49 protein-coding genes and 3 pseudogenes (1 of these 52 only partly in view) are annotated in these 56,223 nt (G+C 72.6%); 20 read left to right on the forward strand and 32 right to left on the reverse strand.

Features of this window, described 5'->3' with window-relative positions; all coding sequences use genetic code 11:
• The first annotated feature begins 781 nt into the window (after positions 1–781).
• Complete coding sequence (gene trpS / locus PUR26_RS30130; RefSeq protein WP_329877244.1) at positions 782–1,780, forward strand: tryptophan--tRNA ligase; 999 nt, start codon at positions 782–784, stop codon at positions 1,778–1,780.
• Here trpS and PUR26_RS30135 read toward each other — a convergent pair.
• Positions 1,747–2,745: a GlxA family transcriptional regulator gene (locus PUR26_RS30135; protein WP_329877246.1), complete on the reverse strand. Its 999-nt coding sequence runs from the start codon at positions 2,743–2,745 to the stop codon at positions 1,747–1,749. The genes trpS and PUR26_RS30135 overlap by 34 nt on opposite strands.
• A gap of 75 nt (positions 2,746–2,820) precedes the next feature.
• Here PUR26_RS30135 and PUR26_RS30140 point away from each other — a divergent pair, with 75 nt between their 5' ends.
• The gene (locus tag PUR26_RS30140) at positions 2,821–3,417 is read left to right on the forward strand and encodes a cysteine hydrolase family protein (RefSeq protein WP_329877248.1); all 597 of its coding nucleotides are present in this window, start codon (positions 2,821–2,823) and stop codon (positions 3,415–3,417) included.
• A gap of 83 nt (positions 3,418–3,500) precedes the next feature.
• On the opposite strand, the gene proC is transcribed toward PUR26_RS30140, so the two are convergent.
• The 4 genes and pseudogenes from proC to PUR26_RS30160 all read right to left on the reverse strand — a co-directional run bounded on the left by proC (position 3,501) and on the right by PUR26_RS30160 (position 5,730).
• On the reverse strand, positions 3,501–4,310 hold the full coding sequence (gene proC, locus PUR26_RS30145; RefSeq protein WP_329877250.1) for a pyrroline-5-carboxylate reductase: 810 nt from the start codon (positions 4,308–4,310) through the stop codon (positions 3,501–3,503).
• A 266-nt stretch (positions 4,311–4,576) separates the two neighbouring features.
• Positions 4,577–4,744: pseudogene (locus PUR26_RS30150) on the reverse strand (ABC transporter permease); the annotation flags it as partial.
• A gap of 67 nt (positions 4,745–4,811) precedes the next feature.
• Positions 4,812–5,333, reverse strand: coding sequence for a hypothetical protein (locus PUR26_RS30155; RefSeq protein WP_329877252.1), 522 nt, complete (start codon positions 5,331–5,333; stop codon positions 4,812–4,814).
• Between the two features lie 46 nt (positions 5,334–5,379).
• The gene (locus tag PUR26_RS30160) at positions 5,380–5,730 is read right to left on the reverse strand and encodes a peptidase (RefSeq protein ID WP_329877254.1); all 351 of its coding nucleotides are present in this window, start codon (positions 5,728–5,730) and stop codon (positions 5,380–5,382) included.
• 137 nt (positions 5,731–5,867) lie between these two features.
• On the opposite strand from PUR26_RS30160, the gene PUR26_RS30165 reads away from it, so the two are divergent.
• Positions 5,868–8,102 (forward strand): protein kinase domain-containing protein, encoded by a 2,235-nt coding sequence (locus tag PUR26_RS30165; protein ID WP_443077221.1) that lies wholly within the window; start codon positions 5,868–5,870, stop codon positions 8,100–8,102.
• Between the two features lie 241 nt (positions 8,103–8,343).
• Here PUR26_RS30165 and ilvD read toward each other — a convergent pair whose 3' ends face one another.
• From ilvD to PUR26_RS30185, 4 genes and pseudogenes are all read right to left on the reverse strand, one after another.
• Positions 8,344–10,194 (reverse strand): dihydroxy-acid dehydratase, encoded by a 1,851-nt coding sequence (ilvD, locus tag PUR26_RS30170; RefSeq protein ID WP_329877258.1) that lies wholly within the window; start codon positions 10,192–10,194, stop codon positions 8,344–8,346.
• A 200-nt stretch (positions 10,195–10,394) separates the two neighbouring features.
• A pseudogene (locus PUR26_RS30175) lies at positions 10,395–10,928 on the reverse strand (TetR/AcrR family transcriptional regulator).
• Entirely contained in the window at positions 10,867–11,685 is an 819-nt protein-coding gene (locus tag PUR26_RS30180) for a sugar phosphate isomerase/epimerase family protein (protein ID WP_329877260.1), read from the reverse strand. The pseudogene PUR26_RS30175 and the gene PUR26_RS30180 overlap by 62 nt, the downstream one beginning before the upstream one ends.
• Before the next feature lie 34 nt (positions 11,686–11,719).
• Complete coding sequence (locus PUR26_RS30185; RefSeq protein WP_329877262.1) at positions 11,720–12,652, reverse strand: Ppx/GppA phosphatase family protein; 933 nt, start codon at positions 12,650–12,652, stop codon at positions 11,720–11,722.
• Positions 12,653–12,691: 39 nt separating this feature from the next.
• Between PUR26_RS30185 and PUR26_RS30190 the strand changes: the two genes are divergently transcribed.
• Positions 12,692–13,537: a hypothetical protein gene (locus PUR26_RS30190; protein WP_443077217.1), complete on the forward strand. Its 846-nt coding sequence runs from the start codon at positions 12,692–12,694 to the stop codon at positions 13,535–13,537.
• Positions 13,538–13,637: 100 nt separating this feature from the next.
• Here the strand turns inward: PUR26_RS30190 and PUR26_RS30195 are convergent, their stop codons facing one another.
• Complete coding sequence (locus tag PUR26_RS30195; protein WP_443077218.1) at positions 13,638–15,320, reverse strand: BACON domain-containing protein; 1,683 nt, start codon at positions 15,318–15,320, stop codon at positions 13,638–13,640.
• Between the two features lie 273 nt (positions 15,321–15,593).
• Between PUR26_RS30195 and radA the strand changes: the two genes are divergently transcribed.
• Together radA and disA are read left to right on the forward strand one after the other, a co-directional pair.
• Positions 15,594–17,009, forward strand: a complete 1,416-nt coding sequence (radA, locus tag PUR26_RS30200) for a DNA repair protein RadA (RefSeq protein WP_329877266.1) — start codon at positions 15,594–15,596, stop codon at positions 17,007–17,009.
• 73 nt (positions 17,010–17,082) lie between these two features.
• Entirely contained in the window at positions 17,083–18,231 is a 1,149-nt protein-coding gene (gene disA / locus PUR26_RS30205; protein ID WP_329877268.1) for a DNA integrity scanning diadenylate cyclase DisA, read from the forward strand.
• 159 nt (positions 18,232–18,390) lie between these two features.
• Here the strand turns inward: disA and PUR26_RS30210 are convergent, their stop codons facing one another.
• Entirely contained in the window at positions 18,391–19,212 is an 822-nt protein-coding gene (locus PUR26_RS30210; protein ID WP_329877270.1) for a hypothetical protein, read from the reverse strand.
• Between the two features lie 182 nt (positions 19,213–19,394).
• Between PUR26_RS30210 and PUR26_RS30215 the strand changes: the two genes are divergently transcribed.
• From PUR26_RS30215 to cseC, 6 genes are all read left to right on the forward strand, one after another.
• A complete protein-coding gene (locus PUR26_RS30215) occupies positions 19,395–20,039 on the forward strand; it encodes a phosphatase PAP2 family protein (protein ID WP_329877272.1) in 645 nt (214 codons plus the stop codon).
• Positions 20,040–20,064: 25 nt separating this feature from the next.
• A complete protein-coding gene (locus tag PUR26_RS30220) occupies positions 20,065–20,985 on the forward strand; it encodes an A/G-specific adenine glycosylase (RefSeq protein ID WP_329877274.1) in 921 nt (306 codons plus the stop codon).
• Positions 20,986–21,162: 177 nt separating this feature from the next.
• Positions 21,163–21,735, forward strand: coding sequence for a SigE family RNA polymerase sigma factor (locus PUR26_RS30225; protein ID WP_329877276.1), 573 nt, complete (start codon positions 21,163–21,165; stop codon positions 21,733–21,735).
• A 158-nt stretch (positions 21,736–21,893) separates the two neighbouring features.
• Complete coding sequence (locus PUR26_RS30230; RefSeq protein ID WP_329877391.1) at positions 21,894–22,499, forward strand: hypothetical protein; 606 nt, start codon at positions 21,894–21,896, stop codon at positions 22,497–22,499.
• Between the two features lie 9 nt (positions 22,500–22,508).
• On the forward strand, positions 22,509–23,216 hold the full coding sequence (gene cseB / locus PUR26_RS30235) for a two-component system response regulator CseB (protein WP_329877278.1): 708 nt from the start codon (positions 22,509–22,511) through the stop codon (positions 23,214–23,216).
• Between the two features lie 28 nt (positions 23,217–23,244).
• Positions 23,245–24,564, forward strand: coding sequence for a two-component system sensor histidine kinase CseC (gene cseC / locus PUR26_RS30240; protein WP_329877280.1), 1,320 nt, complete (start codon positions 23,245–23,247; stop codon positions 24,562–24,564).
• Between the two features lie 392 nt (positions 24,565–24,956).
• On the opposite strand, the gene PUR26_RS30245 is transcribed toward cseC, so the two are convergent.
• Entirely contained in the window at positions 24,957–26,534 is a 1,578-nt protein-coding gene (locus tag PUR26_RS30245) for an MDR family MFS transporter (RefSeq protein ID WP_329877282.1), read from the reverse strand.
• Between the two features lie 121 nt (positions 26,535–26,655).
• On the opposite strand from PUR26_RS30245, the gene PUR26_RS30250 reads away from it, so the two are divergent.
• Positions 26,656–27,216: a TetR/AcrR family transcriptional regulator gene (locus PUR26_RS30250; RefSeq protein ID WP_329877284.1), complete on the forward strand. Its 561-nt coding sequence runs from the start codon at positions 26,656–26,658 to the stop codon at positions 27,214–27,216.
• A gap of 57 nt (positions 27,217–27,273) precedes the next feature.
• Here the strand turns inward: PUR26_RS30250 and PUR26_RS30255 are convergent, their stop codons facing one another.
• Positions 27,274–27,930: a M23 family metallopeptidase gene (locus PUR26_RS30255; RefSeq protein ID WP_329877286.1), complete on the reverse strand. Its 657-nt coding sequence runs from the start codon at positions 27,928–27,930 to the stop codon at positions 27,274–27,276.
• A 588-nt stretch (positions 27,931–28,518) separates the two neighbouring features.
• Here PUR26_RS30255 and dacB point away from each other — a divergent pair.
• Positions 28,519–30,102 (forward strand): D-alanyl-D-alanine carboxypeptidase/D-alanyl-D-alanine endopeptidase, encoded by a 1,584-nt coding sequence (dacB, locus tag PUR26_RS30260; protein WP_329877288.1) that lies wholly within the window; start codon positions 28,519–28,521, stop codon positions 30,100–30,102.
• Between the two features lie 190 nt (positions 30,103–30,292).
• On the opposite strand, the gene PUR26_RS30265 is transcribed toward dacB, so the two are convergent.
• A complete protein-coding gene (locus PUR26_RS30265; RefSeq protein WP_329877290.1) occupies positions 30,293–32,818 on the reverse strand; it encodes an ATP-dependent Clp protease ATP-binding subunit in 2,526 nt (841 codons plus the stop codon).
• A gap of 441 nt (positions 32,819–33,259) precedes the next feature.
• Here PUR26_RS30265 and PUR26_RS30270 point away from each other — a divergent pair, with 441 nt between their 5' ends.
• A complete protein-coding gene (locus PUR26_RS30270) occupies positions 33,260–33,826 on the forward strand; it encodes an SCO3374 family protein (RefSeq protein WP_329877393.1) in 567 nt (188 codons plus the stop codon).
• Here the strand turns inward: PUR26_RS30270 and PUR26_RS30275 are convergent.
• The 11 genes and pseudogenes from PUR26_RS30275 to PUR26_RS30325 all read right to left on the reverse strand — a co-directional run bounded on the left by PUR26_RS30275 (position 33,805) and on the right by PUR26_RS30325 (position 42,940).
• Positions 33,805–34,140: a histone-like nucleoid-structuring protein Lsr2 gene (locus tag PUR26_RS30275; RefSeq protein ID WP_329877292.1), complete on the reverse strand. Its 336-nt coding sequence runs from the start codon at positions 34,138–34,140 to the stop codon at positions 33,805–33,807. The genes PUR26_RS30270 and PUR26_RS30275 overlap by 22 nt on opposite strands.
• Positions 34,141–34,284: 144 nt before the next feature.
• Positions 34,285–34,833, reverse strand: a complete 549-nt coding sequence (locus PUR26_RS30280) for an amino-acid N-acetyltransferase (protein WP_329877294.1) — start codon at positions 34,831–34,833, stop codon at positions 34,285–34,287.
• Between the two features lie 141 nt (positions 34,834–34,974).
• Positions 34,975–35,409, reverse strand: a pseudogene (locus tag PUR26_RS30285) (BlaI/MecI/CopY family transcriptional regulator); the annotation flags it as partial.
• 254 nt (positions 35,410–35,663) lie between these two features.
• Positions 35,664–35,852 carry a hypothetical protein gene (locus tag PUR26_RS30290; RefSeq protein WP_329877298.1) on the reverse strand — a complete coding sequence of 63 codons (189 nt, stop codon included), beginning with the start codon at positions 35,850–35,852 and terminating at the stop codon, positions 35,664–35,666.
• Between the two features lie 160 nt (positions 35,853–36,012).
• Positions 36,013–36,609, reverse strand: a complete 597-nt coding sequence (locus tag PUR26_RS30295; RefSeq protein ID WP_329877395.1) for a hypothetical protein — start codon at positions 36,607–36,609, stop codon at positions 36,013–36,015.
• Positions 36,610–36,861: 252 nt separating this feature from the next.
• Complete coding sequence (locus PUR26_RS30300; RefSeq protein ID WP_329877299.1) at positions 36,862–37,668, reverse strand: type III pantothenate kinase; 807 nt, start codon at positions 37,666–37,668, stop codon at positions 36,862–36,864.
• Positions 37,669–37,670: 2 nt separating this feature from the next.
• A complete protein-coding gene (gene nadC, locus PUR26_RS30305; RefSeq protein WP_329877301.1) occupies positions 37,671–38,684 on the reverse strand; it encodes a carboxylating nicotinate-nucleotide diphosphorylase in 1,014 nt (337 codons plus the stop codon).
• A gap of 2 nt (positions 38,685–38,686) precedes the next feature.
• Positions 38,687–40,417 (reverse strand): L-aspartate oxidase, encoded by a 1,731-nt coding sequence (locus PUR26_RS30310; RefSeq protein ID WP_329877303.1) that lies wholly within the window; start codon positions 40,415–40,417, stop codon positions 38,687–38,689.
• Positions 40,414–41,424, reverse strand: a complete 1,011-nt coding sequence (gene panC, locus PUR26_RS30315) for a pantoate--beta-alanine ligase (protein ID WP_329877305.1) — start codon at positions 41,422–41,424, stop codon at positions 40,414–40,416. The genes PUR26_RS30310 and panC overlap by 4 nt, the downstream gene beginning before the upstream one ends.
• Positions 41,421–42,320, reverse strand: coding sequence for a Rossmann-like and DUF2520 domain-containing protein (locus PUR26_RS30320; RefSeq protein WP_329877307.1), 900 nt, complete (start codon positions 42,318–42,320; stop codon positions 41,421–41,423). The genes panC and PUR26_RS30320 overlap by 4 nt, the downstream gene beginning before the upstream one ends.
• 431 nt (positions 42,321–42,751) lie before the next feature.
• Complete coding sequence (locus PUR26_RS30325; protein ID WP_329877309.1) at positions 42,752–42,940, reverse strand: hypothetical protein; 189 nt, start codon at positions 42,938–42,940, stop codon at positions 42,752–42,754.
• Positions 42,941–43,031: 91 nt separating this feature from the next.
• On the opposite strand from PUR26_RS30325, the gene PUR26_RS30330 reads away from it, so the two are divergent.
• Entirely contained in the window at positions 43,032–44,153 is a 1,122-nt protein-coding gene (locus tag PUR26_RS30330) for a DUF5937 family protein (RefSeq protein ID WP_443077222.1), read from the forward strand.
• A gap of 535 nt (positions 44,154–44,688) precedes the next feature.
• On the opposite strand, the gene PUR26_RS30335 is transcribed toward PUR26_RS30330, so the two are convergent.
• Together PUR26_RS30335 and PUR26_RS30340 are read right to left on the reverse strand one after the other, a co-directional pair.
• Positions 44,689–45,363 (reverse strand): response regulator transcription factor, encoded by a 675-nt coding sequence (locus PUR26_RS30335; RefSeq protein ID WP_329877311.1) that lies wholly within the window; start codon positions 45,361–45,363, stop codon positions 44,689–44,691.
• A gap of 17 nt (positions 45,364–45,380) precedes the next feature.
• Positions 45,381–46,580 (reverse strand): sensor histidine kinase, encoded by a 1,200-nt coding sequence (locus PUR26_RS30340; protein WP_329877313.1) that lies wholly within the window; start codon positions 46,578–46,580, stop codon positions 45,381–45,383.
• A gap of 98 nt (positions 46,581–46,678) precedes the next feature.
• Between PUR26_RS30340 and PUR26_RS30345 the strand changes: the two genes are divergently transcribed.
• Positions 46,679–47,911, forward strand: a complete 1,233-nt coding sequence (locus tag PUR26_RS30345) for an SAM-dependent methyltransferase (RefSeq protein WP_443077223.1) — start codon at positions 46,679–46,681, stop codon at positions 47,909–47,911.
• Entirely contained in the window at positions 47,908–49,068 is a 1,161-nt protein-coding gene (locus PUR26_RS30350; protein WP_329877317.1) for an NADH-quinone oxidoreductase subunit D, read from the forward strand. Before PUR26_RS30345 ends, PUR26_RS30350 begins: the two co-directional genes overlap by 4 nt.
• 292 nt (positions 49,069–49,360) lie before the next feature.
• Here the strand turns inward: PUR26_RS30350 and PUR26_RS30355 are convergent, their stop codons facing one another.
• From PUR26_RS30355 to PUR26_RS30370, 4 genes are all read right to left on the reverse strand, one after another.
• Positions 49,361–50,482 carry a hypothetical protein gene (locus tag PUR26_RS30355; protein ID WP_329877319.1) on the reverse strand — a complete coding sequence of 374 codons (1,122 nt, stop codon included), beginning with the start codon at positions 50,480–50,482 and terminating at the stop codon, positions 49,361–49,363.
• Positions 50,483–50,579: 97 nt separating this feature from the next.
• Positions 50,580–51,557 (reverse strand): ABC transporter substrate-binding protein, encoded by a 978-nt coding sequence (locus tag PUR26_RS30360; RefSeq protein ID WP_329877321.1) that lies wholly within the window; start codon positions 51,555–51,557, stop codon positions 50,580–50,582.
• A 55-nt stretch (positions 51,558–51,612) separates the two neighbouring features.
• Positions 51,613–52,410, reverse strand: coding sequence for an ABC transporter permease (locus PUR26_RS30365; protein WP_329877323.1), 798 nt, complete (start codon positions 52,408–52,410; stop codon positions 51,613–51,615).
• A gap of 3 nt (positions 52,411–52,413) precedes the next feature.
• A complete protein-coding gene (locus tag PUR26_RS30370; protein ID WP_329877399.1) occupies positions 52,414–53,232 on the reverse strand; it encodes an ABC transporter permease in 819 nt (272 codons plus the stop codon).
• Positions 53,233–53,541: 309 nt separating this feature from the next.
• On the opposite strand from PUR26_RS30370, the gene PUR26_RS30375 reads away from it, so the two are divergent.
• Positions 53,542–54,705, forward strand: a complete 1,164-nt coding sequence (locus PUR26_RS30375; protein ID WP_329877325.1) for an ABC transporter ATP-binding protein — start codon at positions 53,542–53,544, stop codon at positions 54,703–54,705.
• Between the two features lie 94 nt (positions 54,706–54,799).
• Here PUR26_RS30375 and PUR26_RS30380 read toward each other — a convergent pair whose 3' ends face one another.
• Positions 54,800–55,912, reverse strand: coding sequence for an alpha/beta hydrolase (locus PUR26_RS30380; RefSeq protein WP_329877327.1), 1,113 nt, complete (start codon positions 55,910–55,912; stop codon positions 54,800–54,802).
• A gap of 259 nt (positions 55,913–56,171) precedes the next feature.
• On the opposite strand from PUR26_RS30380, the gene PUR26_RS30385 reads away from it, so the two are divergent.
• Positions 56,172–56,223, forward strand: partial view of a transglutaminaseTgpA domain-containing protein gene (locus PUR26_RS30385; protein ID WP_329877329.1) — the 5' end (the start) only. The gene runs 1,799 nt beyond the window's last position; 52 of the gene's 1,851 nt are visible here — the first part of the coding sequence; the start codon lies at positions 56,172–56,174; its stop codon lies beyond the right edge, outside the window.

The following is a 56,223-nucleotide window of genomic DNA, read 5'->3' on the forward strand; positions in this document are numbered from 1 at the left end:
CGTCCTCGCTGTGTATTGCCACCCCGCAAGCGGGATGGACTTTTCAAAGGAACCCTGCCATCCGAAGATGGACGGGGTATCAACTAATCTGGCGTTGATTTTTGGCACGCTGTTGAGTTCTCAAGGAACGGACGCTTCCTTTGTACTCACCCTCTCGGGCTTTCCTCCGGGCGCTTCCCTTCGGTCTTTCGTGTTTCCAGCTTAGCAGATCCGATTTCCGTTTCCGCCACCCGTTGGAGCGGGCTGCCGGGCCGTTCTCCGCTTTCGCGTTTCCCTTTCCGGCGGTTCCGACTCTATCAGATCCTTTCGGGCCTGATTCCCAGTCAGCGGGAGTTGTCTTTGCGGCTGTTGGGCCGTTCCGACGAGTGAGACTTTAGCGAATCCCGCTCCCCGACGCTAATCGGGGTGGCTCTCGTTCGAAGTTCGAACGGGGATTCTGCATTTCACAAAAGCGCACAGAAAACGGGACGACGAGATGTCGTTCGTTCGGTGTGGTTCCTGCGGAATGGCTGTCCGGGGACCGACCGGAGTCGGAGCTCACGTCGGACAACTCGGAGAACACTACGTACGGGCCAAACCCGTGTCAACTCCGGACCGGCTCGCTACTCTGAAGGCATGACAACGCACGCGTGCACCCTTCAGTGGTGGGCCGCCTGACGGCGGCCGCCACACACGCACGCGCTCAACGGCCGCCGCATCGGCGGCCGTTCGTGTTTCTCCCTCCCGGGAGGCCGGCCGCTGGTGGCGGCGGCCTCGACCGGACGATGGGAGAGAACACGCCATGACGCGGATCTTCAGTGGGGTCAAGCCGACGGGACACCTGACGCTGGGCAACTATCTCGGAGCCGTACGGCAGTGGGTCGAGGTGGATCAGTACCGGGCGGAGGCGCTGTTCAGCGTCGTGGACCTGCACGCCCTGACCGTCGAGCACGATCCCGCGCGGGTGCGGCGGCTCAGTCGCCAGGCGGCGACGTTGCTGCTGGCCGCCGGACTCGATCCCGAGCGGTGCACCGTCTTCGTTCAGAGCCATGTGGACGAGCACGCGAGGCTCTCGTACCTGCTGGAGTGCACGGCCACCGACGGGGAGCTGCGGCGCATGATCCAGTACAGGGAGAAGGGGGCGCTCGCGCGGGCGGCCGGGGAGAGTGTGCGGCTGTCGCTGCTGACGTATCCCGTCCTGATGGCGGCGGACATCCTGGCGTACGGGACCGACGAGGTTCCCGTCGGGGACGACCAGGCGCAGCACGTGGAGCTGACCCGGGATCTGGCGGTGCGGTTCAACCAGCGGTACGGGCACACGTTCACCGTGCCGAAGGCGACGCACCCGCGGGTGGCGGCCAGGGTCATGGACCTTCAGGACCCGACGTCGAAGATGGGCAAGTCGCACGAGAGCGGCGCGGGCATCGTCTATCTGCTCGACGAGCCGGACGTGGTGCGGCGGAAGGTGATGCGGGCGGTGACCGACAGCGGGCGGGAGGTCGAGTACGACCGGGCGGCCCGGCCGGGGCTCGCGAATCTGCTCGATGTCCTTGCCGCGTGCCGGGGCGCGGAGCCCGCGGCGCTGGCCGGGGCGTACACGTCGTACGGGGCGCTGAAGAAGGACACGGCCGAGGCGGTCGTGGAGCTGCTGAGGCCCCTTCGGAAGCGGCACGCGGAGCTCGTGGCCGAGCCCGGGCACGTCGACGAGGTGCTGAGGCGGGGCGCCGACCGGGCCAGAGGGATGGCGCGGTCGGTGGTGGACCGGGCCTACCGGGCGATCGGGCTGCTGCCCGCCGGGTGACGGAACGCGGCGCGGTAGTCGCGCGGGCTGGTGGCGAGGCGGGATGCGAAGTGCTGGCGCATGGTCACCTCGCTGCCGAAACCCGCGCGACGGGCCACCTCGGGGAGGGGGTGGTCGGTGCGTTCGAGGAGCTTCTGGGCGGCGGCCAGTCGCTGGGTGATGAGCCAGTGCAGCGGCGTGGTGCCGGTCGTGGCCTGGAAGTGGCGGGCGAAGGAGCGGGCGGACATGCCCGCGCGGGCGGCGAGGGACGCGACGGTGTGCGGCGCGTCGAGGTGGGCCAGGGCGAAGGCGCGTACGGCGGCGAGGGCGTCGTCGTCACGGTCGGCGCGGGGGGTGGGGCGCTCGATGAACTGTGCCTGGGTGCCGGTGCGGAAGGGGGCCGTGACCATCGAGCGGGCGATGGTGGCGGCGGCCTCGGCCCCGTGGGCCAGGCGGACGAGATGGAGGCACAGGTCGATGCCGGCGGCGGTGCCGGCCGCGGTCCAGATGTTGCCGTCGTGCAGGAAGAGCGCGTCGGGTACGACGGTGACCTCGGGGTGGTGCTCGCGCAGGAGGTCCGTGAGGTTCCAGTGGGTGATCGCGCGTCGGCCGTCGAGGAGACCCGCCTGGGCCAGGGTGAAGGCGCCTCCGCACAGGGACGCGATCGGGGTGCCTTGGGTGTGGGCGGTGCGCAGGGCGTCGAGGACGGGCCGCGGGGCGGGGGTGACGTGGTCGTCGAGGCCGGGGACCACGATCAGGTCGGCGGAGCCGAGCCAGTCGAGGGTGCGGTCCGGCGCGAGCGTGAGCCCGCCGCGCATCGCTACGGGGTCGGGCTCGGCCGCGACCCGGCGCAGGTCGAACGCGGGAACACCCCGGTCGGTCCGGTCGACGCCCCACACCTCGGTGATCACCGAGACGTCGAAGGCCCGGATGCCGGGGAAGGCGAGGAGCGCGATGCGTCGGGGTGCGGGCGGGGCCACCTTCATGGCTGGCAGTAAACCATCGATCGCTGACTTCGGTACCTCTGGGACGGCGGGCCGCACGGCGGAAGGATCGTCCTCATGGAGATCAACGAGAACGCGGCACTGCTGGTCATCGACGTACAGAGGGGCTTCGAGGAGGAGGGCTTCTGGGGACCTCGGAACAATCCGGAGGCGGACGCGAACATCGCGGCGCTGATCGACGCGTGGCAGTCGGGCGGCCGGCCGGTCGTCTTCGTACGGCATGACTCGACGTCGCCGCGGTCGCCGCTGCGGACCGGTGAGGAGGGCAACGGCTTCAAGGAGTACGTCGAGGAGCGGCGCGGCAAGGGGGCCGGCGCCGAGCTGCTGGTGACGAAGAGCGTCAACTCGGCGTTCTACGGGTCACCCGATCTTGACGGCTGGCTGCGGGAGGCGGGTGTCGGCCAGCTGGTGGTGGCCGGCATCCAGACCAACATGTGTGCCGAGACGACGGCCCGGATGGGCGGGAACCTGGGGTACGAGGTGTTCTTCGCGCTGGACGCGACGTACACCTTCGATCTGACGGGGCCGTACGGGTGGACGCTGAGCGCCGAAGAGCTGGCGCGGGCCACCGCCGTGACGCTGCACGGCGGTGGGTTCGCGACGGTGGTGCGGACGCGGGAGCTCGTCGCCGCCGCGGCGCCGGCCGTGGGATGAGCGGGCCCCGCCGCGGGCAGCGACCGGTCCGCCGGTGCGGGAGGGAGCGGTGCGGGAGGTCCGCCGGTGCGGGGGGGGAGGCGTCAGCCGTTGCCGGAGGCGAGTTCGCGGCTGCGGTCGCGGGCGGCTTCGAGGGCGGCGATCAGGGCGGCCCGTACGCCGTGGTTCTCCAGCTCCCGGATGGCGCTGATGGTGGTGCCCGCCGGGGAGGTGACCGCCTCGCGGAGCTTGACGGGGTGCTCGCCGCTGTCGCGGAGCATCACCGCGGCGCCGATGGCCGCCTGGACGATCAGGTCGTGGGCCTGGGCGCGCGGCAGGCCGAGCAGGATCCCGGCGTCCGTCATCGCCTCGACCAGGAAGTAGAAGTACGCCGGGCCCGAGCCGGAGAGGGCGGTGGCGGCGTCCTGCTGGGACTCGGGGACGCGCAGGGTCTTGCCGACCCCGCCGAAGATCTCCTCGGCGTGGGCGAGGTGGTCGACGGTGGCGTGGCTGCCCGCCGAGATGACGGACATGCCCTCGTCGACGAGGACCGGGGTGTTGGGCATGACCCGGACGACCGGGGTACCGGCGGTGAGGCGTTCCTCGATGAAGGAGGTCGGGATGCCGGCCGCGGCGCTGATGACCAGACGGTCGGCGGCGACGTGCGGGGCGAGCTCGTCGAGGAGCCTGCCCATGTCCTGGGGCTTCACGGCCAGGATGAGCGTGTCGGCGCGCTTGGCCGCCTCGGCGTTGGTGACGGGATCGACCCCGTAGCGGGCGCGGAGTTCCTCGGCGCGCTCGGCGCGGCGGGCGGTGACCAGCAGGTCCGCGGGCCGCCAGCCGGCACGGATCATGCCGCTGAGCAGGGCTTCGCCGATCTTGCCGGTGCCGAGGACTGCGACTGTCTGGGTCATGGCTCTGTTCACCTCGCCGGTGGGGATTCGTAGCGCCATCCTCGCATCGCGGGGGCGGGCGGGGCGGGGGTGTCCGAGGGTCGGTACGGGGCCCTGCCCGTCGAGCGGGGTGGCGGCAGGCCGAGCGTGGGCGGCGGCCGGTCAGGCGCGGGGCGGTGATCGGTCAGGGGCCGGGCGGTGGCAGGTCAGGCGCGGGGCGGGGCTGGACGGGTTCGGCCACGGTCTCGTCGTCCTGGGCGGCCGGCCACGCGACCGGGCGCTCGGCCGACGGCGTACGACATGGGCGGCGCGCCGGAGATGCCTTCGAGGACCGGCTGCATCCGCCCCCGGACCGTGAACAGCCCGCACAGCAGCAGCTGAGGGAAGATCACGGCCGGCAGGAACCGGACCACCTGGAACTCGGAGGCGGCGAACGCCGGCACGAACAGGCCGAGGAACCGGGCTTCGGCGTCCGGCGACGGTGCCAGGGCGTGGGAGCCGGCGGGTTCCGCAGGAGAGGGCTCAGCGGCGCTTGGGCTTCCGGGCCGCGCGGGCGGTCGGGTTGCCCGAACGGGTGGTGCGGCGCTTCTCGTAGCGGGTCCGGGCCGTCTCGTACTCCGTGCGCAGCAGCTTCTCGCCGGGCGCCTCGACGAGCGAGCGCAGGAAGTACGCGAGCAGGGAGCCGACGAAGCCGATCGCCTTCAGGCTGCGCAGGGCCTCCTCACGCGCGGGGTCGGCGGGCCGGCGGGTGAAGCTCTCCCAGGTCTTGCGGAAGGCGATGGCACCGCAGATCGCGAACATGATGACGACCAGCGCGTTGACGAAGCCGCCCACGGCCGCGATCGACAGGCCCTGGTAGGCGAACCGCAGGACGAAGGCTCCCGCGGCCGCCGCGACGAGCGAGCCGACGGCGACCGCCGCGCGCCGCAGGCCGTAGCCCCCGTCGTGGTCGACCCAGGTCGTACCGAAGAAACGGATCGCCTCGGGCTGCGGCCCGGCGGGGGCGGAAGCGGCGGCGCTGTGGGTGTCGGTCTGGTCGCTCACGGGGTCGATTATCCCCGCGCCCGCCGTGAGCGCCGAAGGGCCGACGTCAGGAGCAGCGCACGGCGACGTACCCGTCGCTGCCGGTGTTCACGTAGGCGTCGGAGACGTACTGACCGTTGGCGATGTTGTCCCAGAGGTTGGTGGTGCCATAGGGGCCGGAGACGCGCTCCCCCGGCTTCTGGCAGTTGATCGGGACCCGCACGCCCAGGGGCAGGACCTTCACCACCTGGTAGTTGGTGCCGGGACCGCTGCGGACGTTCAGCCGCTGCCCGGGGGCGACCGGGTAACGCTTCACCGTGAAAGCCCCGGCCTCCGCCGCTTCCGCCGCTTCCGTCGCCTCCGCCGCTTCCGTCGGCTGCGTCTCTTCCGCCGTCTGTGTCGCTTCTTCGATGGCCATGCCGTGCTCCCCCGTCGACGGCGCGCGTGCCCTGTGCAGGCGCGCCGCGCGCAGGCTAACAAGCCACCACGGCATCGCACGCATCATCGACTAGGCTCCGTGCGTCGCGCTTGCGGACGATCACACGGGGGTGGGCGATGCCGCCGCTGCGCAGTTCCGGACCGGTTCCGGAAGCGGAGCATCCGGAGTACGCGGGGCAGTACCGGCTGGAGGCACGTCTGGGATCGGGCGGCATGGGTGTGGTCCACCTGGCCGCGTCCGGCTCGGGGCTGCGCCTCGCGGTCAAGGTCGTGCATGCCGAGCATGCCGCGGACCCCGAGTTCAGGGCCCGGTTCCGGCAGGAGGTCATGGCCGCGCGCCGGGTCAGCGGCGCCTTCACCGCACCGGTCGTGGACGCCGATCCCGAGGCCGCGCGGCCCTGGATGGCCACCCTGTTCATCGATGGCCCGACCCTCTCGGAGCGGGTGAAGCGGAACGGGCCCCTGGGCTCCGGGGAGCTGCGCCGGGTCGGAGCCGGTCTCGCCGAGGCGCTGCGTGACATCCACCGGGCGGGCGTGGTGCACCGCGACCTGAAGCCGAGCAACGTCCTGCTGGCCGCGGACGGACCCAAGGTCATCGACTTCGGGATCTCGCGGCCGGCCGACAGTGACCTGCGTACCGAGACGGGCAAGCTGATCGGTACGCCGCCGTTCATGGCCCCCGAGCAGTTCCAGCGGCCCCGGGACGTCGGGCCCGCGGCCGACGTGTTCGCGATGGGCGCGGTGCTGGCACACGCGGCGACCGGCCGCGGCCCCTTCGACTCGGACAGCCCGTACATCGTGGCCTACCAGGTCGTGCACAACGAGCCGGACCTGGCGGGCGTGCCGGAGGACCTGGCGCCGCTGCTGAGGCGCTGCCTGGCGAAGGATCCCGCCGAGCGCCCCACGGCGGACGAGCTGATGAACGCGCTGCGCGCACCGGACGGTGAGGCCGCCCCGTTCATACCGGCGCAGCGCCGCGCTCCGACGTCGGCGGAGTGGGCGGACTCGGCGCCGGACTCGGACGCGGCGGAGTGGGCGGACCCGGCGTCGGACGCGGCGTCGGCGCGGGTGTCGGTGGAGTCGCCGGCGGACGCCGCCACGCCCCGGCCCCGGACCCGTCGACGGACCCCGGGGCGCCCGCTGCTCTGGGTCGCCGGGGTCACCGCGCTGGCCGCCGTGGCCGTCGGCGCCGTCCTGGGCGTCAGGGGCGCCGTGGACCCCGGGGCCGGGGACGCCCGCGACGGCCGTCCGGCGGCCGCGAGCCGGGACTTCCGGCCCTGGTCGACCGCGCTGGGCGCCTCGGCCGGCGAGAACCGGACGCCCGTCTGCGCGGTCACCGGCGAGGCGCTGTACTGCACCGCGCCCGGTATCAAGGCGGCCAGTCTGCGGCCCTCGGACGGAAGCAGTGCCTGGTCGGTGCCGGCGGCGGACGCCACCCGCCCGGCCGGTACCACGGGCGAGGCCGGTGAAGGCACCGCGCCGGTGCTCTCGGGCGGGCTGGTCCATGTGGTGGCGCCGGGCGGCACCCGGCTCGAAGCTCTCGCCCCGGACTCCGGCGACACCCGCTGGGGCGTCGACATCTCCTCGTACGCGAAGGTCCTTCACTCCGGTGACGCGGTGCTGCTGGTCGCGGCGGACGGGACGGTCCACTGCCTGGACGGCGCGACCGGCGGGGAACGCTGGACGGAGCGGCCGGGGTCCCGGGACGCCCAGTGGGTGGCGGGCCCCGCGGGCGGGCCGGTCTTCGCGGCGGCCGCCTCGTCCGACGGGAGGTCGACGCTGGTCAGCGCGGTCGACCCGGCGGACGGCTCGACGCTGTGGACCAAGCGGCTGGACGGTGCGCTCAATCCCGTACACGCCTCGGACGGGGCGTTGCTGCTGCTGTCGTCGGACACCGATCTGTACACGGACGCGGTCGTCCGCCTGGACACCGACGACCGCACGGCCCGGCGGATCGCTCTGACCGCCCCGGCCGATCAGGCGCAGGCCGTGGTGTCGGGCGAAACGGTCTATCTGGTCGGTTCCGGCGGCTCGCTGGTCGCGGTGGACACCGGCAGCGCGGGGAGCGCCCACGCGGCCCAGCGCTGGCGGCTGGAGACGGGAGTGACGCGGGTCTCCCGCCCCGTCGTCCAGGGCGGGCACGTCTATCTGACGGCGGCGGACGGGCGACTGCTCGCCGTGGACGCCGAGCGGGGCGTACTGGAGGGGATGACCAAGCCCCGTATGGACGGCGGGCGTTACACCTTCGCGCCGCTGCTGCCCGCGCCGGCGGTCGTGGACGGCACGGTGTACGCGGCGGCGCCCGACGGGTCGGTCTTCGCCGTGGACGCGGGGGCGCCGGACCGCTGGTGAACCCGCGTACCGCGTGGAAAGCCCGTGTACGCGCAGGGCGGGAGGCGCGAGCCGCAGACGCAGGGGTTGTGCGCGCAGGGGCTGTACGCGCCGGGGCTGTGGGCGCCGCCGGCCCGGTGCGCCCACACGGCCGGTGCGCGACGCCGGGTGCGCGACGACCCGGCGCGGTGGTGGTGCACCGCGCCGGGTCGTCGAACGCTTCCGGTCCGGGAGCCGGCCCCCTCGGAGGCCGCCCCCGCCCTCAGCCCAGCTTGCCGACGTCCCGGACCGCGCCCTTGTCCGCGCTCGTCGCCATCGCCGCGTACGCCCGCAGCGCCGCCGACACCTTGCGGTCCCGGGCCTTCGGGGCGTAGGCGCCGTTCAGCGCCTCGCGCCGGGAGGCCAGCTCCTCGTCGGTGACCAGCAGCTCGATCGAGCGGGCGGGGATGTCGATACGGATCCGGTCGCCGTCCTGGACCAGCGCGATCGCGCCGCCCGACGCCGCCTCCGGGGAGGCGTGACCGATCGACAGACCCGACGTACCGCCCGAGAAGCGCCCGTCGGTGATCAGCGCGCAGGTCTTGCCCAGCCCCCGGCCCTTGAGGAACGAGGTCGGGTAGAGCATCTCCTGCATGCCGGGGCCGCCCTTGGGGCCCTCGTAACGGATGACGACCACGTCCCCATGGGTGATCTCCTTGCGCAGGATCTTGTCGACGGCCTCGTCCTGCGACTCGCAGACGACCGCGGGGCCCTCGAAGGTCCAGATCGACTCGTCGACACCGGCGGTCTTGACCACGCAGCCGTCGACGGCCAGGTTGCCGCGCAGCACCGCGAGGCCGCCGTCCTTGGAGTAGGCGTGCTCGGCCGAGCGGATGCAGCCGCCCTCCGCGTCCGTGTCGAGGGAGTCCCAGCGCTCGGACTGCGAGAAGGCCGTCGCGGAGCGGACGCAGCCGGGCGCCGCGTGCCACATCTCGACCGCCTCGGCCGAGGGGGAGCCGCCGCGCACGTCCCAGGTCTTGAGCCAGTCGGCGAGCGAGGGGCTGTGGACCGAGTAGACGTCCTCGTTGAGCAGACCGGCGCGGTGCAGCTCGCCGAGGAGGGCGGGGATGCCGCCGGCCCGGTGCACGTCCTCCATGTAGTACGTGCGGTCCTTGGCGACGTTCGGCGCCACCTTGGCCAGGCAGGGGACGCGGCGCGAGACGGCGTCGATCTCCTCCAGGCCGAAGGGCACGCCCGCCTCCTGGGCGGCGGCGAGCAGGTGCAGGATCGTGTTGGTCGAGCCGCCCATGGCGATGTCGAGGGCCATGGCGTTCTCGAAGGCCGCGAGGCTCGCGACGTTGCGCGGCAGGACCGACTCGTCGCCCTGCCCGTAGTAGCGCTCGGTGATCTCGACGACGGTGCGGGCGGCGCTCTCGTACAGCGCCTTGCGGGCGGTGTGGGTGGCCAGCACCGAACCGTTGCCGGGGAGGGACAGGCCGATGGCCTCGGTCAGGCAGTTCATCGAGTTGGCGGTGAACATGCCGGAACAGGAGCCGCAGGTCGGACAGGCGTTCTCCTCGATACGGAGGATGTCCTCGTCCGAGATCTTGTCGTTGACGGCGTCGGAGATCGCGTCGACCAGGTCGAGCGTCCGGACGGTGCCGTCGACCAGCGTGGCCTTGCCGGCCTCCATCGGGCCGCCGGAGACGAAGACCGTCGGGATGTTGAGGCGCAGGGCGGCCATCAGCATGCCCGGGGTGATCTTGTCGCAGTTGGAGATGCAGATCAGCGCGTCGGCGCAGTGCGCCTCGACCATGTACTCGACGGAGTCGGCGATCAGGTCGCGGGAGGGCAGCGAGTACAGCATGCCGCCGTGGCCCATGGCGATGCCGTCGTCGACGGCGATCGTGTTGAACTCCCGCGGGACCGCGCCCGCCGCCTTGATGGCCTCACTGACGATCCGGCCGACCGGCGCCAGGTGGGTGTGGCCGGGCACGAACTCGGTGAAGCTGTTGGCCACGGCGATGATCGGCTTGCCGATGTCCTCGCTCGCTACACCGGAGGCGCGCATAAGGGCGCGTGCGCCCGCCATGTTGCGACCGTGGGTGACTGTGCGGGACCTCAGCTCGGGCATCGTCGCTCGCTCCTTAACAGAGATATGACTGCTTCGAGCGTACGCCCCGGATCCAAGATCCGGACAGCGTGTCCGCATGGCGGGACGGTCGGCTCACTCTCCGGATGGCCGGACGGAGGGCACGGGGCGGTCCGGCGGATGCGCCGGGAGCCTTCCTGGGCGGCAGCCGGGCCCCGGCCGGGCGGCCCCGCCGGCCGGCGTCACTTCTCGGTCGGGTACCGCTGGAGCGTCGGGGCCACCATGGCGACGATCGCCTCCGGTCCGCCGAGGCCATCGGCTCGGCCCTGACGACGTGGCGCGGGATCGCGATCCCGATCATGTGCGAAGCCGCCGGTTCCGCCCGGAACCTCGGATCCGGTAGGTCGGGATCGGCGGCCACCCGCTCCGGCGGCCGCCGCGGCACGAAGCCGTGCGGCACCCTCGCCGCCGCCCCGTGGGTCAGCACCGAGCGGATGACCGCCAGCAGCGGGGCGCGGGGCGCCGGGTCCTCCCGGACGGCGACGACGTAGCGGGCGAGCCGTTCCCCGGACCCCTTCCGGCCCTTCGCCCAGCACCGCCGGGATGATCAGCACGGGCTCGAAGGAGACCTCGATGGCCGCGGCGAAGACCTGGCGCCGGGGCCCTCGTCCGAGGCCGGCGCCCTGGGCCGTCCCCGGCCCCTGCGCGGCTCGGTCATGGGATGCGCGCCGCCGAGGCCAGGTGCAGCCGGGTGAAGGCCAGCGCCTCCGCCAGATCCGCCTCGCGCTCGGCCGCCGACATCGCGCGCCGCGTGTTGACCTCGATGACCACGTGCCCGTCGAAGCCCGACCTGGCCAGGTGCTCCAGCAGCTCCGCGCAGGGCTGGGTGCCGCGCCCCGGGACCAGGTGCTCGTCCTTCGCCGAGCCCCGCCCGTCGGCGAGGTGGACGTGGCCGAGCCGGTCGCCCATGCGGCCCACCATGTCCAGGGCCTCGGTGCGGGCGGTCGCCGTGTGCGAGAGGTCGATCGTGTAGTGGCGGTAGTCGTCCTTGGTGACGTCCCACTCGGGGGCGTACGCGAGCATCTCGCGGTCCTTGTACCGCCACGGGTACATGTTCTCGACGGCGAAGCGCACATCCGTCTCGTCGGCCATCCGCCAGATGCCGCTGACGAAGTCCCGCGCGTACTGGCGCTGCCAGCGGAAGGGCGGGTGGACCACGACGGTGGAGGCGCCGAGCTTCTCGGCCGCCGACCGGGCGCGCTGCAGCTTCACCCACGGGTCGGTGGACCAGACCCGCTGGGTGATCAGCAGACAGGGGGCGTGCACGGCGAGGACGGGGACCTGGTGGTAGTCGGAGAGGCGGCGCAGGGCCTCGATGTCCTGACTGACCGGGTCGGTCCAGACCATGACCTCGACACCGTCGTAGCCCAGGCGCGCGGCGACCTCGAAGGCCGTCGCGGTCGACTCCGGATACACCGAGGCTGTCGACAGGGCGACCTTCGCATCCGGGATGCGCACCACTGGTTCTGCCACGAGGGACAGAGTACGGGCACCCTCCGGGGCGCCCCTAGTCGGCGGGGAGGTGGTCCAGCCGTCGCAGGATGACGCCCTCGCGCAGCGCCCAGGGGCAGATCTCCAGCTCGGCGACGCCGAACAGGTCCATCGCCCCCTCCGCGACCAGCGCTCCTGCCAGCAACTGGGCCGCCCGGCCCTCGGACACACCGGGGAGGCGGCTGCGCTCCTCGGTGGTCATGGTGGTGAGCCGGGGAACCCACTCCTCCAGTGATTTACGACTCAGTCCGCGCGCCGCGTAGGGGCCTTCACCGGAACCGGGCGCGCCCGCTATCCGGGCCAGCTGCTTGAACGTCTTGGACGTGGCGACGACGTGGTCCGGCGCGCCGAACCGGACGAACTCGCCCACCGTGCGGGCGATCTCCGCCCGCACATGGCGGCGCAGCGCCTTCACGTCGGCGGGGTCCGGCGGGTCGCCGGGCAGCCAGCCGGCGGTCAGCCGCCCGGCCCCGAGCGGCAGGGAGACGGCCGCGTCGGGCTCCTCGTTCATCCCGTAGGCGACCTCCAGTGAGCCGCCGCCGATGTCCAGCAGCAGCAGTCTCCCGGCGGACCAGCCGAACCAGCGGCGGGCGGCGAGGAAGGTGAGACGGGCCTCCTCGGGGCCGGGGAGGACCCGCAGGTCGATGCCGGTCTCGTCCTTGACCCGCGCCAGGACGAGATCGGCGTTGCTCGCGTCGCGGACGGCCGAGGTCGCGAACGGCAGGACCTCCTCGCACCCCTTGTCCTCGGCGGTGCGCAGCACGTCGCCGATGATGGTGATGAGCCGCCTGACACCGGCCTCCCCTATGGCCCCGTCCGCTTCGAGGAGTTCGGCCAGGCGCAGTTCCGCCTTGTGGGAATGGGCGGGCAGGGGGCGGGCGCCGGGGTGCGCGTCGACCACCAGCAGGTGCACCGTGTTCGAACCGACGTCGAGGACTCCGAGTCTCATGAACCGAACGCTACTGTGCCCGGCGCATACGCTGGATGTGTGCCAAAGACCAAGAAGGCGAAGCCGGCTCCGGCCAAGGCCGCCAAGAAGCGCGACAAGACTCTCGTAGCGGACGAAAAGGGTCTGGACTTCGCGCGGGCATGGGTGGAGTTCCCGGACCCGGCCGACGACGAACAGGTCTTCCGCTGCGACCTGACGTGGCTGACGTCGCGTTGGAGCTGCATCTTCGGCAGCGGCTGCCAGGGCATCCAGGCGGGACGCGCGGCCGACGGCTGCTGCACGCTGGGCGCGCACTTCTCCGACGAGGACGACGAGAAGCGCGTCGCGTCGCACGTGGCCCGTCTCACACCGGAGCTGTGGCAGTTCCACGACGTGGGCACGGAGAGCGGCTGGGTCCAGGTCGACGAGGACGGTGAGCGCCAGACCCGGCGCTGGGAGGGGTCCTGCATCTTCCAGAACCGTCCCGGCTTCGCGGGCGGCGCCGGCTGCTCGCTGCACATCCTGGCCCTGCGGGAGGGCAAGGAGCCCCTGGAGACGAAGCCGGACGTGTGCTGGCAGCTCCCGGTGCGCCGGACGTACGAGTGGATCGACCGCCCCGACGACACCCGGGTGCTCCAGGTGTCGATCGGTGAGTACGACCGGCGGGGCTGGGGCTCGGGCGGCCACGATCTGCACTGGTGGTGCACGTCGGCGACCTCGGCGCACGGCGCGGGCGAACCGGTGTACGTGACGTACCGCCCCGAGCTGACGGAGCTCATGGGCAAGGAGGCGTACGACGTCCTGGTCGAGCTGTGCGAGGCCCGCCTGGCCTCACAGCTGCCGCTGGTGGCGCCGCACCCGGCCGACCCGACGCCGCCGCCGTCCGGGCAGGGACCGACGGGCTGACGGGCTGACGGGCCGACGGGCCGACGGGCCGACGGCTGCACCCCCGCCGATCCCGTGTTCGCCCGTCCGCCCGCCGGGCTCCGGGCCGTGTCCCGGGGCGTCAGGGTGTGGGCTCGGACGCCGGGGGGTCGGTCGCCGGCGGCGGTTCCTGACCGGGGTCCTGGCCGGGGTCGGGGTCCTGGGACGACGGCGGCGGGGTCGTCGGGCCGGCCGGCGGCGGGGTCGGTGCCGTCGGGTCCGGGTCCTGGGACGACGGCGGGGCCGTCGGGCCGGCCGGGTCCGGATCGTGGGACGCGGGCGGCCGGCTCGCGCCCCGTCCGTCGAGCTCCACCACGGCGCCGGCCGGATCGATTCCCACGCGCGCGCTCCAGGGCCCTTCCGGTTCGCGGGTGTGGTCCACGGACACGTACACCGTCACCATCTGGCCGGGCTCCAGCGTTCCGGACGAGCGGTTCGCGTAGAGCCAGGGCGCGTCGGTCCACAGGGACCAGTCCACCGGCGAGCTGCCCGACGCCGTGAGGGTGATCATCGTCGCCCCGCCGGACGGCTGGGCCGTGACCGTGATGCGGCCGGGTCCTGTCCGTCCGGGGCCGGGGGGCGCGGCGCCACCGGCGCTGACGACCTCCACGGAGACGCCGGGGCCGGCCGCGCGAGGGACCGCGGCGAAGTTGTCGCGGGCGCTGCCCGCGTTCTCGTAGTGCTCCCCCGGCCGCCGGTCCCCGCCGTCCGCCGCGTCCGGCTCGCTCGCGATGACGGCCGAACCCGCCTCCCCCGTCAGGGGCGCGCCCCGGTACGCCGCCCAGAGGGCGAGCACGGGCGCCGCGACCACGGCGGCCACCACGGTCGTGGTCACCGCGCGGGCGCGCAGCCGGTCCCGGCGCGCCGCGTGGTCCTTCGGGTCCATGGGGAAGCCGTCGCGCCCGAACCGCGGGCCGCTCGCCCGGCCGCGCGGGCCGTGGCCCATCGCCATGAGGGTCTCGGCCCTGGGCGCGGCGACCAGGGGCAGCTTCGCGGGGGTGACGGAGGAGCCCGGCCAGGGCCCGCCCGCCCCCACCCGCTCGGCGGCCCGGCGACAGCGCGGGCAGTCGTCGACGTGCCGGACGAGCTCACGGCGCAGGGTCGCGGAGAGCAGCACCTGGTGGTCGCCGGTGAGCCGGGCGACGGCCGGGCAGTTGCCGGCCTCCACGACGGCGAGCGCGGCGCGGGTGCGCTCCACCTCGCAGGCCGCGGCGGACAGCAGCTCCCGCGTCGCGAGGGCGTCCATGCCGAGGACCGAGGCGACCTCGCGGGGGGCGAGCTCGTGCCGTACGGCCAGCTCCAGCGCCTCGCGCTGCTCGGGGGTGGTGCCCGCCGCCTCCGGCCACGCGAGCAGGGACAGTTCGCGGCGCCGGTGCCCGGCGAGCTCCTCGGGGACACGCGGGGTCTCCTCCACGGCCGGCGGGCGGCCGGTGTGCGCCCCCGGCCGGCCGCGCCGCCGGGCGGCGAGCTCGCGCAGGCAGGCCCAGCGGGCGAGCGCGTACAGCCACGCCTTGCGCTCCGCCTCGCCGGCGGGACACCGGCCGAACTGGCGCTCCGAGACGGCCAGCGCGTCACCGAGGGCGGCGGTGGCCGCGTCGTGGTCGCACAGCACGGAGAGGCAGTACGTGAACAAACCGTCCAGATACGGCTCGTACCGGGCGGGCGGGCGATGCGCCAGCGTCCGGGGCCCGGTCCGCGGTGCGCGGTGGTGCGCCCGGTGTGCGCCGGTCGTGTGCGTCGGGGGCTCCAGCCTGCTGCTTGTCACCCGGCGACGGTAGGCAGGAGACGGCACCCCCTTCACACCCCTTCTGCACATTTAATCCTTACGGGTGAACGTATCCCTCGAAAGGGGACAGGAAGCTCACCTTTCGCACGAACGGAAGCACTGCTTCCGCGTGAGGGGGAGGGCCCGCTTCCGTTCGAAGAGTTCGAAGAGAGGGACTGCTGCCGTGCGGAGGGAGGGGATGCTTCCGTGCGAGGGACGGGCCGTGGACGGGCCGTGGACGCGTTGTCAGTGGGGGCCGCTACGGTTCTGGGCATGGCTGCCCGTACGAAATCCGCGAAGGACCGACCGTCCTACCGCTGCACCGAATGCGGCTGGACGACCGCCAAGTGGCTCGGCCGCTGCCCCGAGTGCCAGGCCTGGGGGACGGTCGAGGAGTACGGCGCGCCGGCCGTCCGCACCACCGCGGCGGGACGCGTCTCCACCGCGGCCGTTCCCATCGGGCAGGTCGACGGCCGGCAGGCCACCGCCCGCAGCACCGGTGTCGACGAGCTGGACCGGGTCCTGGGCGGCGGGCTCGTGCCGGGCGCGGTCGTCCTGCTCGCGGGCGAGCCGGGCGTGGGCAAGTCCACGCTGCTGCTGGACGTCGCGGCGAAGGCGGCCAGCGACGAGCACCGGACGCTCTACATCACGGGTGAGGAGTCGGCGAGCCAGGTCAGGTTGCGGGCGGACCGCATCAAGGCGCTCAGCGATCACCTCTATCTGGCCGCCGAGACCGACCTGTCCGCCGTGCTGGGGCACCTGGACGCGGTGAAGCCGTCGCTGCTGATCCTCGACTCGGTGCAGACCGTGGCGTCCCCGGAGATCGACGGTGCGCCCGGCGGCATGGCCCAGGTCCGGGAGGTGGCCGGAGCGCTGATCCGCGCCTCCAAGGAGCGCGGCATGTCCACGCTCCTGGTCGGCCATGTCACCAAGGACGGCGCGATCGCGGGCCCGCGCCTGCTGGAGCACCTGGTCGACGTCGTCCTCAGCTTCGAGGGCGACCGGCACGCGAGGCTGCGGCTGGTGCGGGGCGTCAAGAACCGCTACGGGGCCACCGACGAGGTCGGCTGCTTCGAGCTGCACGACGAGGGGATCACGGGCCTGGCGGACCCGAGCGGCCTCTTCCTCACCCGGCGCGACGCCCCCGTCCCCGGCACCTGTCTGACGGTCACCCTCGAAGGCCGCCGTCCGCTGGTCGCCGAGGTCCAGGCACTCACGGTCGACTCGCAGATCCCCTCGCCCCGGCGCACCACCTCCGGACTGGAGACGTCCCGGGTCTCGATGATGCTGGCCGTGCTGGAGCAGCGCGGCCGGATCAGCGCGCTCGGCAAGCGGGACATCTACAGCGCGACGGTGGGCGGCGTGAAGCTCTCCGAGCCGGCCGCCGACCTGGCGATCGCGCTGGCGCTGGCCTCCGCGGCGAGCGACACCCCGCTCCCGAAGAACCTGGTCGCCATCGGCGAGGTGGGCCTGGCGGGCGAGGTGCGCCGGGTCACGGGCGTGCAGCGACGCCTGGCGGAGGCGCACCGGCTGGGCTTCACCCACGCCCTGGTTCCGGGCGACCCGGGCAAGATCCCGGCCGGCATGAAGGTCACGGAGGTGGCCGACATGGGGGACGCCCTGCGCGTCCTTCCCCGCGGCCGCCGCACCCCTCCGGCCGAGGAGCCCGCGGGGTCGTCCCGGCCGTGACGCCTCCCGGCCCTGGCCGGGGTCGCTAGACTTTGCCCTGGTCTCGCCCATCCGTACGAGCCGGAGGAGTGCAGTGGCAGCCAACGACCGGGCAGCACCCGGAAAGTCCGGCGGAGGCTCCGGCAACGAAGCGTTGATGCGCGCGTCCCTGAGCGCGGTCGCGCCCGGCACGTCCCTGCGTGACGGGCTGGAGCGCATCCTCCGCGGCAACACCGGTGGTCTCATCGTCCTCGGTATGGACAAAACGGTCGAATCGATGTGCACCGGCGGGTTCGTGCTGGACGTGGAGTTCACCGCGACCCGGCTCCGTGAGCTGTGCAAGCTCGACGGTGCGCTCATCCTCGACAAGGACATCACCAAGATCCTCCGGGCGGGCGTCCAGCTGGTCCCGGACGCGTCCATCCCGACCGAGGAGACCGGCACCCGCCACCGCACCGCGGACCGGGTCTCCAAGCAGTGCGGCTTCCCCGTGGTCTCCGTGTCCCAGTCGATGCGGCTGATCGCGCTGTACGTCGACGGGGAGCGCCGCGTCCTGGAGGAGTCGGCGGCGATCCTGTCCCGCGCGAACCAGGCGCTGGCGACCCTGGAGCGGTACAAGCTCCGTCTCGACGAGGTGGCCGGCACGCTCTCCGCGCTGGAGATCGAGGACCTGGTGACGGTCCGGGACGTCACGGCGGTCGCCCAGCGGCTGGAGATGGTCCGCCGGATCGCCACCGAGATCGCCGAGTACGTCGTCGAGCTCGGCACCGACGGCCGGCTGCTCACCCTCCAGCTCGACGAGCTGATCGCGGGCGTCGAACCGGAGCGGGAGCTGGTGATCCGGGACTACGTACCGGAGCCGTCCTCGCCCAGGGCCGCTCCGGGGCGGGGGCCCCAGCGCGGCCGCACGGTCGCCGAGGCACTGACCGAGCTGGACGCGCTCACCCACCCCGAGCTGCTGGAACTGTCGACCGTGGCACGGGCCTTGGGCTACAGCGGATCGCCCGAGACCCTCGATTCGGCGGTCTCACCGCGCGGTTACCGGCTGCTGGCCAAGGTGCCCCGGCTGCCCGGGGCGATCATCGAACGGCTCGTGGAGCACTTCGGCGGGCTGCAGAAGCTGCTCGCGGCGAGCGTCGACGACCTCCAGACGGTCGACGGCGTCGGCGAGGCGCGGGCCCGCAGCGTCCGCGAGGGCCTGTCACGGCTGGCGGAGTCGTCGATCCTCGAACGGTACGTCTGACGTCGAGGGCCTTCCATGGCCGGGGCGGGGCCGGTCGCGCCGGAGCGGACCGGGCGGCGGGCCGCCTCCGGTTCCGCCCCGGCGTTCCTGCGGCCCTCTCCGGGCGCAGCGCCCCGGGCCGGAACGCGTGCCTGACGACGGGCCCCTGGGGGGCCGTCCTCAGTCCTTGGTCAGCGCGAACGACGCGGGCATGACCTTCGCGCCCGGCACCGTGGCCTCCACCAGGTAGGTACCGGCGCCCACGGCCGCCGCGGGCGGGGTCGCGCACTGCGGGGCGCTGCGGCGGCGGTCCCAGTCGACGGTGTGCGTGACGGTGCCGCCCGCGGGGACCCGCAGCAGCAGCGGTCCGCCGGCGCCCCCGCGCGGGCAGTCCTTGGAGGACCAGACGTCGTCGTCCTCGTCGTCACTGATCGTCAGGACCGCGTTCCGGGGCCCGAAGTCGGCCTTGCAGGTGGTGGACGAGGTGTTCCTGGCGACCAGCCGGAAGCGCGGCTTCTCACCCGGCGCGTAGGAGACCTTCTCGCTGCGCAGCGTCAATTGGAGCACTCCCGGGGCGCAGTTGGGCAGCGGCGAATCGACGGGCACCTGCTGCGCGGAGCCCGCGCCGCCGCCCGTACCGCCCGTGCCGCCCGTGCCGCCGGCCGTCGTGGTGTCGCCGTTCTTGCCGCCGTCCGCGCCCGCGTCCGCGCCGCTCCCGCCTCCGGTGCCGCCGGTGCCGCCGGTGCCGGTGTCCCCCGACTCGTCGCGTCCGCCCGGCTGTTCACTGATGGCGGGCCCCGACCCGTCGGGTCCAGGGGTGATGGAGGGCGCGGGGGAAGCGCCGTTGGCGCCGTCGTTGCCCTTCTTCCCGTCGCCGTCACCGAAGCCGACGAACCACACGGTCAACAACGCGAGCAGCGCGATCAGGCTCGCCGCGACTGCCCTCCGTCGCCAGTAGATGGAGGAGGGAAGCGGCCCGACCGGATTGCGCAGAGATCCCACGCTCAAACTCTACGAGAGATCGGCGCCAACTCCCGCCCCACCCGCCGCCCCTGCACCAAGTTTTGCCGATGATCACATCCTGAGAGGTGTTCCGGGTGTTCCGCACCCCGACTTTCGTCGGGGGCGGCCATGGACGATGGCGCCGAGTGACCGCCGGGCGGCGCCAGGTACCGTCCGTAGCCATGAGCCAGGACCTCTATAGAGACATCACCGACTTCGCCCACGACACCCCGGGCTGGCTGCAGCTCCTCGCCGAGCTCTGGACCGAGGCCGGGCTGCTCCTCTTCGGGGTGCTGTTCCTCGTCGCCTGGTGGCGTACGCGCCCCGGCGCCTCGCGGGCCGTGGCGGTTGCCGTGCTCGCACCCCTCGGCACCGCCTTCGGCTACGTCGTCAGCGAGCTGCTGAAGTCGGTGGTGGACGAGGAGCGCCCCTGCCGCGCGGTCACGGGCGCCGCCCCCTCGCTGGTGCAGTGCCCCCCGTACGGCGACTGGTCCTTCCCGAGCAACCACTCCGCCATCGCGGGCGCCGCGGCGATCGCGCTCGTGCTGGCCTGGCGCGGCATCGGCTGGCTGACGGTGCCGATGGCGCTGCTGATGGCGTTCTCCCGGGTCTTCGTCGGCGTGCACTACCCGCACGACGTGGCGACGGGCCTGGTCCTCGGCGCGCTGATGGCGATCCTCTTCGTACGGCTGCTGACCGGGCCGACCGGAGCGCTGGTGGAGACCATGCGGACGAGCAGGTCGGGTCTCGCGAAGTGGCTGGCCGGGCCGGGGCCCGCCGTGCCCCGGCCCTCGCGCCGCCGGGAGCCGATGCACCGCCGGGTCTGAGTAACGTGTCAGGATCGGGGGTGCCATGACTGCTACCGACACCCCCGCTCCCCGCGATCCCGCGTCCGACCCCCATGACGGGCTCCACACGCCCGTCCTCGCGTGGTTCGAGCAGAACGCCCGCGACCTGCCCTGGCGCCGCCCCGAGGCGGACGCCTGGGCCGTGATGGTCAGCGAGTTCATGCTCCAGCAGACCCCCGTCGTGCGGGTGCTGCCCGTGTACGAACAGTGGCTGGCCCGCTGGCCCCGCCCCGCCGACCTGGCCGACGACGCCCCCGGCGAGGCCGTCCGCGCCTGGGGCCGGCTCGGTTACCCGCGCCGCGCGCTGCGGCTGCACGGGGCGGCCGTCGCGATAACGGAGCGGCACGGCGGTGACGTACCCCGCGACCACGCGCAGCTCCTCGCCCTGCCCGGCGTCGGCGAGTACACGGCCGCCGCGGTGGCCTCCTTCGCGTACGGGCAGCGGCACGCCGTCCTGGACACCAACGTCCGCCGGGTGTTCGCCCGGTCGGTGACGGGGGTGCGGTACCCGCCGAACGCCACCACCGCCGCCGAGCGCAGGCTGGCCCGCACCCTGCTGCCCGAGGACGAGTCGACCGCGGCCCGCTGGGCGGCGGCGTCCATGGAGCTCGGCGCCCTGGTGTGCACGGCGAAGAACGAGGACTGCTCCCGTTGCCCGATCGCCGCCCGGTGCGCCTGGCGGCTGGCCGGCAAGCCCGCCCATGACGGCCCGCCGCGGCGCGGCCAGACCTATGCCGGCACCGACCGCCAGGTGCGCGGCAAGCTCCTGGCCGTACTGCGCGAGGCGGTCGCCCCGGTCTCCCAGGCCGCGCTGGACGCGGTGTGGGACGAGCCGGTCCAGCGGGCCCGCGCGCTGGACGGGCTGGTCGCCGACGGACTGGTCGAACCCCTCGACGGAGGTCTGTACCGGCTCCCGCTCGGCTGACGACGCCTCTGTTACACCATCGCTGTTACACAACCGATGGCCAGCCGTGCGCCCTCCGAGGGCTGCCTCGGACAACCCCGTGACACGAGCTCCGTAGCGTCTCGTGACGTAGGGCAGGCGGTGCTGAGGGAGCACCGCGACCACGGGGAACAAACGGGGATCGGGAGGCGGTTCGGGATGTCGCACGGCGAGGTGCTCGAATTCGAGGAGTACGTACGCACTCGGCAGGACGCGCTGCTGCGCAGCGCCCGACGCCTCGTCCCTGACCCGGTCGACGCGCAGGACCTGCTCCAGACCGCGCTGGCCCGTACCTACGGGCGCTGGGACGGCATCGCGGACAAGGCGCTCGCCGACGCGTACCTGCGCCGTGTGATGATCAATACGCGTACGGAGTGGTGGCGCGCCCGCAAGCTGGAGGAAGTGCCCACCGAGCAGCTGCCCGACGCGAGCGTCGACGACGCCACCGAGCAGCACGCCGACCGCGCCCTGCTCATGGACATCCTGAAGGTGCTGGCTCCCAAGCAGCGCAGCGTCGTCGTCCTGCGGCACTGGGAGCAGATGAGCACCGAGGAGACCGCGGCCGCGCTGGGCATGTCGACCGGTACGGTGAAGAGCACGCTTCACCGGGCGCTCGCCCGTCTCCGTCAGGAGCTGGAGAGCCGAGCCGTCGACGACGCCCGTGCCCGGGAGCGTACGGAACGTATGGTCGGACGCAGTCACGAACGGGGGCGGGAGCGGTGCGCGGCCTGAGTGCCAGACGCGACAGCGGTATTCCCAGCAGCGGGCCATCCCGCAGCGCTTCTTCCAGCAGTACTTCTTCCCGCGGTGCCTCTTCCCGCAACGCCGTTTCGGGCGACGGGGGCAGCGGCACCAGCGGCGGGAGCGGGATCCGGGCGGTGAGCAGGGCCATGGCCGCGCTCACCGCCTTCGGGCTGCTCACGGCCGGCTGCTCCACCGGCGGCACCGGCACCCGTGACGAGGGCGCGGCCCGCACGGACCAGGGCACCCCGTCGACGGCGCCGACCCCGGCGTCGACCTCCTCGCCGATGGCGAAGGTCGACGCGGTCCAGCTGATCAAGAGCGATCCCAAGGTCAGCGATCAGGTCAAGGACGACCTCAAGCCGTGTGTGGCGGACGCCTTCCCTGTGGACACCTCCTACGGCAACCTGACCGGCACCGGTACGCCGGACGTCGTGGTGAACGTGCTGACCTGTGGTGACGCCGTCGGCATCGGCACGTACGTGTACCGGGTCGAGGACGAGAAGTACCGGAACGTCTTCGCGGTCGAGGAGCCGGCCGTCTACTCCACGATCGACCGGGGCGACCTCGTCGTCACCCGGCAGGTGTACGCGAAGGGCGACCCGGTCGCGTACCCGTCCGGCGAGGACGTGCTCACCTACCGGTGGCAGGGGAGCAAGTTCACCGAACACGACCGGGTGCACAACGACTTCAGCAAAGCGGTCGGCGACGGAGGAATCGATCCCGCCGAGCCGACCGCGCCGAGCGAGAACTGAGAGCGCGGGATGGCCGAGACCCATGTCCTGTTCGTGGAGGACGACGACGTCATCCGTGAGGCGACGCAGCTGGCGCTGGAGCGCGACGGCTTCGCGGTGACCGCGATGCCGGACGGGCTGTCCGGTCTGGAGGCGTTCCGCGAGCGGCAGCCGGACATCGCGCTGCTGGACGTGATGCTGCCCGGCATGGACGGCGTGAGCCTGTGCCGCCGGATCCGCGACGAGTCCACCGTGCCCGTGATCATGCTCTCGGCGCGTGCCGACTCGATCGACGTGGTGCTCGGCCTGGAGGCCGGCGCGGACGACTACGTCACCAAGCCGTTCGACGGCTCGGTACTGGTCGCCCGGATCCGTGCCGTGCTGCGCCGCTTCGGCCACGCGGGCCGCCCGGCGGGCGGTGCGGACGCCGGGCCGGCCGGGCAGGACGAGCGCGGGCTGCTGGTCTTCGGCGACCTGGAGGTCGACACCGAGGGCATGGAGGTCCGCAAGGGCGGCGCCCCGGTGGCGCTGACGCCCACCGAGATGCGGCTGCTGCTGGAGTTCTCCTCGGCGCCCGGGACGGTACTCTCACGCGACAAGCTGCTGGAGCGCGTCTGGGACTACGGCTGGGGCGGCGACACCCGGGTGGTGGACGTCCACGTCCAGCGGCTGCGCACCAAGATCGGCCAGGACCGGATCGAAACGGTCCGCGGCTTCGGCTACAAGCTCAAGGCATGAAGCGGTACACAGAACAGGACCCCGCCGCATGAAGCGGTTCGCACTGCGCACCGGCGTCCGCTGGAAGATCTCGATCGCCATCGCCGGCGTGGGCGCCCTCATCGCGGTCGCGCTGAGCCTGGTCGTGCACAACGCCGCCCGGGTCTCGATGCTGGACAACGCCCGCGAGGTGCAGATGGAGCGCCTGCTCTTCGCACAGCGGATGTACGAGTCGTCGAAGCCGAAGGAGCCGAAGTTCGGCACCAAGCTCAACGACCCCGCGCTGCCCCGCCAGCTCGACGCGCTGATGCAGGAGAAGCGGCGGGGGACCTTCGTGCAGGAGCACCCCGACGGCGCGCCGGACGTGTGGGCGGCCGTGCCGCTCGGCAACGGCGATGTGCTCTCGCTGCACACCCGCTTCGCCGACCGCAGCGCGACGATCATGAAGGACCTGGACCAGGCGCTGGTCGTCGGCTCGGTGTCGGTGGTCTTCGGAGGATGCGCGCTGGGGGTGCTGATCGGCGGGCAGCTGTCCCGCCGGCTGCGCAAGGCGGCCACCGCGGCCGGGAAGGTCGCGCAGGGCAACACCGAGGTGCGGGTCAGGGACGCCATCGGCGGTGTCGTACGCGACGAGACCGATGAGCTCGCCCGTGCCGTGGACGCCCTGACCGACGCGCTGAACGAGCGCATCGAGGCGGAGCGGCGCGTCACCGCGGACATCGCGCACGAGCTGCGCACCCCCGTCACCGGTCTGCTCACCGCGGCCGAGCTGCTGCCGCCGGGCCGCCCCACCGAGCTGGTGCAGGACCGTGCACGGGCGATGCGCACACTGGTCGAGGACGTGCTGGAGGTCGCCCGGCTGGACAGCGCCTCGGAACGGGCCGAGCTCCAGGAGCTCGCGCTGGGCGAGTTCGTCAGCCGCCGCGTCGCCGTGATGAACCCGGACGCGGTGGTCAGGGTGGTGCACGAGTCGTGGGTGAACACCGATCCGCGGCGCCTGGAGCGGATTCTCGGCAACCTGCTGGCCAACGCCGCGAAGCACGGCCGGCCGACGGTCGAGGTCACCGTCGAGGGCCGGGTCCTGCGGGTGCGCGACCACGGTCCGGGCTTCCCCGAGGTGCTGCTGCGCGAGGGACCGAGCCGCTTCCGCACGGGTGCGAGCGACCGGGCCGGACATGGTCACGGGCTGGGCCTGACGATCGCGGCGGGCCAGGCACGGGTCCTGGGCGCGCGGCTGACCTTCCGCAACGCGGCCCCGGAGGGCACCGCGCCCGGCACGGGCGGGGCGATCGCGGTGCTGTGGCTGCCGGAACACGCGCCGACGGCCACGGGCAGTTTCCCGATCCTCCAGCTGCCCGACGGGCCCTGACGCGCCAGGAGTGTGCGCCCGGGGCGGCGCGGTCCGGGTGGGCCTCTCCGGGCACGGCCCGGGCTCCTCCGGGACCCGCGCGCCCGGGCTCCTGGACCGGCTCCGGTCTGCTCGGGCCTGTGCGGGCCCCTTCCGGGCGGCCCCCGTCGCCGCCCCCGGCCGGCACGGCGACGGCCCCCCGCGCGGGTGGGCGCGGGGGGCCGTCGGCCGGTCGGGCGGGGCCGGGTGAGCGGCCCGTCGTACGCCGTGACTCGTGATGTGTGACTCGCGACGCGTAAACCGGGGCTCGTAAACCGTGAGCCGTAAGCCGTAAGCCCGCCTCCTGAGCCGTGAACCGTACCGGGAAGCGTCGCGGCAGCGGCCTGGCGCGGACGCGGGAGGGCTCGCGGGGCTCAGACGCCCTGCGACACCTTCGGGCCGAGGGCCGGGGAGTCCTCGCCGGGCCCGGACTCCTCCTTCGTCTGCGGTCCGGCGCCCCGCAGCGGCACCTCCTTGACGAAGAACGCGGCGACGAAGCCGAACACCGCCACGCATCCGCCGACCAGGAACGCCGCGTGCGTCCCGGACGCGACCGCGAACTCGTACGCCTCCCGCACGGGCGCCGGCAGCTTCGCCAGGCTCGCCGCGTCCAGCTGCGCGGAGTGCTGCGTGGCCGCCGAACCGCCGCGCGACGCCATCTCGTCCTGGACGCGCGAGGTGAAGAGCGCGCCCATGATCGCGACGCCGAAGGAGGAGCCGAGCGTACGGAAGAGGGTGGTCGCCGAGGAGGCGACGCCCATGTCCTTCATCTCGACGCTGTTCTGCGCGACGAGCATCGTGATCTGCATCAGGAAGCCCATGCCGGCACCGAGCACCGCCATGTAGACACCCGAGGTGACCCGCGAGGTGCCCGTGTCCATCTGGGCGAGGAGCAGGAGCCCGGCGGTCATCAGTGCGCCACCGGCGATCGGGAAGATCTTGTACTTGCCGCTGTTGGTGGTGACCCGGCCCGCGATCAGCGACACGACCATCATCGACATCAGCATCGGCAGCAGGAGCAGCCCCGAGTTGGTCGCGGACGCGCCCTGCACGGACTGCTGGAACAACGGGAGGAAGAGAACCGCGCCGAACATGACGAAGCCGGTCAGGAACCCGATCACCGACATCAGCGTGAAGTTGCGGCTGCGGAAGATGTGCAGCGGAATGATCGGCTCGGCCGCACGGGTCTCGACGAAGAGGAAGCCCGCGAGAGCGGCGAGGCCCAGCGCGCTCAGCTCCAGGATGACGGCGGAACCCCAGGCGTACTCCGTACCGCCCCAGGTGGTGACCAGCACGATCGAGGTGATGCCGACGGTGAGCAGTGCCGCGCCGAGGTAGTCGATCCGGGTCCGGCTCGTGCGCTCCTTCCTGGGGAGGTGGAGCACGGCGGTGACCATGGCGAGCGCGACCGCGCCCAGCGGCAGGTTGATGTAGAAGGACCAGCGCCAGCCCCAGTGGTCGGTGATGGTGCCGCCGACCAGCGGTCCGCCGATCATGGCGAGCGCCATGACTCCGGCCATCATGCCCTGGTACCTGCCGCGCTCCCGGGGCGGTATCAGATCGCCGATGATCGCCATCACGCCGACCATCAGGCCGCCGGCCCCGAGGCCCTGGACGGCCCGGAAGCCGATGAGCTGGCCCATGTCCTGCGCCATGCCGCTGAGCGCCGAGCCGGCCAGGAAGATGACGATGGAGGTGAGGAAGGTGGCCTTGCGTCCGTAGAGGTCCCCGAGCTTTCCCCAGATGGGGGTCGAGGCGGCGGTGGCCAGCGTGTAGGCCGTGACGACCCACGAGAGGTGTTCCAGGCCCCCGAGCTCGCCCACGATGGTCGGCATCGCGGTGCCGATGATCATGTTGTCGAGCATGGCGAGCAGCATCGCGATCATCAGCGCGAGCAGCACCACCCGCACGCTGCGCGGCTGTTTCCCGGTCTCCGTACTGGTCCCCGTCATGGTCCCCACTCCCCTGCCCCGCTTCACTTACTTGCCGCCCGGCAAGCTGACTAGACTGGGGGGACGTTAGACCGGTAACTAGCCGGGCGTCAAGTAAGTTTTGCCGGGAGAGGACCCCGCCATGGCCAGAGGCAATACCCGCCAGCGCATCCAGGACGTGGCCCTCGAACTCTTCGCCGTACAGGGCTACGAGAAGACCTCGCTGCGCGAGATCGCGGAGCGGCTGGAGGTCACGAAAGCCGCGCTGTACTACCACTTCAAGACCAAGGAAGACATCCTGATCAGCCTCTTCCAGGACCTGACCAGGCCGATCGACCAGCTGATCGAGTGGGCCCAGGGGCAGCCGCGCACCCTGGCGACCAAGCAGGAGGTGCTGCGGCGCTACAGCGCCGCCCTGGGGCACGCGGCCCCGCTCTTCCGCTTCATGCAGGAGAACCAGGCGACCGTGCGGGACCTGAGCGTCGGCGAGACGTTCAAGGGCCGCATGCTCACCATGCTCGACCTGATCCGGATGCCGGACGCCCCCCTGACCGACCAGGTCAGGTGCGCCAGCGCGCTGTTCACCCTGCACGCCGGGACGTTCTTCCTGCAGAACGTCGAAGGCGACCCCGAGGAGAAGCGCGAAGCCGTCCTCGAAGTCGCCATCGATCTGGTGACATCGGCCCATCACGAGACCCCGTAGGGTCACGGGCCGCCCGGAAGCCCCCGGCCGGGCCGGGGCCGCCATGGGGGGTGGGTGTCAGATGGTGATGCCCTCGGCCCGGAGGAACGCCGCCGGGTTCACGGCGGAGCCGTAGTTCGGGGTCGTACGGATCTCGAAGTGCAGGTGCGGGCCGGACGAGTTGCCGGTGTTGCCGGACGCGGCGATGAGCTGGCCGGTCTTCACCGTCTTGCCGATGCCGACGTTGATCTTCGACAGGTGGGCGTACTGGGAGTACGTGCCGTTGGCGTGCTTGATCACGATCGCGTTGCCGTACGCCGGGCCGTCACCGCCGCCGTTCGGGCCGGCCTTCACGACGACACCGCTGTGCGCGGCCTTGACCGGGGTGCCGACCGGGACGGCGAAGTCCTGACCGGAGTGCTTGTGCGACCACATGGAGCCGCCCTGGTTGAAGGAGGCGGTCAGGGTGTAGCCACTGACGGGCTTCACCCAGGAGGACGCCTTCTTCGCCGCGGACTTCTTGGCGGCGGCCTTCTTGACGGCGGCGGCCTTGTCGGCGGCCTTGGCCTGGGCGTGAGCCTGGGCGGCGACGGCGGACGCGGGATCCATCACCGGGGCAGCCTTGCCCTCGGCGGCGAAGGCGGCACCGCCTCCGAACACCATCGACGTTCCCATGCCGACGGCAGCGAGGGCGACGACGGCGTTACGGGCGGGGTGCTTGACGCGCTTCGACATACGGGGAAGACCTCCGGACAAGAGCGGACCCGGCACGAGCGGCGTGCCGGGCGGTTGGGCTCATCCTTGGTAACCCGTGCTCCCATCCCACCTCAAACCGCCCAACTACGACATAAAGTCGTAGAGCCCCCGGTGTGACGTGCGCTCTTGACGCGCGGTGAAGTCCCCCGTCCGGACGTCCGGAATATCCGCCGAACAAGCGGTTTAGGCCCATGTCGTGGCCCATGGTGGCCCCGCATCGGCCCACCCCGGCCCACTTCTCCCCCGGCACCGGGGCCGGACCCCCCGGCAACCCGCCCCCAAGGCTCCGCTCCCGCCCTCCGGTTTTCACTATTCCGCGTAGTACCGCCCGAAACGTCTGTGCGCCTTGTCACGGGCATCACCCCGGCAGACTGTCCGTTTTGCCCGTGAAGTCCATTTGGAGGGAAGCGGCGGAGAGCGCCGCCGGAGGGGGCACCGCCGGGGCGGCTCCGGGCGGCGCGGGGTGCGGCGGGGGGCGGCTCCGGGCGGCGCGGGGTGCGGCGGGGGGCGCGCGAGGCCGGGCACGCCTCCTTTCCGCACCCGCGGCCGTCCGCCATCCTCCTGTCCATGAGTAGACGCGTGACGCACGTCAGGGCCATCGGCCTCGCCGCAGTCCTCGCTCTCGGCACCCTGTGCGCCCTCGACGCCGGGCCCGCCGGTGCGGGCCCCTCCGACACCGGGCTCAAGGGAGCCATCGACACGATCCTCGCCGACCCCCGGCTGGACGGCGGCGCCGCGAGCGTCGTCGTCGTGGATGCCGGGAGCGGGGACACCCTCTACCAGCGCGACGGCGGCGACCGGCTCATGCCCGCCTCCAACACCAAGATCGTCACCTCGGCGGCCGCCATGGCCCTGCTCGGGCCCGATCACCGTTTCCGCACGGAGGTGCTCTCCGCCGTACGGCCCCGGGGCGGCGTCCTGCGCGGTGACCTCCATCTGCGCGGCAGCGGGGACCCGACGACGCTCGCCAAGGACTACGACGCGCTCGCCGCCGATGTAGCCGCCGCCGGGATCACCCGGGTCACCGGCCGGATCGTCGCCGACGACACCCGCTTCGACAGCCGGCGACTGGGCCGTTCCTGGGCGGCCGACGACGAGTCCTCGTACTACTCCGCGCAGATCTCCGCGCTCACCGTCGCGCCGGACACCGACTACGACGCGGGGACGGTCGTCGTACAGGCCGCCCCCGGCAGGCGGGCCGGTGCCCGGCCCGAGGTGACGATCACGCCCCGCACCCGCTACGTGCGCGTCGACAACCGCGCCACCACCGTCGCCGCCGGAAGCCCCGCCACCCTTGCCGTCGAACGGGCGCACGGCACGAACACCCTGTCCGTCACCGGTGACATCCCGCTCCGGGGCTCCCCCGCCAAGGAGTGGGTCACCGTCCAGGAGCCGACCGGTTACGCCGCCGCCGTCTTCGCCGACGCCCTCGCCGCGCGGGGCGTACGCGTCGCCTCACCGCCCCTCCTCGGCGGGCGGACCCCCGCCACGGCCGCCGTCCTGGCCACCCACAGCTCCATGCCGCTGCGCGAGCTGCTGGTGCCCTTCATGAAGCTGTCGAACAACATGCACGCCGAGGCCCTGACCAAGACGATCGGGTACGAGGTCTCCGGCCGGGGCACCTGGAGCGCGGGGCTGGCCGCCATCGAGACGTATCTGAAGGAGGAGGGCGTCGATCCGGCACGGCTGCGCCAGGTCGACGGCTCCGGTCTGTCCCGGATGAACGTCTTCCCCGCCGCCCAGCTCGCGCGGCTCCTGGTGGCCGTCCAGGACGCCCCCTGGTACGCCGACTGGTACGCCTCGCTACCCGTCGCCTGCGCCTCCGACCGCGCCGTCGGAGGCACCCTGCGCACCCGTATGTGCGGCACCCCGGCGGCGCTGAACACCCGCGCCAAGACCGGGTCCCTGACCGGCGCCTCGGCCCTGTCCGGTTACGTCACGGACCGCGCGGGCCGCCGGCTCGTCTACAGCGTCGTCCTGAACAACTACCTGGCCCCTTCGGTGAAGGGCGTCGAGGACGCGATCGTCGTCACGCTCGCCGGCTCCGACACGGCCGCCGGCGCGATCACCCCCGCCCCGGCGACGCGGACGCGCGGCGCCGCGCCCCCGGCCGACCTCGAATGCTCCTGGCGCAAGCCCCTGCCCTGCTGAGGTCCCGGCCGGACGGGTGGCCGCGGCACGAAGCCGGGAACCGGGAAACCGGAAGCCTGAAGCCGGGAAACCGGCAACCGGCAACCGGCAACCGGCAAAGGAGAAGCCGGAAAGCCGGGAAAGGGGACTGCCCCGGACCGTTCACCGGTCCGGGGCAGTCCCCTTCGTTCAAGCGGCGTCGCCGCCCGGGTCAGGCTTCCTTCGAGAGGTTGGGCCCGGCACCGCCGGCCGCCTGCTCGATCGGGGGAACGTCCGGCAGAGCGGACTTCTCCTCACCGCGGAAGGTGAACTTCTTCTCCTCACCCTCGCCCTCGGTGTCCACGACCACGATGTGACCGGGGCGCAGCTCACCGAAGAGGATCTTCTCGGAGAGGATGTCCTCGATCTCGCGCTGGATCGTCCGGCGCAGCGGCCGGGCGCCCATCACGGGGTCGTAGCCGTGCTTCGCCAGGAGCTCCTTGGCGGAACCGCTGAGCTCGATGCCCATGTCGCGGTCCTTCAGGCGCTCGTCCACCTTGGCGACCATCAGGTCGACGATCTGGATGATGTCTTCCTGGCTGAGCTGGTGGAAGACGACCGTGTCGTCGACACGGTTGAGGAACTCGGGCCGGAAGTGCTGCTTCAGCTCTTCGTTGACCTTCGCCTTCATCCGGTCGTAACCGGTCTTGACGTCGCCCTGCGCCGCGAAGCCCAGGTTGAAGCCCTTGGAGATGTCCCGGGTCCCGAGGTTGGTCGTCATGATGATGACCGTGTTCTTGAAGTCCACGACCCGGCCCTGGGAGTCGGTCAGGCGACCGTCCTCCAGGATCTGGAGCAGGGAGTTGAAGATGTCGGGGTGGGCCTTCTCGACCTCGTCGAAGAGGACGACGGAGAACGGCTTGCGGCGCACCTTCTCGGTGAGCTGGCCGCCCTCCTCGTAGCCCACGTATCCGGGCGGGGAACCGAAGAGGCGGGACACCGTGTGCTTCTCGCTGAACTCCGACATGTCGAGGGAGATCATCGCGTCCTCGTCGCCGAAGAGGAACTCGGCGAGCGTCTTGGACAGCTCGGTCTTACCGACACCGGACGGACCGGCGAAGATGAACGAGCCACCGGGACGCTTCGGGTCCTTCAGACCGGCCCGCGTACGGCGGATGGCCTGCGAGAGGGCCTTGATGGCGTCCTTCTGGCCGATGACGCGCTTGTGGAGCTCGTCCTCCATGCGGAGCAGACGCGAGGACTCCTCCTCGGTCAGCTTGAAGACCGGGATGCCCGTGGCGGTCGCGAGGACCTCGGCGATCAGATCGCCGTCGACCTCGGCCACGACGTCCATGTCGCCGGCCTTCCACTCCTTCTCCCGCTTGGCCTTCGCCGCCAGCAGCTGCTTCTCCTTGTCGCGGAGAGAGGCCGCCTTCTCGAAGTCCTGGGAGTCGATCGCGGACTCCTTGTCACGACGGACACCGGCGATCTTCTCGTCGAACTCGCGGAGGTCCGGCGGCGCGGTCATCCGGCGGATGCGCATCCGGGAACCGGCCTCGTCGATCAGGTCGATCGCCTTGTCCGGCAGGAAGCGGTCCGAGATGTACCGGTCGGCCAGGGTCGCGGCCTGGACCAGCGCCTCGTCCGTGATGGAGACCCTGTGGTGGGCCTCGTAACGGTCGCGCAGGCCCTTGAGGATCTCGATGGTGTGCGGCAGCGACGGCTCCGCGACCTGGATGGGCTGGAAGCGGCGCTCGAGCGCGGCGTCCTTCTCCAGGTACTTGCGGTACTCGTCGAGCGTCGTGGCGCCGATGGTCTGGAGCTCACCGCGGGCGAGCATCGGCTTCAGGATGGACGCCGCGTCGATCGCGCCCTCGGCGGCACCCGCACCCACCAGGGTGTGGAGCTCGTCGATGAACAGGATGATGTCGCCGCGGGTGCGGATCTCCTTCAGCACCTTCTTCAGGCGCTCCTCGAAGTCACCGCGGTACCGGGAGCCGGCGACGAGCGCGCCGAGGTCCAGGGTGTAGAGGTGCTTGTCCTTGAGGGTCTCGGGCACCTCGCCCTTGACGATGGCCTGCGCCAGGCCCTCGACGACCGCCGTCTTTCCGACGCCGGGCTCGCCGATGAGGACCGGGTTGTTCTTCGTACGGCGGGACAGCACCTGCATGACCCGCTCGATCTCCTTCTCGCGCCCGATGACCGGGTCGAGCTTGGACTCACGAGCGGCCTGGGTGAGGTTCCGGCCGAACTGGTCGAGGACCAGGGACGTCGAGGGCGTGCCCTCGGCGGGGCCGCCCGCGGTGGCGGCTTCCTTGCCCTGGTAACCGGAGAGCAGCTGGATGACCTGCTGACGCACCCGGTTGAGATCGGCGCCCAGCTTCACGAGGACCTGGGCGGCGACGCCCTCGCCCTCGCGGATCAGGCCGAGCAGGATGTGCTCGGTGCCGATGTAGTTGTGGCCCAGCTGAAGGGCCTCGCGGAGCGACAGCTCCAGGACCTTCTTGGCACGGGGGGTGAAGGGGATGTGCCCGGACGGGGCCTGCTGGCCCTGACCGATGATCTCCTCCACCTGCTGGCGGACCGCCTCGAGCGAAATCCCGAGGCTCTCCAGGGCCTTAGCGGCGACACCCTCACCCTCGTGGATAAGGCCCAGGAGGATGTGCTCGGTGCCGATGTAGTTGTGGTTGAGCATCCGGGCTTCTTCCTGAGCCAGGACGACAACCCGCCGCGCGCGGTCGGTGAACCTCTCGAACATCGTTAATCGCTCCTCAGAGCGGTCAGGCAGTAAGGGGTCGGTCCCCTCCCTGTCCTTCCGCAGCTTAGTCCCGCAAGCGGGGACCGCTCATTCCAACTGCCGACACCCGGCCCTGCTCCCCGGGGGGATCTCCTGCCACGAACGCCGACACATGCTCCAACCCGATGGTGCGAGACGATGTTCCCGCAGGCCAGGCACTTACCCTCGCCGCCACTACGCCGATGGCGAACGTGAGACGCCCGGAGCCGCGTGTCGCCCCTTCCCACTAGGGATGTCTTACCCGCACGGACCGACAGTCCATGCGGCGCACCCCGGTTCCCTCAGCTACGGGCGAACAACCTTGCGCCGCTCAACACCTCCGAGCGCCCCCGTTTCGGGCACTCTCGGCGACGAAGCGAGCACACCGCGTAACCTCGGCACGTGATCGGCAGTTCCCCGGGTATGGCCTTCACTCTCCCGCAGTCCCGCACGCAGCTCGACGGTGGAGGCGCCGACGAACGCTGGTACGAGGACGAGCTCGGCTGGGCAACGGCCGGGGGGCCGCCGGTGCAGCTTCTGACGGGGCTCCGGTTCGACGTCCTGGAGCTGCCCGCGGCTGCCGGGTTCGCCGTACTGCGACGCCTGGACGTCCGGTCGCCCGTCGCCCTCATGGGGCGGCGGATGCGCGTGCTGGTGGCCGCGGGGAGCGCGGACGAGCTGCCCGGGCTGCTCGACTGGCTGGAGTGGGGCGGGGTCGCCCTCGATCTGACCGCACTCGGCGCGGGCGGCCGGATGACCGCCCCCGTCCCCCCGGGATGGAGCGGATCCGGCTCGCCCGGCGATGCCGTGTGGCTGCGCCCCCCTGAGCCGGGGCGCGAGGTGGAGCCGACCCTTCCGGCCCTGCCGGCCGTCGGGGGCGGCGGTGACGCCCCCGGTCTCGTACGACTCGTGGACACGGCGGCCGCGGAGTGCCACCGGGTCCGGCTGCTGGGTGCGGGTGCCGCCGCTCAGCGGTTGGCGTCCTCGTAGGCCTGCTTGATGTCGGCGGGCACGCGGCCGCGGTCGTTCACGTTGTAACCGTTGTCCTTGGCCCACGCGCGGATCTTCGCGGTGTCCGGGCTGCCGCTCGCGGCGACCCGTCCCTTTCCGCGACCGGTCGCGGCACGGCCACCGGTACGACGGCCGCTCTTGGTGTACGGCTCCAGCAGCCCGCGAAGCTTGTCGGCGTTCGCGGTGGTGAGGTCGATCTCGTAGGTCTTGCCGTCCAGCGCAAACGTCACCGTCTCGTCAGCCTCGCCACCGTCGAGGTCATCGACAAGAAGGACCTGAACCTTCTGTGCCACCGGATTTCCTTTCATCGAAAATGCAGTACGCGGAAAGGAAACCGCTTTTCCCTGGAAAACACAAACCCCTGGGAGAGGTTCAGAACCCCGAGACCGCGGGAAACGTGCGCGATTCGGACATAGGGATCCGGTTGGCTTCGCCCATCACAGGTGCAGAAGCATCCGGCTGTTGCCCAAGGTGTTCGGCTTCACCCGTTCGAGACCGAGGAACTCGGCGACACCCTCGTCATAGGAACGAAGCAGCTCGGCGTAGACATCTCCGTCGACGGGCGTCTCCCCGATCTCGACGAAGCCATGCTTCGCGAAGAAGTCGACTTCGAAGGTCAGGCAGAATACCCGGCGCACACCCAGCCAGCGGGCGGTGTCCAGCAACTTGCCCAGCACGTGATGGCCGACACCGGCCCCCTTGAAGTCGGGGTCCACGGCGAGAGTGCGCACTTCCGCGAGGTCTTCCCACATCACGTGGAGAGCGCCGCAGCCGACCACGGTGGCGTCCTCGTCGCGTTCGGCGACCCAGAACTCCTGGATGTCCTCGTAAAGCGTCACGGTGGCTTTGTCGAGCAGGATGCCCCGGGTGACATAGGGGTCGACCAGCCTGCGAACCGCCTGGACGTCGCTGGTCCTGGCACGGCGCACGGTCACGGCATTCGCGGCGTCATTGGGCGAAGGAGGCGGAAGCGCGGAGGAGGACATGACCGGACGCTATCGCTCTGTCTCCGGCTCATCATCACCACCCTCCACAAGGCGCTCCCAAACCGACCGTTCCGCTTGTTTTTGTTCGAGTGGAGGGACTTCTTGCGGATTCCCTTCACTGGCTTGTTCAGGGTTCTGTTCCCTGGCTTGTTCCTTTTCGTGCTCCTCGGCCTGGGCCAAGGGGACTTCGGGAGCTTCGGGAGTCTCTTCAGGGGTGTCCCGTTGCACGACGCGCACCGCGTCACTGAGCGCTTGGCGCTGCTCCGCGGACATCATCCCGAAGAAGGCCACGAGGGCCGCCGCGGGGTTGTCGCTCTTCGACCAGGCTTCGTTCATCAGTGCGGCCGAGTAGGCGGCGCGGGTGGAGACCGCGGTATATCGATAGGCGCGGCCTGCGACTTCCCGGCGCACCCAGCCCTTCTGATGGAGATTGTCCATTACCGTCATGACGGTGGTGTAGGCGATGGACCGTTCCTGCTGGAGATCCTCAAGGACTTCCCGGACCGTGACAGGTCGGTTCCATTGCCAGACGCGTGTCATGACGGCGTCTTCCAGCTCTCCCAATTGACGGGGCACATCGCCACCATAGTGGGAGATGTCGGAATAGCTGGCTATTGACGTAACAAAAAGGACGTACGACCGGGAGGGGTCGTACGTCCTGAGTGGCCGTGCCGCGGCCGTCGGAGATGGCCGAACGGCATCCGTGGGGAGCGATCGGGGGGAGCCGCCCGTCGCCCGGGGACACGGCCCCCAGGCGGGCGGCCGGGGGCGGGCGGCGACGGGCCGCCGGAGGCCCGGAGGCGGGCGGCCGGAGGCCGGGGCGGGGTCCGTCAGACCTTGCCGGGCTCCGGGGCACCGTCGGCCGGGCGGCCGGCCTCGGCACGCGCGAACGCGGCGTCCACGACCGCGTCCTCCTTGGCCTTGTTGGGGCCGCCCTGGCTCTTGACGATCGTCACGACCAGACCGATGAAGAAGGCGGCCATGACGACGGGGGGCAGGAGCGCGGATACGTATTCCATGGCATCCAGAGTAACGATGCCTCGCGCCCCGGCCCCGGCGGACACCCTTTGCCGGCGACACGGCGGGGCGCGGTGGCGAGGACGCCCGGCGGGGCCGGGAGGGAGCCCGGCAGGAGCCGGCAGGAGCCGGCAGGAGCCGGGCCGGCCGGGAGGCGGGGATTCATCCCGCCGCGCGGCTCTCGGGCGGGGGCGCGGGTCTGCGCCGGGGAGGGAAGACCTCGGACGGCTTGGGAACCGGGCGCTCGGCCGGTGCCGGGGCGGGAGCCGGGGTGGCCGGCCGGGGCCTCGGCTTCGGGTCCGCCGACTCCGTACGGCCGCCGGGGATGGCGAGCAGCCGGGTGCGTCGCGCGGGCGGCACCAGGAAGCCGGCCCGGTCGGGCACGGTGCGGCCGGCCAGCCTGGCCCGGACCGACTGTTCGGCCAGCACCTGGCAGCGGGCGAGCAGTACGGCACCGGCGGGCGTGGAGCGCAGCGTGCGCAGCGCGGCAAGGTCCTCGGCCCGCGGGTCGTACCCGGCGGCCAGGGCGTCCCGCAGGAGCTCCAGATAGCCGGTGGCGGAACCGGGCAGCGCTTCGCGGTAGCGGGACAGGTCGGCGAGGAGGAAGGCCCTCAGCCGCCCGGCCTCGTGGACCGCCTCGTCCACGGAGCCGGCGAGCCGCAGGCAGTCCTGGACGTCCTCGTCGTCGAGCGGGGTCGGGTGGAGGGCGTGGGCGAGGGCGCGCCGGAGCACACGCAGCTCGTCTGCGCTGAACGCCAGTCCGCCGCGAGATCCGTATGGCGTGGGCATAGGCCGACAATACGCGCTAATCGGACAAAATTTGTTTAAGGCCGGTGGGTGGGCGCGTTGGGCGGGCCGACCGTACGCGCGACCGGGCCCGGGGCGGTCCTGGGCGGTTCCGCGGGCGGTCCGGGGCGGGGCGCGCACGGTGCGGCGGAGGAACGGGGGCGTGCGGCCAAGGGCTCCGCCCGGGGGTCGCGCCCCCGCGCGGAGCCGGGTACCGCAGGCGCGTCACATGCGCGAGACGTTCCGCTCGTACACCAGGCGCAGGCCGATCAGGGTCAGCCACGGCTCGTGCTCGTCGATCGTCGACGCCTCGCCCAGCACCATGGGGGCCAGGCCGCCGGTGGCGATGACCGTGACGTCCGACGGGTCGCCGGCCGGGCCGACCAGCTCCCGCTTCATGCGCTCGACGACCCCGTCCACCTGGCCGGCGAAGCCGTACACGATGCCCGACTGCATCGCCTCGACCGTGTTCTTGCCGATCACGCTGCGGGGGCGGGCCAGCTCGATCTTGCGGAGCTGGGCGCCGCGCACGCCCAGTGCCTCCACCGAGATCTCGATGCCGGGGGCGATGACACCGCCGGTGTACTCGCCCCGGGCGCTGACCGCGTCGTACGTCGTCGCCGTGCCGAAGTCGACGACGATGGCCGGGCCGCCGTAGAGGTCGACCGCCGCGACCGCGTTGATGATGCGGTCGGCGCCGACCTCCTTGGGGTTGTCCATCAGGATCGGCACGCCCGTCTTGATGCCGGGCTCGACGAGGACGGCCGGGACGTCTCCGTAGTAGCGCCGGGTCACCTCGCGCAGTTCGTGCAGGACGGAGGGGACGGTCGCGCAGATCGCGATGCCCTCGATCCCGTCGCCCAGCTCGTCGCCGAGCAGCGGGTGCATGCCCATGAGGCCCTGGAGCAGCACGGCCAGTTCGTCGGCGGTGCGACGGGCGTCGGTGGAGATCCGCCAGTGCTCGACGATCTCCTCGCCGTCGAACAGGCCGAGGACCGTGTGGGTGTTGCCGACGTCGATGGTGAGCAGCATCGTCAGCCGGCCTGGCGCAGGTCGAGGCCGATGTCCAGGATCGGCGAGGAGTGCGTGAGCGCCCCCACCGCCAGGTAGTCGACGCCGGTCGCGGCGTAGGCGGCGGCGTTGTCCAGCGTGAGCCGGCCGGAGGACTCCAGGACCGCGCGCCCGGCGACGAGCGTCACGGCCTCCTCGGTCTCCGCCGGGGTGAAGTTGTCCAGCAGGATCAGGTCGGCGCCCGCCTCCAGGGCCTCGCGCACCTGGTGGAGCGTGTCCACCTCGACCTCGACCGGCACGTCGGGGAAGGCGTCCCGTACGGCCTTGAAGGCCGCCGCCACACCGCCCGCCGCGATCACGTGGTTGTCCTTGACCAGGGCGGCGTCGGAGAGCGACATCCGGTGGTTGACGCCGCCGCCGCAGCGCACCGCGTACTTCTCCAGCGCGCGCAGGCCGGGGGTGGTCTTGCGGGTGTCGCGGACCTGGGTGCGGTAGCCCTCCAGCGCGTCGGCCCACGCCCGGGTGGCGGTGGCGATGCCGGACAGCCGGCACATGATGTTCAGCGCGCTGCGCTCGCCGATGAGCAGGTCCCGGGTGCGGGTGGTGACGGAGAGCAGCTTCTGTCCGGCCTCGACCCGGTCGCCGTCCACGACGTGGCGCTCGACCTCGAACTCCTCCGTACAGACGACGGAGAGCACGGCCTCGGCGATGTGCAGACCGGCGACCGTGCCGGCCTCGCGGGCGGTGAAGTCGGCGGTGGCCACCGCGTCCTGCGGGACGGTGGCCGCGGTCGTCACATCGGTGCCGCCGTCCAGGTCCTCCTCGATGGCGCGGTACGCGACGTCCTCGACCAGGACGGGGTCGAGCCCGGCGTTCGCGAGGAGCGCGGCGAGCACGGGGTCGAGCCCGCACTCGTAGACCTCGTCGTCACCCCCGCAGCCGCAGCCGTCGCCGCAGCCTCCCTCCTGGCCGGCCGGGGCGCCGATCTGGATCAGGGGTACGTCCACTGGCTGCGGGCGTTCTTCGGGCGTGCTCACGGTTACGGCTCCCTGCGGGTTGCGGCGGCGATCGGGGGGAAGTCTTGGGTGTCGGTGGAACGGACGTCCAGGGCCCGGTCGGGGGCGAGGCGTACGACCAGGTGGCGGCGCCAGCCCGCGTCGTCGCGGTCGGGACGGTCCTCGCGCCAGTGGCAGCCGCGGGTCTCCTCGCGGCGGCGGGCGGCGGCGACCAGGACACGGGCGACGCACAGCAGGTTGGTGGTCTCCCAGGAGTCGACACCGGGTTCGGCGGCCTTGCGGTCGCCGGCCCCGCGGTCGTCGGCGGCGTCCGCGCGGACGGCGTCCAGCTGCTCGGCGGCCTCGGCCAGGCTGGCGGCCGACCGCAGGACCCCGGCACCGGTGGTCATGATCTGCTGGATGCGGCCGCGGGCGGCCGGGTCGAGCAGCGGGAGCGGGGCGGGCGCCGGACGGGAGGCGGGAGCCCCCGCGGCGGCGCCCGGCGCGGGTCCGGTCCCCGCGGCGCCCGTCGCGGTCGCGGCGATGTGCTCGGCGATGCGCTCGGCGAAGACCAGGCCCTCCAGCAGCGAGTTGGAGGCCAGCCGGTTCGCGCCGTGGACGCCGGTGCAGGCGACCTCGCCGCAGGCGTAGAGGCCCGGGACCGTGGTGCGGCCGGACAGGTCGGTACGGACGCCGCCGGAGGCGTAGTGCGCCGCCGGGGCCACCGGGATCGGCTCGGTCACCGGGTCGATGCCGTGGGCGCGGCAGGCGGCGAGGATCGTGGGGAACCGCGAGGCCCACATCGCGGCGCCGAAGTGCCGGGCGTCCAGGTACATGTGCTGGGCGCCCTGCTCGCGCATCCGGCGCATGATGCCCTTGGCGACGATGTCGCGCGGGGCCAGCTCGGCCAGCTCGTGCTGCCCGACCATGAAGCGGGTGCCGGACGCGTCGACGAGATGGGCGCCCTCCCCCCGTACCGCCTCGGAGACCAGCGGCTGCTGGCCCTCGGCGTCCGGGCCGAGGAACAGGACCGTCGGGTGGAACTGGACGAACTCCAGGTCGCTGACCTCGGCGCCCGCCCGCAGTGCCAGGGCGACGCCGTCACCGGTGGAGACCGCCGGGTTGGTGGTGGCGGAGAAGACCTGTCCCATGCCGCCGGTGGCGAGGACGACCGCCGGGGCGTGGACCGCGCCGACGCCGTCGTGCTGGCCCTCGCCCATCACATGCAGGGTGACGCCCGCCGTACGCCCGTCGGCGTCGGTCAGCAGGTCCAGGACCAGGGCGTTCTCGATGATGCGGACCGCGCCGTCGCGGACCGCCTCGACCAGCGCGCGGGAGATCTCGGCGCCCGTCGCGTCACCGCCCGCGTGGGCGATGCGGCGGCGGTGGTGGCCGCCCTCACGGGTGAGCTCGATGGTGCCGGCGGCGTCGGTGTCGAAGCGCGCGCCGGTCGCGATCAGGCGGCGTACGGCGCCGGGGCCCTCGGTGACCAGGGTGCGCACCGCCTCCTCGTCGCAGAGCCCGGCGCCCGCGACCAGGGTGTCGTCCAGGTGCTGCTCGGGGGTGTCCCCGTCGCCGAGCGCGGCGGCGATGCCGCCCTGCGCCCAGCGCGTCGAGCCGTCGTCCAGCCGGGCCTTGGTGACGACGACCGTACGCAGTCCGGCGGCCGTGCAGCGCAGTGCCGTGGTCAGGCCGGCGACGCCGGAGCCGACCACGACCACGTCGGCGTCGATGGCCCAGCCCGGGGCGGGCGCCTGGAGTCGTATGCCGGTCATGCGGAGGCTCCGAAGTTCAGAGGAAGGTTGTCGATCAGCCGGGTCGTCCCGACCCTGGCGGCGACGGCGAGGACGGCCTCACCGGTGTGCCCGTCGGGGACCTCGGTGAAGTCGGCCGGGTCGACGAGGGCCAGGTAGTCGAGGACGAGCGGCGGTTCGGCCTTCGCCGCGTCGTCGAGTACCACGCGGGCGGCGGCCCGAACCGCGTCGGCGCAGCCCGGGCCCGCCTGGGCCACCGCGTGCGCGTCTGCGGCGGCCCGGGACTCGCCGAGCCGGGAGAGCGCCTCGGCCCGGCTCTGGGAGGCGGGCAGCGTCTCGGCGCGGGCCCGCAGGGCCTGCTGGGCGGCGAGCCGGTCCGCCGCGCCGAACAGGGCCGCGGACAGGGCGAGCGCGGTCCGGCGCTCGGCGGGCGACAGGTAGCGGTTGCGGCTGGAGAGCGCGAGCCCGTCCGCCTCCCGCACGGTCGGCACGCCCACGATCTCGACCGGGAAGTTCAGGTCCCCGGCCATGCGGCGGATCAGGGCGAGCTGCTGGGCGTCCTTCTGCCCGAAGAACGCCACGTCGGGGCGGGACAGGTGGAGCAGCTTGGCGACGACGGTGAGCATGCCGTCGAAGTGGCCGGGGCGGGACGCGCCTTCGAGGCGCTCCCCCATGGGTCCGGCGGTGATCCGCACCTGGGGCTCGCCGCCCGGGTAGACCTCGTCCACGGAAGGGGCGAAGACGGCGTCGGCGCCCGCCCGCTCGGCGGTCTCCACGTCGGCGTCCAGCGTGCGCGGGTAGCGGTCCAGGTCCTCGCCCGCGCCGAACTGCAGCGGGTTGACGAAGACGGTCACGGTGACGAAGCCCTCGGGTCCCACCCGCTCGCGGGCGGCGCGGACCAGGGCGGCGTGGCCGTCGTGGAGGGCGCCCATGGTCATGACGACGGCGGTACGGCCGCGGGGCGCGGAGCCGTCGAGGAGGCGGTCCAGCTCCTCGCGGGTGTGGACCAGTGCGAAGGCGCGGCTCATCGGCCCTCTCCTTCCGCGAGGACGTCGAGCAGGTCCGCCGCGAGTTCCGGCTTGAGCACGCCGTGGGCGAGGGCCCGGTCGGCGGTCGTACGGGCCATCGCCAGGTATCCGGCGACGGTGGCGGGCGCGTGCTTGCGCAGCTCGGCGACGTGCACGGCGACCGTGCCCGCGTCACCGCGCGCGACCGGGCCGGTGAGGGCGGCGTCACCGGAGCGCAGCGCGTTGTCGAGTGCGGCGCCGAGCAGCGGGCCCAGCATCCGGTCGGGGGCGGCGACACCGGCGGCGCGCAGCAGCTCCATCGACTGGGCGACCAGCGTGACCAGGTGGTTCGCGCCGAGGGCGAGGGCCGCGTGGTAGAGCGGGCGGGCCTCCTCGGCGATCCACTCGGGCTCACCGCCCATCTCGATCACCAGCGCCTCGGCGGCCAGCCGCAGCTCCTCGGGCGCGGTCACCCCGAACGAGCAGCCGGCCAGTCGCTGTACGTCGACGGCGGTGCCGGTGAACGTCATGGCGGGGTGCAGCGCGAGCGGAAGGGCGCCCGCGCGGCGGGCGGGGTCGAGCACCCGGGTGCCGTACCGGCCGGACGTGTGGACCAGGAGCTGGCCCGGCCGCACGGCCCCCGTCCCGGCGAGGCCCTCGACCAGGCCGGGAAGGGCGTCGTCGGGAACGGTCAGCAGCACCAGATCGGCCCGCTCCAGCACCTGGGCGGGCGGCACGATCGGCACGTCCGGGAGCAGCTCGGCGGCCCGGCGCACGGAGGCGTCGGACACCGCCGAGACGGCGACCGGACGGTGCCCGGCGAGCTGGAGCGAGGCGGCGAGGGCGGGACCCACCCGGCCGGCGCCCACGACGCCGACGGTGAGCCGGGCGGGGCGGGGTTCTGGTGATGCGTTCACGCGGCGACGGCCTTCCGTTCCAGTCCGCGGTGGGTACCGGACGATTTCTCGTCATGCTACGCCAGCGTTACAGGGGGGCAGGTCGCCGTCGGACACGGCAGGGCCCCGGATGGCGCATCCGGAACGGGCGGTCCGCCCCGCCTCCGCGACGGCGCGCCGTACGACCGTTCGAGCCGGCCGGCTCGCGGGGCGTGGGCGGGGCGGGAGGGCGGTCCCGGCGGGAGGGGCGGGAGGGGCGGGGGCTCACGGAAGGGGCGGAGGGCGCGGGGGCGGGGCGGGGGGCGCGGGGGCGCGGACGAAGCCGCGCCGGAGGGACAGGGCGTTGCGGACGGGGGCCTCGCGGACGGGGCGGAAGGGTGCCTGCGCGGGGGCGGAGGGGGCCACGCCGGGCCGGTGACCGGCGCGGGAGCCGCGCGTGGGACCGCCGGCCGTCAGACCGCCGCGCGGCGGGGGCGGAGCCGGCCGCCCGGACGGCGGCCCGACAGCACCGCCAGGAAGCGGCGGTAGTCGCGGACCGACCGCACGGCCGCCCAGTCGCCCTCGCCGGGCGGGGGCGGAGCCTGCTCGCCCCGCTGGGCCGCGCGGTAGGCGTCGATCATGTGCTGCTGCATCGCGTTCATGGCTCCAGGCTCCGCCCCGTCGGCCCGTGATGACCCGTCGATTGACAACCCCCGTCAAATGGCGCGAACCGCACGGCGCGGACGCCTCACCATGGGGTACGTGAGCGTGACCATCGACATCACCGGCCTGCCGCCCGAGCGGATCGTCTTCGACATCTCGCCCCTCGCCGAGCTCGGCGTGGCGCTGCACGCGCTGGCCGAGCCCGGGCACCACCCGGGGCTGCACGGCTGGGCGACCGCCACGGCGGCGGGCCTCAAGCCGGATCTCGCCGACCGGTTGCACGAGGCGGACTTCCTGTGGACGACGACCTTCTCGGACGCCCTGATGCCGTTCGCGGGCATCCGCGGGGGCGACGGCCGTACCGGTGCGACGCTCGCCGAGGAGCTGGACCTGCTCGACCGGCTGGACGAGGACCGGTTCGTGGCGTCCGCCCTGGAGTTCACCTGCTCCACCTCGTACGGGACGGACTGCGCCGGCACCGTCCGTGCCGACCGCGCCCTGGAGCTGGCCGCCAGCCGGGGGCCCCGGCAGGCGGACTTCACCCGGCGCCTGCTGGCCGACCCCGGCGGCGTGCGCGCCTGGCTCCGCAGGCTCTTCGAGGACTGCGACGAGGCGTTCTTCGCCGACACCTGGCGGCGCGTCCAGCCCGGCCTGGCGGCCGACGCCCGGCACAAGACCGAGCTGCTGCGCCGCAAGGGCCTGCGGGAGACGCTGCACGCGGTCTCAGCGGCCGTCACGCTCCGGGAGGAGGGCGGCGCCACGCGCATCGAGGTGGACAAGCTGATGAGCGGCCGTACGAGCGCCATGGACCCGGCCGTCGGCGCCGGGGTCTCCTTCGTGCCGTCGAGCTTCGGGTGGCCGCATCTCATGGTGCTCCACGCGCCGGGCTGGCGGCCCGTCGTGCACTACCCGGTCGGCGCGCCCGAGCTGCCGGGACCCGCCTCGGTCGAGCTGCTCCAGCTCCGGATGGAGGCGCTGGCCCACCCCCTGCGGATGCGCCTGTGCCGGCAGCTCGCGCGCGCCGCGTACACGACCGGGGAGCTCGCCGAAACGCACGGCATCACCTCACCGGAGGTCTCCCGCCACCTCGCCGTACTGAAGAAGGCGCAGCTCACCACCACGCGACGGCGTGGCCGCTACGTCCTGCACCAGCTGGACGTGGCCGCCGTGGCCCGGATCGGCGGCGACTTCCTGGAGACGGTCCTGCGGTAAACGGTCCGGCGGTAAACGGTCCGGCGGTGGGCGGGGCTTCACGGGGGCCGGGCGGTACGGCCGGAGCCACGGACCTCAGCCGTACGGACCCGCGCCGTACGGACCGAGCTGCACGGACCCGAGCCGTGCGACCCGTGCGGTACGGCCGAGTACCGCCGGCCCGTCGGCCCGTCGGGAGGGCCGGAGCAAGCCCCGGCGCCTCCGCCCGCCCCCCGACAACCAAACCGGAACGACTGGTTCCGCACCTTCCCGGGGACGTCCGGCGCCTTGTCGCCCGCTCAGGGGGGGCAGAAACAGGCCATCACTGCGGCCCCGCCGCCGTACCCTTCCCGCCGCGAGGCCGCACGGCCGCGCCCCCGCGACGGCGACGGCGACGGCGACGGCGAACGGCAACGGCAACGGCAACGGCAACGGCAACGGCAACGGCGAACGGCGAACGGCAACGGCGAACGGCAACGGCAACGGCAACGGCGAACGGCAACGGCGGCGCCGGGACCGGCGCGGTCGCGGTCCGCGCCCGCCCTGTCCGGTCCGGTCAGCCGGCCGCGCCGCCGGCGCGCACCAGGCCCGTCTCGTACGCCAGGACCACCACCTGGACCCGGTCCCGCAGGCCCAGCTTGGTGAGGATGCGGCCCACATGCGTCTTGACGGTGGCCTCGGACAGGACGAGGCGGGCGGCGATCTCACCGTTCGACAGCCCCTGCGCGACCAGCATCATGACCTCGCGCTCCCGCTCGGTCAGCTTCGCCAGCGACGCGTGCTGCGGCTCCTTGCCGGTGGACGGCAGCATCGGCGAGAAGCGGTCCAGCAGCCGCCGCGTCGTGGACGGGGCGACCACCGCGTCGCCGCTGTGCACGGAGCGGATCGCGGAGAGCAGCTCGGCCGGCGGCACGTCCTTGAGCATGAACCCGCTGGCGCCCGCCTTCAGTCCTGAGAAGGCGTACTCGTCCAGGTCGAAGGTCGTGAGGATGAGGACCTTGGGGGCGTCGGGCGCGGCGCAGATCCGCCGGGTGGCCTCGACGCCGTCGAGCCTGGGCATGCGGACGTCCATCAGGACCACGTCGACGGCGGTGGAGCGCAGGTTGTCGATCGCCTCGGCCCCGTCGCCCGCCTCCGCGACGACATCCATGTCCGGCTGGGCGGCGAGCACCATCCGGAAACCGGTACGCAGAAGCATCTGGTCGTCGACGAGCATCACTCGGATGGTCATGCGGGTTCCTTCACAGCTCAGTGGGCGGGCTTGAGGGGGAGCAGGGCGCTGATCCGGAAGCCGCCGCCCGGCCGTGGCCCGGCGTCCAGGGTGCCGCCGACCATACCGACCCGTTCCCGCATGCCGATCAGTCCGTGGCCACGGCCGTCGGCGCCGCCGTCCTCGTACAGTTCGTGCGCGGCGCCCCGCCCGTCGTCCTCGACCAGCAGACCGAGGCCGTCGTCGAAGTACACCAGCCGCACGCTCGCCCCCGCGTCCGGGCCGCCGTGCTTGCGGGTGTTGGTCAGCGCCTCCTGGACGATGCGGTAGGCGGTGAGCTCGACACCGCTCGGCAGCGGTCGCGCGGTGCCCTCGATCCTGAAGTCGACGGGCAGGCCCGCACCGCGCACCTGCTCGACCAGGTCCTCGATCTGGCCCACATCGGGCTGCGGTACGTACTCGCCCGCCTCCTGGTGCTCGCCGGTGCGCAGCACGCCCAGGAGCCTGCGCATCTCGGCGAGCGCCTGGCGGCCCGTGGTCGAGATGGTCTCCAGCGCCTGCCTGGCCAGGTCGGGCGAGCTGTCGAGGACATAGGCGGCGCCGTCGGCCTGGACGACCATGACGGACACGTTGTGGGCGACGACATCGTGGAGTTCGCGGGCGATCCTGGCGCGTTCGGCGGCCACCGCGACCTTGGACTGCGCCTCGCGCTCCCTCTCCAGCCGGGAGGCGCGCTCCTCCAGCTGCGCGAAGTACGCCCGCCGGGTCCGCAGCGAGTCCCCGAGGACCCAGGCGAGGACGAACGGCACCGTCATCACGACGGTGAAGAAGATCTTGCCGGGGACGCTGACGTCCTCCACCGGCCAGCGCAGCTGGGACAGCGGCGCCGCGCACACCCCGCCGGCCAGCGCGAGCCGCGACGCCCAGCGCGGACCGTCGTGCGCGGCGACCGTGTAGATGACGACGAGCATCGCGAAGTCCGCCGGGTTGGTCTGGACGCCCAGCACCAGCTGGGCGACGCCGAGGACCGCGGTGAGCACCAGCATCTTCTCCGGCGCGCGGCGGCGCAGCGCGACGGCCAGGCAGAGCAGCAGGACGATCGCCGCGGCCGCCACACGGGGCCGGGCACCCACCGGGTCCTGGACCACCCACAGCATGGAGAACCCGAGGAGCATCACAGCCCAGAAGCTGTCGACGCCCGTCGGGTGTCTGCGGATGAAGTCGTAAAGGCGCTGCACGTGACCCAGCGTAGGGAAACCGATAGGTGCACGGGTCAACCGGAGGTGCGATCCGTTCGGAAGGGGCGTACTCCCCAAGGTGGAGACTGGGGCACGTGATGGATGAGACGTGTCAACACGGCGCGCCGGACGCCGGCGGGGCCGGGGACGAGGACGGGGCCCCGGCAGCCTCCCGGGCCGGAGCCGGGACCGGAGCCGGGACCGGAGCCGGGGCCTGCCCGGGGGCCGGAGTCGAGGCCGGGGCCTGGGCGGGGTGGCGGGAGGCGACCGAGGCCGCGCTGTACGGACCCGGCGGCTTCTACCTGCGGCCCGAGGGCCCCGCCGGACACTTCCGTACCTCCGTGCACGCGTCGGCCCTGTTCGCCACCGCCGTGGCCCGGCTGCTGACCCGGGTGGCCGGGGACCTGGGCACCGACGAGGTCGCACTGGTCGACATGGGGGCGGGGCGGGGCGAGCTGTTGACGGGCGTGCTGGCCGCGGTGCCCGACGGCCTGGCCGTACGGGCGTACGCCGTGGAGCGCGCCCCCCGGCCGGCCGGGCTGGACCCCCGCGTCGAGTGGGTCGCCCGGCCCCCCTCGGGGGCGCGCGGGCTCCTCTTCGCGAACGAGTGGCTGGACAACGTCCCGCTGGACGTCGCCGAGGCGGACGGGACGGGCACGCCCCGGTACGTCGAGGTCGCGGCCGACGGTACGGAACGGCTCGGCGCGCCGGTGACAGGGGCCGACGCCGCCTGGCTGGCGCGCTGGTGGCCGCTGCGGGAGCCGGGCGAGCGCGCCGAGATCGGGCGCCCGCGCGACGAGGCGTGGGCCGGGGCGGTGGGCACCCTCACGGCCGGGCTCGCGGTTGCCGTGGACTACGCGCACGCCGCCGGGGAACGGCCCCCGTTCGGCACCCTGACGGGTTTCCGCGGCGGACAGGAGTGCCGCCCCGTCCCGGACGGCAGCTGCGACCTCACGTCCCACGTGGCGCTGGACGCCTGCGCCGAGGCGGGTGCCGTCGCCGCGTCCGGTACGCCCCCGCGGCCGGCCGGCGGTCCCGCGCGTCCGGCACCGCCCGGCCCCACCCCTCCCCCGGCCGGGCCCGCCCGCCCGGCGTCCGGTGCCGCGCGGGCCCCCGCCGGTACGGAGCTCGTACGGCAGCGGGAGGCCCTGCGAAGGCTCGGGGTCAGCGGCGAGCGCCCGCCCCTGGCGCTCGCCTCCAGGGACCCGGCCGGGTACGTCCGCGCTCTCGCGGCGGCCGGCGAGGCCGCCGAGCTGACGGCCCGCGGCGGCCTCGGCGACTTCACCTGGCTGCTCCAGAGCGTGCCGGGAGGGGGATACTGTCCGGCATGACGGAGACCACGGAGACCAGGGAGACCACGGTCGGCATCGGCGGCGCCGCCGAGAGCACCGACATGGTGCTGAACATCGGGCCCCAGCATCCCTCCACCCACGGCGTGCTCCGCCTCCGCCTGGTGCTGGACGGCGAGGTGATCCAGCACGCCGAGCCGGTGATCGGCTATATGCACCGGGGAGCCGAGAAGCTCTTCGAGGCGCGCGACTACCGCCAGATCATCATGCTGGCCAACCGGCACGACTGGCTGTCCGCCTTCTCCAACGAGCTCGGTGTCGTCATGGCCGTCGAGCGGATGCTCGGCATGGAGGTCCCCGAGCGCGCGGTGTGGACCCGCACCCTGCTCGCCGAGCTGAACCGGGTGCTCAACCACCTGATGTTCCTCGGCTCCTACCCCCTCGAACTGGGCGGTATCACCCCGGTCTTCTACGCGTTCCGCGAGCGCGAGGAGCTCCAGAACGTGATGGAGGAGGTCTCCGGGGGGCGGATGCACTACATGTTCAACCGCGTCGGCGGCCTCAAGGAGGACCTGCCGGCCGGCTGGCTGGGCCGTGCCCGTACGGCCGTCGCGAACGTCCGCTCCCGGATGGACGTCTACGACCGCCTCGTCCTCGGCAACGAGATCTTCCGGGGCCGGACGCGCGGCGTCGGCGTCCTGTCGGCCGCGGCGGTCCACGCGTACGGCGTGAGCGGCCCGATCGCCCGTGCCTCCGGCGTCGACTTCGACCTGCGCCGTGACGAGCCGTACCTGGCGTACGGAGAGCTCCAGGACACCCTGAAGGTGGTCACCCGCGAGGAGGGGGACTGCCTGGCCCGCTTCGAGTGCCTGCTGGAGCAGACGCACAACGCGCTGGACCTCGCCGACGCCTGCCTCGACCGGATGGCCGGCCTGCCGCCGGGCCCGATCAACCAGCGGCTTCCCAAGGTCCTCAAGGCACCCGAGGGCCACACGTACGCCTGGACCGAGAACCCGCTCGGCATCAACGGCTACTACCTGGTCTCCAAGGGGGAGAAGACCCCTTACCGCCTGAAGCTCCGCTCGGCGTCGTACAACAACATCCAGGCCCTCACCGAGCTGCTGCCCGGAACCCTGGTCGCGGACATGGTGGCGATCCTCGGATCGCTCTTCTTCGTCGTCGGCGACATCGACAAGTAGGCGCCGGGACGGCTGGGTCCGGACGGGCAGACGGGCAGACGGACGGACGGGCATGGCGACGGCGGGCGGCGGGCGCGGACGGGAGCCCCGCCCACGCCCGCCGTCTGCCGTCTGCCGTCTGCCGTCTGCCGTCTGCCGTCTGCCGGAACATGGGGACCGCCGGGCCGGACGACCACCGGACCGGACAGCCGCCGCATCGGAGGACCACCGGACCGGACGGCCGCCGCATCGGACGACCACCGGACCGGACAGCCGCCGCATCGGACGACCACCGGACCGGACGGCCGCCGGATCAGCCGACCGCGTTCCGCAGCCGCACCACGTCGAACTGCTCGGTCTCGTCGTGTGCGGTGAGGTCGATGACCTTGCCGACCGCCCGCTCCTCGGCCCGCCGCGTCGTCAGATGCGCGGCCAGGGCCTCCTCGCCCACGACGTCCGCCAGATCCTCGTCCTGCACGGACTCGATGGCGGCCACGGCCTTCCTCGCCGCCCCCTGCCCGGCCGGGCCGTCCTGCGCCGCCGTCCGGTCCGGCCGGCCGGCCTCCCGCTCCTCGGCTCCCGCCTGGGCGTCGTTCCCGCTCTGGGCGTCGTTCCGGCCCTGAGCGTCGCTCCCGGTCTGCGTGCCGAAGAAGTCGAACCCGCCCTCAAGACGCGAGGCCTGACGGCGCTGGGTGTACGGCACGACCGCGGCCGCGGCCGGGACGGGGCGCCTGGCGGGAAGGGCGGACGCCGGGCGCGCCTGCCGCGGCGCTCCTCCGGCGGCCGCCGCGTGCTTCCCCTGCGGCTCGTCCGCCTCCCCGGCACGCTCGGCCAGGTCACGGCGCCGGGCCTCCTCGGTGGTGCGCCGGGCCTCCTGGGCAGCGGCGTTGCGCGAAAGGCTCTTCAGCGCCTCGGCGGCCCGGAGGTACGCGCCCGGGGTGGTCGCGGAGTCCGAGGACGTCAGCTCGCTGGTGGGCGCGGCAGCCTCCAGTGCGAGCTGACGGCGGCCTTCCAGCGCACTGGCGCGCTCGGTCTCGGCCGTGGCGTACCGCCGCAGCAGCTCGGCGTGCTCGTTGCGCAGCGCGGCCAGTTCGACCCGCTTGGCGCGCAGCTTGGCGTCGAGCTTGGCGCGCAGTTCGCGGGACTCCTCGACGTCGGTCTCCAGCTCGGCTATGCGCTCCTCGGTCTTCCACTGGTCGCCGGCCCGTGCCCGGGTCAGCTCGGCGACCCGGCGGCCCGCCGCCCGGTCCCACCCGCGCATCAGCACCGAGCCGGTGACGGCCGCGGCGGCAGCGGCGGCGGCCAGGACGCGCAGGACCAGCGGATCGGCGAAGAGCCAGGTGCCGCCGGCACTGAGAACGGCCGCTCCGGCGACCGCGGAAGGCGGCAGAAGCCTGTGCAGGGGTGGGGAATGGCGGTGGCGTCCACGTGGCATGGCCTGAAATTTACCGTGCGTGGGTGCCCCATGGGGTGTCGGCCCGGCAATGTTTCGGCCCTGTGATCATGACGGGCCGACTTCCCCTCACCGGCCGTTACTTCTTGAGGATGCCCTTCGCCTCCAGGTAAGCCTTCGCGGCGTCACCGGGCTTTGCGCGTTCGGCGTCGACCTTCCTGTTCAACTCGATCAGATCCTGCGTCGTGAGGGCCTTGGTGATCTTGTCGAGAGCGGCGGCGATCTCCGCCGAACCCGCGTCCTTCGCATTGACGACGGGCAGGACGTTGTCGGCATTCTGGAGCTTCTTGTCGTCCTCGAGGAGCACCAGTCCGAAGTTGTCCAGCGTGGCGTCGGTGGTGGTGGTCAGCACGAGCTGGTCGATGCCGTCCTTCACCGCCTGCTTGGACTGCGGCGTACCGACGCCCTTGGGATCGATGCCCGTCACATCGATTCCGTAGGTCTTCTTCAGCCCCGGTGCGCAGAACGGCCGTATCTCGCACTCGTCACCCGCCGCGATCTTCACCTTCAGCTTCGAGGAACCCAGGTCGGAAAGGGTCTTGAGGCTGTTCTTGTCGGCGAATTCCCTGGTGACGGCGAAGGCGTTCTGATCGACCGCCGGACCGGCCGGCAGCACCTTCAGTCCACGCGGTCCCGCGAGCTTCTCCAACGCCGCGACGGTGGCCGTGACATCGCTGGACGCGACCGGCTTCTCCTCCGTCGCCTTGGGGCCGTTCACCTTGGCGTTCAGGAATTCCGCAAGCGTAGCCGCGTATTCCGGTACGACGTCGATCTCGCCCTTCTCCAGGGACGGTTCGTACAGCTCGCGATTCTCCACGGTCTTGATGGAGGTGGTGTATCCGGCGTCGCCCAGGACCTGGGCGTACAGCTCCGCCAGTACGTTGGCCTCGGTGAAGCCCGCGGAGCCGATGACCAGGGTGCCCTTGGAGCCGCTCCCGGCCTTGGAGTCCCCCGATCCGCTCTTCTTCTCCAGGCTGTCGCCACCGCACGCGGCCAGCCCGGCCGTCAGTGCCGCCACGGCCAGTACCGCACCCGCCATGCGCGAGGTCCTGCTCATCACGATCTCCGTCCGGAATGTCGATGGTTCGGTCGAAACAGTGGGGCCGGGCCGGTCAGCCGGTGGCGGCGGGAGCCGCGCCGGCCGGGCTCGCGGTGGCCTCGGTGGCGCCGGTGCTGTCGGTGGTGCCGGTCGGGTCGGTCGGGTCGGTCGGGTCGGTGCTGTGGGTGCTGTCGGGCGTGCCGGTGGCACGGCGCCGCATGGGGTCGAAGACTCGTCCCACGACCACCAGAACCCCCTCCACCGCCAGGGCCAGCACACCGACGATCAGCGCTCCCGCGACCACCTGCGGGGTGTCGTAGGTGTTGAACCCGGCGGTGATGATCCGGCCCAGACCGCCCTCGCCCGCCATCGCGGCGAGGGTCGCGGTGGCGATCACCTGGACCGTCGCCGAGCGCAGCCCGGTCATCACCATCGGGTACGCGAGCGGGAGCTCCACCTTGCGGAAGACCTGGCCTCCCGACATCCCCATGCCGCGTGCCGCCTCGACGACCGCCCGGTCCACCTCGCGCATGCCCAGGTAGGCGTTGGTGAGCAGCGGCGGTACGGCGAAGAGCACCAGCGCGATGACGGTCGGCAGGTCCCCGTGCCTGCCGAGCGGAGTGAGGGTCAGCAACACCAGTACGGCCAGCGTGGGCACGGCCCGCCCGATGTTGGAGATGTTGACGGCGAGAGCACCGCCCTTGCCGATGTGCCCGAGCCACAGCGCGAGCGGCAGGGCGATCAGGCAGGAGACCGTCAGGCACACACCGCTGAAGTACAGGTGCTCGGCGAGCCGGTTCCACACCCCGCTCTCGCCCTGCCAGTTGGCTCCCGTCGTCAGCCATGTCCAGGCACCGGCCACCGCGTCCATCGCTCAGCCCGCCTTGCTCACGTCACCGCGCAGGCCGCCGCCCGCGCGTATTCGTCCGCCCTCGCTCGTCCGTCCGCCCTCACGCGGTCGGCCGACCGCACGTGACCCGTCCGCACGTGACCCGCCCTCGCCGGTCCGGCCGCGCCCGCGCCCGCCCCCCGCCCGGGTCCATGGCGTCAGCATCCGCTGGAGGCCGAGAAGCAGCAGGTCCGCCGCGACCGCCAGCAGCACGCACAGCACCGAGGCGGTGAGGACCTGCGCCTTGAAGAAGCTCTTCAGCCCCGAGGTGATGAGGGTGCCGAGTCCGCCGTGGTCGACGAGTGCTCCCACGGTCGTCAGGGCGATCGTCGACACCGTCGCCATCCGCACCCCCGCCATCAGGGCGGGCAGCGCCAGCGGCAGTTCGACCTCCCACAGCAGCCGCCCGGGCCCGTACCCCATGCCCCGCGCCGCCTCCCGGGCCTCGGCGGGAACCGCCGCCAGCCCGGCGAGGATGTTCCGTACGAGGATCGTCAGGGAGTAGAGCACGAGCCCCGTCACCACAAGCGCCGCCGAGAGCCCCAGAAGTGGCAGGAGCAACGAGAACATCGCCAGCGACGGAATCGTGTAGAGCACGGTCGTGAGGCCCAGCACCGGCCCCGCCCACCGCGGCCTGGCACGCACCAGGAGGGCCAGCGGAAAGGCCACCGCCAGGCCGATCAGCACCGAGACGACCGTGATCCAGATGTGCTGGACCGTGGCATCGGTCAGCTCCTGGGCGCGCGAACGGACATACTCCGCGCAGATCCAGTCATTGGCCGCCAGACAGTTCTGCGCCGCCACCGTCACCACCCCGCTCATCCCCGCCCACCCCCGCCCCTGACGCGATCCGACCCCGTATACCCCGGTCCCGCCCCGATACCGCCCGGCCCGGCAACGGTGCCGCGCCCTCCATGTCCGGACGATCCGGTCGACGGCCCTACGGCCCCTGCCCCGATCCCCCGTCCGATGCTCGTCCCGCTCCCCCGCCCGATCCGTTGTTCGACCGGAAAACGACCCTATCCCCCGCCACCGACAATCGCCGAGAGCTTCCACAGCCCGGCAACACCGCATTCACACAGGACCGGTGACCACCGGCCACAATGGGGAACCATGATCCGATTCGAGCACGTCACGAAGCGGTACCCGGACGGAACGACCGCCGTCGACGACCTGTCGTTCGAGGTGGCCGAGGGCGAACTCGTCACCCTGGTCGGCCCGTCGGGCTGCGGCAAGACCACCACCATGAAAATGGTCAACCGGCTCATCGAACCGACCGAGGGCCGGATATCCGTCGACGGCCAGGACATATCCGCCGTCGACCCCGTCCGGCTCCGCCGCCGCATCGGATACGTCATCCAGCAGGTCGGGCTCTTCCCGCACAGAACGGTCCTGGAGAACACCGCGACCGTCCCCCACCTCCTGGGCGTCCGGCGCGCCCAGGCCCACGCCCGCGCCGCCGAGCTCCTCGACCTGGTCGGCCTCGACCCGTCGGTGTACGGCGGCCGCTACCCGGAGCAGCTCTCCGGCGGTCAGCGCCAGCGCGTGGGCGTCGCCCGGGCCCTGGCGGCGGATCCGCCCGTGCTGCTGATGGACGAGCCGTTCGGCGCGGTCGACCCGGTGGTGCGCGAGCACCTGCAGAACGAGTTCCTCAAGCTCCAGTCCCAGGTGCGCAAGACGGTCCTCTTCGTCACCCACGACATCGAGGAGGCGGTCCGGCTCGGGGACCGCATCGCCGTCTACGGCCAGGGCCGGATCGAGCAGCTGGACGCCCCGGCCGCGGTCCTCGGCGCCCCGGCCACCCCGTACGTCGCGGACTTCGTCGGCGCGGACCGCGGCCTCAAGCGGCTCTCCGTCACCCCCATCGAGGAGGGCGACCTCGACCAGCCGCCGGTCGTCCACCTCGACGACCCGCTGCCCCGTGAGCTGGACTCGCGCTGGGCCGTCGTCCTGGACCGCGAGGACAACCTGCACGGCTGGATCTCCGCCGAACAGGCCGCCCGCGCCAAGGGGTCCGTACGCGACCACGCCCGGCGGATGGACGCCTGGCTGCCGGTCGGCGCCTCGCTCAAGCAGGCGTTCGCCACCATGCTCCAGCACGACGCGGGCTGGATCGCGGTCATCGACCGGGAGGAACGGGGCCGGTTCCTGGGCGTGCTGACCCCGGCCCGGCTGCACGAGGCACTGCGCCGCTCGATCGACGCGGACGCCCAAGCCGTCCCCCGTAGCGCCGTGGAGGTCGAGACCGTCAGCCGGACCGGCCGGCGCCCCGCCTGAAACGGCCCGCCGGGGGCATCCCCGTACACACCCCAATCCCCGTCCGCCCCGAACGTCCGCCCCGAACGGCCTGCGCCCCCCGCCGGGGTCCCGCTCAGGCCGCCTTGAGGCGGCCGCTCATCCAGGCGAGGGCGGGCGGGATCTCGCGGGTCCAGGTGTTGAAGTTGTGCCCGCCGCTGTCGAGGGTGATCGACGAGACACGCGCGGGCGCCTTCACCTTCCCGATGAACGCCCGGGTCGCCTTCAGGTTGCCCTCGCCCTGCTCGGACGTGGTGACGAGGAACGACGACGCGCCGGGCTTCAGGTTGTCGAGGCTCCACAGCAGGTCGGCCCGCTGCCTCTGCTTGCGGTCGCCGTGGAACAGGTCACCGGTCGTGACGTCCTCCGCGGCCTTGTAGTAGGCGGACAGGCCCACGCCCACCGCGAACCTCTCCGGATGGTGCATCGCGATCTTCAGGGCGCAGTAGCCGCCCGTGGAGTTCCCCATGAAGCCCCAGTTCCGCGGCTCCGTCCCGACCCGGTACGCCGAGGAGATCGCCCGGGGCAGGTCCTCGGCGAAGTACGTCTCCGACTGCGGACCGCCCGGGACGTCGACGCACTCGGTGTCCCGGGGCGGGGCCACGGTCGGCCGCATCATGACCAGGATCATCGGCTGCATCTTCCCGGACTTGGCCTGGTCGTACGCCGTCCGCGGGTACTTCAGCCCCTTGAGCAGGTTCTCGGCGGTCCCCGGATAGCCGGTCAGCACGACGGACGCGGGGAAGGTCTTCCCGGCGTACTCCGGCTGGAAGTACTCCGGCGGCAGGTAGACGTACGCCGGACTGTCGATCTTCGACTTCTCGCCGACGATGACGACCTTCTGGATCTGGCCCCCGGTCTCCGGGCGACCGCCGCCCGGGACGTCGAGCTTCTGCCGTCCGACGACCTTGACTCTGCCGCCGCCGGCCGAGTGGTCGACCACCACGCCCATGTCCTGCTTCTGGCCGAACAGATCGGCCCAGGAGCCGTAGAAGAGGAAGTAGTTGTTGGCCAGGAGACCGACCGACGCGAACAGCGCCAGCTGGGTGGCCAGCAGCAGCCCCACCCTCCCGGAGACCGCGCGCCAGCCGCCGCGGGCGAGCCGCGGCCACAGCCAGACCGTGGCGGCGAACAGCGCCACGGCCAGCAGCGTGGCCAACGCGAGGACCTTGTTGCTGGTGAGACCCATGTGTCGATCTAGCCTTCTCCGTCGAGTGCTACGTCTTCCGCGGACATGTCCTCGGGTCCTTCCTCGGACGCTCGCCCCGGACGCATCGTCCTGGACGCCGCCTCGCCCCGGACGCCTCGTCCCGGACGCCTCGTCGAGAATTTCCCGGGGCGAGTGAACCCGCGTCCCCCGAGCGCCGTCCTAGAGAGCGCACATTGTCCGGGCCGAGTCATTGCGGCCGAAGGGGACACAACGAACTCTTGCGGAGCCTTGGGAAGCGATGTCTGTCACGGTAGATGGGGATAATTCGGGATCGGTTCCGAATCGGGTAC

It is taken from the genome of Streptomyces sp. SP18CS02, assembly GCF_036322365.1.
GTDB lineage: Bacteria > Actinomycetota > Actinomycetes > Streptomycetales > Streptomycetaceae > Streptomyces.

What these genes read in the sequence shown, in the direction of transcription:
- trpS (WP_329877244.1), top strand. Translation starts at nt 782, where the DNA reads ATGACGCGGATCTTCAGTGGGGTCAAGCCGACGGGACACCTGACGCTG.
- PUR26_RS30135 (WP_329877246.1), bottom strand. Translation starts at nt 2,745, where the DNA reads ATGAAGGTGGCCCCGCCCGCACCCCGACGCATCGCGCTCCTCGCCTTC.
- PUR26_RS30140 (WP_329877248.1), top strand. Translation starts at nt 2,821, where the DNA reads ATGGAGATCAACGAGAACGCGGCACTGCTGGTCATCGACGTACAGAGG.
- proC (WP_329877250.1), bottom strand. Translation starts at nt 4,310, where the DNA reads ATGACCCAGACAGTCGCAGTCCTCGGCACCGGCAAGATCGGCGAAGCC.
- PUR26_RS30160 (WP_329877254.1), bottom strand. Translation starts at nt 5,730, where the DNA reads ATGGCCATCGAAGAAGCGACACAGACGGCGGAAGAGACGCAGCCGACG.
- PUR26_RS30165 (WP_443077221.1), top strand. Translation starts at nt 5,868, where the DNA reads ATGCCGCCGCTGCGCAGTTCCGGACCGGTTCCGGAAGCGGAGCATCCG.
- ilvD (WP_329877258.1), bottom strand. Translation starts at nt 10,194, where the DNA reads ATGCCCGAGCTGAGGTCCCGCACAGTCACCCACGGTCGCAACATGGCG.
- PUR26_RS30185 (WP_329877262.1), bottom strand. Translation starts at nt 12,652, where the DNA reads ATGAGACTCGGAGTCCTCGACGTCGGTTCGAACACGGTGCACCTGCTG.
- radA (WP_329877266.1), top strand. Translation starts at nt 15,594, where the DNA reads ATGGCTGCCCGTACGAAATCCGCGAAGGACCGACCGTCCTACCGCTGC.
- PUR26_RS30215 (WP_329877272.1), top strand. Translation starts at nt 19,395, where the DNA reads ATGAGCCAGGACCTCTATAGAGACATCACCGACTTCGCCCACGACACC.
- PUR26_RS30220 (WP_329877274.1), top strand. Translation starts at nt 20,065, where the DNA reads ATGACTGCTACCGACACCCCCGCTCCCCGCGATCCCGCGTCCGACCCC.
- PUR26_RS30225 (WP_329877276.1), top strand. Translation starts at nt 21,163, where the DNA reads ATGTCGCACGGCGAGGTGCTCGAATTCGAGGAGTACGTACGCACTCGG.
- PUR26_RS30230 (WP_329877391.1), top strand. Translation starts at nt 21,894, where the DNA reads ATGGCCGCGCTCACCGCCTTCGGGCTGCTCACGGCCGGCTGCTCCACC.
- cseB (WP_329877278.1), top strand. Translation starts at nt 22,509, where the DNA reads ATGGCCGAGACCCATGTCCTGTTCGTGGAGGACGACGACGTCATCCGT.
- cseC (WP_329877280.1), top strand. Translation starts at nt 23,245, where the DNA reads ATGAAGCGGTTCGCACTGCGCACCGGCGTCCGCTGGAAGATCTCGATC.
- PUR26_RS30245 (WP_329877282.1), bottom strand. Translation starts at nt 26,534, where the DNA reads ATGACGGGGACCAGTACGGAGACCGGGAAACAGCCGCGCAGCGTGCGG.
- PUR26_RS30250 (WP_329877284.1), top strand. Translation starts at nt 26,656, where the DNA reads ATGGCCAGAGGCAATACCCGCCAGCGCATCCAGGACGTGGCCCTCGAA.
- PUR26_RS30255 (WP_329877286.1), bottom strand. Translation starts at nt 27,930, where the DNA reads ATGTCGAAGCGCGTCAAGCACCCCGCCCGTAACGCCGTCGTCGCCCTC.
- dacB (WP_329877288.1), top strand. Translation starts at nt 28,519, where the DNA reads ATGAGTAGACGCGTGACGCACGTCAGGGCCATCGGCCTCGCCGCAGTC.
- PUR26_RS30265 (WP_329877290.1), bottom strand. Translation starts at nt 32,818, where the DNA reads ATGTTCGAGAGGTTCACCGACCGCGCGCGGCGGGTTGTCGTCCTGGCT.
- PUR26_RS30270 (WP_329877393.1), top strand. Translation starts at nt 33,260, where the DNA reads ATGGCCTTCACTCTCCCGCAGTCCCGCACGCAGCTCGACGGTGGAGGC.
- PUR26_RS30280 (WP_329877294.1), bottom strand. Translation starts at nt 34,833, where the DNA reads ATGTCCTCCTCCGCGCTTCCGCCTCCTTCGCCCAATGACGCCGCGAAT.
- PUR26_RS30290 (WP_329877298.1), bottom strand. Translation starts at nt 35,852, where the DNA reads ATGGAATACGTATCCGCGCTCCTGCCCCCCGTCGTCATGGCCGCCTTC.
- PUR26_RS30300 (WP_329877299.1), bottom strand. Translation starts at nt 37,668, where the DNA reads ATGCTGCTCACCATCGACGTCGGCAACACCCACACGGTCCTCGGCCTG.
- PUR26_RS30310 (WP_329877303.1), bottom strand. Translation starts at nt 40,417, where the DNA reads ATGACCGGCATACGACTCCAGGCGCCCGCCCCGGGCTGGGCCATCGAC.
- panC (WP_329877305.1), bottom strand. Translation starts at nt 41,424, where the DNA reads ATGAGCCGCGCCTTCGCACTGGTCCACACCCGCGAGGAGCTGGACCGC.
- PUR26_RS30325 (WP_329877309.1), bottom strand. Translation starts at nt 42,940, where the DNA reads ATGAACGCGATGCAGCAGCACATGATCGACGCCTACCGCGCGGCCCAG.
- PUR26_RS30330 (WP_443077222.1), top strand. Translation starts at nt 43,032, where the DNA reads ATGGGGTACGTGAGCGTGACCATCGACATCACCGGCCTGCCGCCCGAG.
- PUR26_RS30335 (WP_329877311.1), bottom strand. Translation starts at nt 45,363, where the DNA reads ATGACCATCCGAGTGATGCTCGTCGACGACCAGATGCTTCTGCGTACC.
- PUR26_RS30345 (WP_443077223.1), top strand. Translation starts at nt 46,679, where the DNA reads ATGGATGAGACGTGTCAACACGGCGCGCCGGACGCCGGCGGGGCCGGG.
- PUR26_RS30350 (WP_329877317.1), top strand. Translation starts at nt 47,908, where the DNA reads ATGACGGAGACCACGGAGACCAGGGAGACCACGGTCGGCATCGGCGGC.
- PUR26_RS30355 (WP_329877319.1), bottom strand. Translation starts at nt 50,482, where the DNA reads ATGCCACGTGGACGCCACCGCCATTCCCCACCCCTGCACAGGCTTCTG.
- PUR26_RS30360 (WP_329877321.1), bottom strand. Translation starts at nt 51,557, where the DNA reads ATGAGCAGGACCTCGCGCATGGCGGGTGCGGTACTGGCCGTGGCGGCA.
- PUR26_RS30365 (WP_329877323.1), bottom strand. Translation starts at nt 52,410, where the DNA reads ATGGACGCGGTGGCCGGTGCCTGGACATGGCTGACGACGGGAGCCAAC.
- PUR26_RS30375 (WP_329877325.1), top strand. Translation starts at nt 53,542, where the DNA reads ATGATCCGATTCGAGCACGTCACGAAGCGGTACCCGGACGGAACGACC.
- PUR26_RS30380 (WP_329877327.1), bottom strand. Translation starts at nt 55,912, where the DNA reads ATGGGTCTCACCAGCAACAAGGTCCTCGCGTTGGCCACGCTGCTGGCC.